This window comes from Azospirillum sp. TSO5 (assembly GCF_003116065.1).
In the GTDB taxonomy this organism is placed as follows: domain Bacteria; phylum Pseudomonadota; class Alphaproteobacteria; order Azospirillales; family Azospirillaceae; genus Azospirillum.
In genome coordinates, this window is sequence record NZ_LGQY01000039.1 from 115,344 (window position 1) to 173,014 (window position 57,671).

The window sequence follows — 57,671 nt, forward strand, 5'->3', positions numbered from 1 at the left end:
CTCAGCCCGCCTGCCGGTCCGTCGGTGCCGATTCTCCCCGATTCTTCAAGGAGTCGCCGTCACGCGCCTTGGCAGGACCGCCCTAGCGGCCCAATCGCGGGCTGTCGCTCCATAACCGCGGGCCCTTGCTCCATCATCGCGGGGTGCTGCGTCATATGCGCGGGCTGTCGCTCCATCCCGGATGCGGTAATTTCTCCGCGTTCTGTTGCACCGGCGGGTTCGGCGCGCCATGGTTACTCCCGACCTTCGGAGACGTTCATGACCAAGATGGCCCCGACCAGCGCCGCGCAACTCATCCTGTTCGAGCTGGAAGATCGTTCGCAATCACACCTGATCGCGCTTTACGATCTGGCGCCGCGCTTCGTCTTCGTCTCCCGCGACAATGACAAGGAAAAGGCTGCCAAGGACAAGGGCGAGCTGGTCACCAAGGACAACTTCATCAAGTCGGTGCGGCGCGAGTTCGCCTTCCGTGGCCGCAACTATCGTCTGACCGTCCAGCCCGCCCGTATCGACCGGCTCAGCACCGCGAAGAAGGACGACCGCGCCCCCGGCGCCGGCCCGGATCTGGTCGAAGTCGAGATCTTCCCGTCGGAGCGCGAACAGGTGGTGGAGCAGGTCGTCCGCCGCCTCGCCATGGACCGCTCGCGCCTGTCGCTGACCGGCGAGAACCGCGACAAGGTGCAGATGCGCTTCAGCCTCTACGAGATCCAGCGTGAGCTGCGGGCGGTCAACCACACCCTGTCGATCCAGGATATCCGTGAATCCCTGACCATCCTGGCCCGCTCGCGCATCATCATCTCCACCGGCGGCAGCGCCGAGCCGGGGAAGAAGAGCCGCGGGCAGAACCTGCTGGAATCGACCGCCTTCCCGGTGCTGGCGATCCGCTCACGCCCGGATCTGGTCGATGAGGATGGCGGGGTCGAAGAGACCTATCTGGAATTCAACCCGCTGGTCTCCGCCGCCATTCGCGATCTGGAGTTCAAGCCGGTCTCCTACGCCTGGCTGATGAAGCTGAAGTCGCCGGTGTCGCGCTGGCTCTACAACCGCCTGTCGATCGAATACGATACCGCTGACGACGAGGCGAAGCCGATCTCGATCAGCGCCGACGAGATCATCAAGAACAGCGGCATGAACGAGTGGTCGCGCCGCCGCGACACGCTGCGGGTGGTGACCTCTGCGGTGGATGCGCTGGTGGAGGAGGGGATCCTCGACGTCGCCGACAAGGAATACACCAAGGTCGGCAAGCGCATCGACGCCATCGACTATGTGCTGACCCCGTCACAGAAATTCCTCGATCAGGTCCGCCGTGGCCGCCGGGTACAGACCACCAACATCGACCTGCTCAAGCAGATCGTCGGCAACGCCATGCGCCCCGACGGTTTCGTGCCTCTGAAAGCGGGGGAGGTGGCGGAGGTCCGCAACAAGCGCGCCAAGCGGCTCGCCGATCCGGCCAAGCCGGCGCAGGCTGCCTTGCCGCTGCCCAAGAAATAGCGGCTCAGCGCGCCAGCAGCCGCCGCGCCAACAGAGTGACCGCCGTTCCCAGCAGCGCGCCGGCCAGCACGTCGGACGCCCAGTGCCGGTGTCGGACCACCCGTCCGCCGGCAAGCGCCGCCGCCGTTCCGTAGATCATCAGGCTTTGCGCGGGCGACCGGCTGACTGTGGCGAGCGCCGTCGCCGCGGCAAAGGCGCTTGCCGCATGTCCCGACGGCAGCGACCGCGCGCTGATGCGCCATCCCGGTTTGCGGCGCGGGGCGCATTCATCCGGGCGCCGACGCTTCACATAGCGCTTGATCGAGCGACTGGCGGTCGCAGTCACCACCAGACCGGCCACGCCGACGCTGCCGGCGCGGCGCAGATCCGGCTGACCGGTCAACAGCCCGACGAGGCCGGCGATGGCGAAGCCGGGAATCAGCACGTGCCGCTTTATGGCGTAATGGCCCGCGGTCGCCAGAGCATGGCTGACCGGGCCGGGATCGCAGGTGACGATGTCGTGGACCTGCGCGTCCAGCGCATCGACGGCGGTCAGGGTGGGCTGGAGGATGGCGGGAACCGGGTTTCCGCCATAGCCGATGCCGCTGCCCGGATTCTCGATGCCGCTCTGTTCCCCGCTCTGTTCGATGATGTCGCTCAACGTCGGTCCTCTGCATACTGCGTCGCAACAAGGGGCGCCGCAGAGGAACGCGAGGCGCATGGGGGCGGTTCCCCGCCCCCGATACGGATCAGCCCTGCACCGGCCGCCAGCCGGTGAAGGCGTCCAGCACCGCCGTCAGCACCCGCTGCAGCTTTTCAGCCCGGTCGGGGCGGTAGGCGAAGGGCGGCGCCTCCTCGTCCATGTAACGGTCCTGCGCCAGTTCCATCTGGATGGCGTGGACGCCGTCCGCCGGGCGGCCGTACTGGCGGGTGATGTGGCCGCCGACGAAGCGGCCGTTGGTGACGCAGGTCATCCCCTCCGCCGCCGAAGCACTTTCCATCGCCGCGACGACGCGGGCGGCCAACTGCGGATCAACGCTGGTGCCGCGCGCCGTTCCCAGATTCAGGTCGGGCAGCCGCCCGTCGAACAGGCGCGGCACATGGCTGCGGATGGAGTGGGCGTCATAGAGCAGGGCGAAGCCATGCCGCGCCTTCACCCGCGCCAGTTCCGCCGCCAGCGCATCGTGGTAGGGCCGCCAATAGCCATCGACCCGCTGCGCCACTTCCGCCGCGTCGGGAACCTGTCCGTCGCGGTAGAGTGGCGTGCCGTCGAACAGCACATCCGGGCACAGGCCGGTGGTCGCCTGTCCGGGATAAAGGCTCTCGCCGGTCGATGCCCGGTTGAGATCGACGACATAGCGGGAATAGCGGGCGCTGAGCAGCGTCGCCCCCATGGCGCTCGCGAAGCCGTACAGGCGCGGGATGTGCCAGTCGGTGTCGCGCAGGGTCAGCGCCTCCTCCGTCAGGCGCTCGGCCAGACCGGGGGACAGTTCGGTGCCGCAATGGGGCATGCTGATGACCAGCGGCCCGTCGCCTTGCACCAGATCGTAGATCGTATCCGTCATCATGCTGTCTCCAGTTCCACCGGCATCAGATGGTCAAGCGCGCCATTCCGCACCAGTGCGCCGATGGCGGCCAGATCCGGGGCGAAGTAGCGGTCGACCTCGTAGCGCGGCACCTCGGCGCGGATGGTGGCGATGGCCTGCTCCAGCCGGTCGGCGGTCTTCAGCGGACGATGGAACTCCAGCCCCTGAATCGCGGCCAAAAGCTCTATACCGACGATGTCGGCGACGTTGCCGGCGATGTCGCCGAGACGCCGCGCTGCGAAGGTCGCCATGCTGACATGGTCCTCCTGGTTGGCGGAGGTCGGCAGGCTGTCGACGCTGGCGGGGTGGGCGAGCGACTTGTTCTCCGACGCCAGGGCGGCGGCGGTGACATGGGCGATCATGAAGCCGGAGTTCAGCCCCGGCTCCGCCACCAGGAAGGGCGGCAGGCCGCTGATGGTGGTGTCGATCAGCATGGCGATGCGGCGTTCGGCGAGCGCGCCGATCTCCGACGCGGCGATGGCGAGCTGGTCGGCGGCCATCGCCACCGGCTCCGCATGGAAGTTACCGCCGGACAGCACCTCGTCGGTGTCGACCAGAACCAGCGGGTTGTCGGTGACGCCGTTGGCCTCGATCACCAGCGTGCGCGCCGCCTGCCGCATCTGGTCCAGCACCGCGCCCATCACCTGCGGCTGGCAGCGCAGGCTGTAGGGGTCCTGCACCCGGTGGCAGTCGGGGCCCTGGTGGCTGGCGTTCAGCTCGCTGCCGGCCAGCACATCGCGGAAGGCGGCGGCGACGGCGATCTGGCCGGGCTGACCGCGTAGCGCGCTGATCCGGGCGTCGAACGGACGGTGGCTGCCCTTGACCGCCTCGACCGACAAGGCACCGGCGACCAGCGCCGCCTTGAAGGTGCGCTCGATTTCGAACAGCCCGGCCAGAGCCAGACCGGTCGACACCTGGGTGCCGTTGATCAGCGCAAGCCCTTCCTTGGCCTTCAGGTCAAAGACCGGCAGCCCCGCGATGCGCAGCCCTTCTTCCGCCGGCAGGGTCTCGCCCTTCACCCGGACATGGCCGATCCCGAGCAGCACGCCGCAGAGATGGGCGAGCGGCGCCAGATCGCCCGAGGCACCGACGGAGCCCTTGCCCGGCACCACCGGCAGCACGTCGGCCTCATACAGCTTCAGCAGCGCATCGACCAGCGCCGGCCGCACGCCCGAGGCGCCGACCGCGAGGCTGACCGCCTTGATGACCAGGATCAGCCGCACGACGCCGTCGGCCAGCGGGGCACCGACGCCGGTGGCGTGCGACAGGATCAGGTTGCGCTGGAGCGTTTCCAGATCCGCCGCGGCGATGTGGGTGTGCGCCAGCTTGCCGAAGCCGGTGTTGACGCCATAGACCGCCTCGTCGCCGCCGGCGATCCGGTCGATCAGCGCGCGCGAGCGCTCCATCCGCGGATAGGCCGCCGGGTCGAGCGTCAAGGCCGGACGGCCGCGATAGATGCTGCGCAGCGTGTCGAGCGACAGCGCGCCCGGAACCAGAGTGATGCTCTCGCTCATCCCAGAAGTCTCCCAAGTGTCTTTTTGAAGCGGTCGGCGATCTCCTCCTCCTGCGGGTGTCGGCGGTCGCGGACGATTGCGCGTCCGGCGATCACCACATCGCGCACGAGGGGGGCGTTGCCGGCGAAAATCCAGCCGTCCAGCAGCGCATCGCCTTTGCGGGCCGCCAGCAGCGGGTGATCGGTGTCGAGCACGACGATATCGGCGCGGAGGCCGGCAGCGATGCGCCCGGAGTCGAACCCGGTCGCCTGCGCCCCGCCGGCCTGGGCGTTCTCCACCAGCCGGCGGGCGGTGGAGCGGCGGGGGCCGCCGGCCAGCACCGTTCGCCGTTCGCTGGTCAGCCGCGCGCCGTATTCCAGCCAGCGCAGTTCTTCCACCGGGCTGACGGAGATGTGGCTGTCGGAGCCGATGCCCCAGCGGCCGCCCTGCGCCATGTAGGATTGGGCGGCGAAGAAGCCGTCTCCGAGATTGGCCTCGGTGGTCAGGCAAAGGCCGGCGATCGCGCCGCTGGCGGCGACGCCCGCCACCTCCGCTGCGGTCATGTGGGTGGCGTGGATCAGGCACCAGCGGCCATCGACCGGCTGGGTGTCGAGCAGATGCTCCACCGGGCGGCGGCTGCGGAAGGCGAGGCAGTCCTCGACCTCCCGGCGCTGCTCGGCGATGTGGATGTGGATCGGGCCTTGCGGGTTGGCGGCGACGGTCTCGGTCAGCAACCCATCCGGCACGGCGCGCAGCGAATGCGGGGCGATGCCGAGTTGCACGTCGGAGGATTCGCCATAGGTGCTGCGCAGGGCCGTGGACAGCCGGTCGAACCCTGCCCCGTCATGGATGAAGCGCCGCTGCCCGGCAGTCGGCGGCGTGCCGCCGAAGCCGGACGCGTTGTAGAGCACCGGCAGCAGCGTGATCGGCAGCCCGGCCGTCCGCGCGGCGGCAATGGCGCGGTGGCTCATCTCCGCCGGGTCGGCGTAGGCGCTGCCGTCGCGGTCATGGTGCAGGTAATGGAATTCGGCGATGGCGGTGAAGCCGGCCTTCAGCGTCTCCACATAAAGCTGGGCGGCGACCGCCTCGAAATCCTCCGGCTCCATGCGGTCGAGCGCCCGGTACATCACCTCGCGCCAGCTCCAGAAGCTGTCGGAGCCCTCGCCGGAGCTTTCGCCCATGCCGGCGATGGCACGTTGGTGGGCGTGGGAATGCAGGTTGGCGATGCCGGCGACCGCCGCCCCGGCGAAGCGCTCCGCATCGGCCGGGCAGGCGGCATTGGGCGTCGCCGAGACGATCCGGCCGCGCTGGTCCGTCGTGACCAGCACTTCCTCCGCCCAGCCGTCCGGCAGCAGCGCCGAGGCAAAAAACAGGTTGCTCATGAGGGCGCCCTCGCTATTATAGACAACACTATACAAGTATAGGCAACCTGCTGCCAAGAGGGTTGCTGCACGAACTTGTAGGAAGGAGCCGAACCGATGCCGACCAGCGCGCCGTGGGATTCCCTGTGGATCGACCTGTCCGTTGCCACGATGGGAGAGGCCGACGGCTACGGCGCCATCGCCGACGCGGCGGTTGGCATCAAGGACGGCCGTATCGCTTATGTCGGTCCGCGCGCCGATCTCACCGACGCTCCGGACGCGTTGGCGACCGAAGTCCATTCGGGGCAGGGCGGTTGGATGACCCCCGGCCTGATCGACTGCCACACCCACCTCGTCTATGGCGGCAACCGCGCCCGCGAGTTCGAGATGCGGCTGAACGGCGCCACCTATGAGGAGATCGCGCGGGCCGGCGGCGGCATCCTGTCCACCGTCACCGCCACCCGCGCCGCCACGGAGGACCAGCTTCTGGCATCCACCTTGCCGCGGCTGGACAGCCTGCTGGCCGAGGGCGTGACGACGGTGGAGGTGAAGTCCGGCTATGGCCTCGACACGGAAACCGAGACGCGCATGCTCTGCGTCGCCCGCCGGCTGGCCCAGGTCCGCCCGGTGGAGGTGCGCACCACCTACCTCGGCGCCCACGCGCTGCCGCCGGAGTTCAAGACCGACCCCGACGGCTACATCGACCGCATCTGCGCCGAAACGCTGCCGGCCATCGCCGAAGCCGGGCTGGCCGACGCGGTGGATGCCTTCTGCGAAGGGATCGGTTTCTCCGTCGCCCAGACCCGCCGGGTGTTCGAGACGGCGAAGCGGCTCGGCCTGCCGGTGAAGCTGCATGCCGAACAGCTGAGCAACCTCGGCGGTGCCCGGCTGGTGGCGGAGTTCGGCGGGCTGTCGGCCGACCATATCGAGCATCTGGACGAGGAGGGCGTCGCCGCCATGGCCAAGGCAGGCACGGTGGCGGTTCTGCTGCCCGGCGCCTTCTACGCCCTGCGCGAGACCAGGCTGCCGCCGATCGACCTGCTGCGCCGCCACGGCGTGCCGATGGCGCTGTCCACCGACAACAACCCCGGCACCTCGCCGGTGACCTCGCTGCTGCTGATGCTGTCGATGGGCTGCACCTTCTTCCGTCTCACCCCGGCGGAGGCGCTGGCCGGCATCACCCGCCATGCGGCGAAGGCGCTGGGGCTGACCGACCGCGGCGTGATCGCGCCGGGCTTGCGCGCCGATCTGGCGGTCTGGCGCATCGAGCATCCGGCGGAACTGGCCTACGCCATCGGCCTCAACCCCTGCATGGCGGTGGTCAATGGCGGCGTGGTCCGCAGCCCCCGCGTGGAGGCTCCATGAGCGACGTCATCTCCACCGCCCAGCCGCGCTACGCCCAGATCAAGGAGGCCATCCGCCGCCGGATCAGCTCCGGCGACTGGCCCGAAGGCTTCCAGATCCCGTCGGAGCACAAGCTGCTGGAGGAATTTTCGGTCAGCCGCATGACGGTCCACCGCGCGCTGCGCGACCTGACCGACGAGGGGCTGCTGACCCGCGTGCAGGGGCTGGGCACCTTCGTCGCCGAACGGCCGCCCAGCACCGACGTGGTGGAGTTGCGCAGCATCGCCGACGAGATCGCCGAGCGGGGTAACGTCCACGCCTGCCGGGTGGAGCGATTGCTCGCGGTTGCCGCCGATGCCGGGCTGGCCCGCCGTTTCAACCTGCCGGTCGGGGCCAAGCTGTTCCATTCCATCGTCGTCCACAGCGAAAGCGACGTGCCGGTGCAGCTTGAGGAACGCTGGGTCAACCCGGCGGTGGCGCCCGATTATCTGGACCAGGACTTCACCCGCCAGACGCCGGGCGAGTACTTGATCCGGCTGGAGTCCTCGCCGCAGGTCGAACACGTCATCGAAGCGGTGTCGCCGACGGCGGAGATCGCCCGGCTGCTCGACATCCCCGTTACCGAGCCCTGCCTGCGCGTGACCCGCCGCACCTGGGTGCAGGGGCGGGTGGTGACGGTGGCGATGCTGGTCCATCCCGGCAGCAGGTATCGGCTGGGGGCAAGGTTCCAGCTGCCGCCGCCGTAGAGGTTTTCGCCTGCGGCCCCCTCCCTAACCCTCCCCCGCCTTTCGGCGGGAGAGGGGACTGCCGCCGCTCCCGCGCTCAACTCCCTCTCCCGCGAAGCGGGGGAGGGTCGGGGAGGGGGCAACAGCACCTTTCCTAACCTTCACCCTCCCACCAGGAGCCATCCACCCATGTCATCCCGCCTCGACAACCAGCGCGTCATCCGTGCCCCGCACGGCCCCGAACTGAGCTGCAAGAGCTGGCTCGCCGAGGCGCCGATGCGCATGCTGATGAACAACCTCGACCCCGACGTCGCCGAACGGCCGCAGGAACTGGTCGTCTATGGCGGCATCGGCCGCGCCGCCCGCGACTGGGAGAGCTTCGACCGCATCGTCTCGGCGCTGAAGACTCTCAACGACGACGAGACGCTGCTGGTGCAGTCGGGCAAGCCGGTCGGCGTCTTCCGCACCCATGCCGACGCGCCGCGCGTGCTGATCGCCAACTCCAACCTCGTGCCGCGCTGGGCGACCTGGGAGCATTTCAACGAGCTGGACCGCAAGGGTCTGGCGATGTACGGCCAGATGACCGCCGGCAGCTGGATCTACATCGGCAGCCAGGGCATCGTGCAGGGCACCTACGAGACCTTCGTCGAGGCCGGGCGCCAGCACTACAACGGTGACCTGAAGGGCAAGTGGATCCTGACCGGCGGTCTCGGCGGCATGGGCGGCGCTCAGCCGCTGGCCGCTACCATGGCCGGCGCCTGCATGCTGGCGGTGGAATGCCGCCCCAGCAGCATCGAGATGCGCATCCGCACCGGCTACCTCGACCGTCACACCGCCGACCTCGACGAGGCGCTGGCCTGGATCAACGAGGCCTGCGCGAAGGGCGAGGCGATCTCCGTCGGCCTGCTCGGCAACGCCGCTGACGTCTTCCCCGAACTGGCCCGCCGCGCCGGCACCGACATCAAGGCCCGGCCGCACATCGTCACCGACCAGACCTCCGCCCATGATCCGGTGAACGGCTATCTGCCGCAGGGTTGGACGCTGGAGGAGTGGGAGAGCGCCCGCGAAAGCCAGCCTGCCGCCGTTGCCGCCGCCGCCCGCAAGTCAATGCGGGTGCAGGTGGAGGCGATGCTGGCCTTCCACGCCATGGGCATCCCGACCGTCGATTATGGCAACAACATCCGCCAGATGGCGAAGGAGGAGGGGTTGGAGAACGCCTTCGACTTCCCCGGCTTCGTCCCCGCCTATATCCGTCCGCTGTTCTGCCGCGGCATCGGCCCGTTCCGCTGGGCGGCGCTGTCGGGCGATCCGGAGGACATCCGCAAGACCGACGCCAAGGTGAAGGAGCTGATCCCCGACGATCCGCACCTGCACAACTGGCTCGACATGGCGGCCAAGCGCATCCAGTTCCAGGGCCTGCCGGCGCGCATCTGCTGGGTGGGCCTGGGGCAGCGCCACCGCCTGGGCCTCGCCTTCAACGAGATGGTGAAGTCGGGCGAGCTGAAGGCCCCCATCGTCATCGGTCGTGACCATCTCGACAGCGGCTCGGTCGCCAGCCCGAACCGCGAGACCGAGGCGATGAAGGACGGCACCGACGCCGTGTCGGACTGGCCGCTGCTGAACGCGCTGCTGAACACCGCCAGCGGAGCGACCTGGGTCAGCCTGCACCATGGCGGCGGCGTCGGCATGGGCTTCTCCCAGCATTCCGGCATGGTCATCGTCTGCGACGGCAGCGACGCGGCGGCCAAGCGGATCGAGCGCGTGCTGTGGAACGACCCCGCCACCGGCGTGATGCGCCACGCCGACGCCGGCTATGACATCGCCATCGAGTGCGCCAAGGAGCAGGGCCTGAACCTGCCGTTTTTGAAGTAAGCGTGCGGAGAATCTCCCTCTCCCGTCCCGGGAGAGGGAAGGGGCCCATGCGGAGCATGGGAAGGGTGAGGGGTGGCGCAAGGAACCATGCGCTCCTTGATTCTTGACGTAACCCTCACCCTCCCCACTTCGTGGGTCCCCTCCCTCTCCCGGGGCGGGAGAGGGCTTTATGCCCCCCGGATCAGCTGCGAATACCAGCGCGCGGAGTCCTTCGGGATCCGCGCCTGGGTTTCGAAATCGACCCGGACAATGCCGAACCGCGTGCCGTACCCGCCGCCCCATTCGAAATTGTCCAGAAGCGACCAGACGAAATAGCCTCGCACGTCGGCACCCAGCCCCTTCGCCTCCGCCATTGCAGCGATGTAGGCCTGCAGGTAGGCCAGACGCTCCGCATCGACCACCCGGCCCTCGGCGTCCGGCGTCTCCGCCGCCTTGGTGCCGTAGCCGTTCTCCGTCACATAGATCGGCAACCGGTAGCGCCGCGTCAGGTCGACAAGCGTCTCGCGGAAACAGCCGGGGTCATAGGGCCAGTCGATGGCCGTCCGCTTCATCCCCGGCGGGGGAGAGCCGAATCCAAACCCCCAGATCAGGCTGTCGTCCCGGCGCCCATAGACCGGCGCATAGTGGTTCAGCCCGAACCAGTCCACCGGCCGGGCGATGCGCGCCATGTCGCCGGGCTGCACATAGGGCTCGATCGCCTCGGCGATGCGGCGCGGGTAATGGGCCAGCAATTGCGCATCGGGGAAGGCGCGGTTCCAATGCTCGTCGAACAGGGCCGCCGCCTCGACATCCTCTGGCTTGTCGGTTTCCGGCCGCATCGGCTGGACGCTGTGCACCGCGCCGATGGAGGCCCCTGGAACCAGCGCCCGCAGTACATCCACCCCGGCGCCATGGGCGAGGTTGACGTGGTGGATCGTCTTCAGGTGGGCGGCGCGGTCGGCGATGCTGGGCGCCCCCCAGCCGAAGGCCCAGCCGAACAGGGTGAAGACCGAGAACTCGTTGAAGGTGGCCCAGCGCTTCACCCGGTCGCCATAGCGCCGGGCACAGAGCGCCGCATAATCCTCGAACCAGCCGATGCTGTCGCGGGTGCCCCAGCCCCCCAGATCCTGCAGGGCCTGCGGCAGGTCCCAGTGATAGAGGCAGAGCCAGGGCTCGATGCCCTTTTCCAGCAGCCGGTCGATCAGCCGGTCGTAGAAATCCAGCCCCTTCTCGTTCGGCGCCCCGCGTCCGCGCGGCAGCACCCGTGGCCAGGAGACGGAGAAGCGGTAGGCCTGCAAGCCCAGATCCGCCATCAGGTCCACATCCTGCGGCATCAGGTGGTAATGGTCGCAGGCAACATCCCCGCTCTCGCCATTGTCGACGCGGCCCTTCAGCTTGCAGAAGGTGTCCCAGATGCTGGGCGCCCGCCCGTCGGCCTCGGCCCCGCCCTCGATCTGATAGGCGGAGGTGGAGGCGCCCCACAGGAAATCTTTGGGAAAAACCGGACGTTCGGCCATGGCGGATCACCCGAATGGAGAGTGGTTGAATCCTACCCTTTTCCCATCCGGGTGGAAGAGGCCAATCGTCGCTGCGGCGGGTGGCGTGGGGCTCCACCATCCGTCGGGTAAAGCGTCACCATATCGCGGTCGACAGGACGGCGCGGCGCTCCTATGGTCACGCCGACCGGACGAGCGAATTCAAAAAGGGGATGGGCGCATCATGGCGAAGAAGGACGGAGTCAACGGCAAGGGCGGCCAGTTCAACGGGACCCCGGCCGACCGGCTGGTCCGGCTGTGGCGCAACAACGACGAACGTTTCGGCGCCCTGCTGGACGAGGTGCTGGACGGCAACCGCCAGGGCGTGATCGAAGCCGCCCTGGGCAAGCTGCGCGAGGAGGAAGGCTACGACTTCATGGACGAGGTCGAGGCCTTCTCGGAAACGGCGCAGAGCACCGACGAGCATGGCGACCCCACCCTGTCCACCCTGTTCTGGGTGGCGCTGGAGGTCGACGGCCGGCTGGACGAGCCGCCGTCGGTCGATGCCATCGAACGCGCGCTCGATTCGGCCGGTCTGCTGGAAAAGGCGACCGACATGCGGCTGCTGCCGCTGTGGCTCGATCCGGAACCGCTGTCCTACCTTGAGGCTGCCGACCGCCGCACCCTGCTGCGCCGCCTGATCGAGTCGCCCGAGGCGGCCGAGTCCTTCGTGCGCGAGCAGGACCTGGTCGCCGCCGCCGATGACATCGGCACCCGCCTTGTCGGCGTCGTCGGTCTGGTGATCGAGGAGGATGCCGAGCAGGAGGGCGAGGCGATGCCCGACCCGCTGAATCTCGGATTCTCCGGCGAGGGTGAGGAGCTGGAGATCGACCCCATCGAGCAGGAGCGCATCCGCCAGTCGATGGCCGCCTTCGCCGAGGCGGTGGCATCCGCCGACCCGCGGGTGAAGCGCTGCGAGCCGGTCGGCGGGCTGAACGACCTGCTGGACTTCACCGCCGAGGGCGTCTGGCCGGACGACGTCGTGGCCAGCTTCGACGAGGTCAACGACTTCCTCGACATCGCCGGCAACGAGACCGGCGACGGCATCCTCGACGTGACGGCGGAGCAGACGCCGGAGGGCTTGCAGGTGCGGGCCTACAACTCCGACGGCGTGCTGCTGGACGAGCGCAGCTTCGACCTGACCGGCGACCGCGCCGAAGAGGCGCTGGCCCTGATGAAGCGCCGCTGCCGCCGCGTCAGCGAGGGGTAATCCGCCTCTCCCGGCCCTCTCAGCTCATCTCCTCCAGCCGCAGGGGCTTTTCCACCAGCAGGCGGAAACGGCCCCTGCCGGTCTTCTCGATGCGAAGGGGACCGCAGCGGTCGGCCAGCCGGCGTTGCAGCAGGATCAGCCGCGCTTCCAGATTCTCGGCGAGGTCGGGCAGCGGGATGTCGGGCGCCAGCCGCAGTTCGCGGTTGGTGAAGTCGGTGCGGCCCAGCGTGGTGTGGTCGCGCACCAGCTTCCACAGGATGGCGCCGGCCACTCCCTTGATCAGGTAATCATGGTCGAGGAAGACGCTGTCGTCGCAGGCGTAATGGCGCACGGTGATCGGATCGCCGATTGCCGGCGCTCCGGCAATAGTGGCCAGCGCCTCTTCGGCCTCCGCGCCATGGGCTGGCGGCAGGCCGCGCATCAGCGCACCCAGCTGTGCGGCCAGCGTCGCCAGCGCGTCCTCGTCGTCATAGGTGAAGCGCATCTCCTGCGCGCTTTCCACGAACAGCACGCCGGCCAAATCCCCGCACACCCCGGGATGCGCCAGGATCGGCACCGCCAGCTGGCTGTGCGGCCGCTCCAGACCGGGGAAAGGGATCTCGCGCAAGAGGCCGGCTGCCGTCCCCTCGCGCATCGCCATGCTGTAGGCGACGTCGGTGGTCATGTGGGTGATGCGGATCGGCACCCGCTCGCGCGCCGCCATGCCGATCACCCCGTCGCCGGGCGTCACCTCCCAGCCAATGCCGCTGCCGCGTCCTGACGCCTCATAGCCCAGCGCCGCGACGGTGAACAGCCGGCCGCTGGCGGCGTCGGGCAGCAGGATCAGCGCATGCTCCACCCCGAACAGATCACGCAAGGCGGCGATGGCGCGGTCGAGCAGGTCGGACAGGTCGGCGGCGGCGCGCAACCCCTCGCAGGCGCGCCGGACCGCCGACAGCAGGCTGCGCGGCCGGACTGGGGCGGGCAGGGGACAGCCGCCGGCGACCGCCTCGATCGCCACCACCCGGAACAGGTCGGCGCCGCGCAAGCGGAACACCTCCGCCATCCCGACATGGGAGGCGATGCCCGACAGCTTCGCCTTCATGCTCTCGAACAGCGGCCCGTCCGTTTCGGTGCGCAGATAGCCCAGCCGCAGCCGGTACTGTGCCCCGGTGGACGGGTCGATCACCTCCAGTTGCGCGTCCGGATTGGCCAGGATGTTGGCGCGCGTCTTGTTGAAGAACTGATAGGACAGGGCGATGTGGCCGGGATCGACGTAATGGACTTGCGACAGCTGAGACACGTTCGGCGTCCCGTCCGCCGCCGCCGTGGCGATGGTGCCGGGGATCACGCCCTCCAGGCAAGTCCGGATGGCGTCCAAGGTATGAGCGTTCTGGGGCAGGGGGCTGTTCATGCCGGAATCCGCTCGCCGGCCTTTGGTCCCGGCGTCTGGTCGAACACCGCGGCGGGGGCCAGATGCAGCGCCACCAGATCGGCCGGATCGAACTCCATCACCGCCCGGACGAAGGCTTCGGTGAATCCCATCCCGGCCAGCTCGGCGATGAAGCCGTCGATGTAGGGACCGGGCAGTGCCGCCTCTTCCACCGTCGGCGCCGCCACGGAGGCAGCGTCGTCCTTGATCTGAATGGACCGGTGGGTGCTGGGTTCGGTGAAGACCACGGCCAGCCGCCCGGTCTCGGCGACGGCGGCGACCAGCGCGGCGTTGGCTCGCCCGTCGATCAGCACGGTCAACCGCTCGCCGTCCGGCGCCACCCGTGCCGCTACGGCCCTGGCTACCAGCGGGCGCCCGTCGCGGTCACTGGTCGCGACATTGACGCTGAGGCTGCGGTCCAGGAAGCGCAGGACCGTCTCGTCCAAACCCCTCACCTGCCGCATGTTCCGCCGCTCCGCATTGCCGACAAGCCGTCAGCATAGCGCCGCCGCCGGCCCGGCGGCAAACCAACCGAAGGCGATCCAACCGATGGGCGTCATCCTTCGGCGGGCCATACCGCGAGGGGGCGCTCAGGCTCCCGGCGCCACCACGAAACAGGCCATGCCGATGTTGACCAGTCCGCTGCAGGCGCTGGCGGCATCCTGCTGCGACAGGCCGGACAGGCGGGCGCGATAGAGCGGCCCGGTCTGGGTATCCACCGCCTGGACGACCCGTTGCGACCGCGACAGCACCGGCATGGAATTGCGGGCGCGGTCGATCACGCGCTGGCTGTCGTCGGGCGAGCGGAAGGCGCCGAGCTGCACAGTCCACACCCCGCCGCTGGCGGTCGCCGCCCCGCTCATCGTCGCCACCGGACGCGGCGCCGGCGCATCCGGAGTCGAGGTATCGGGCGCCACCACCCGCACCGCCGGTGCCGGAGCGGGCGCCGGAGCCGGCAGGGCGGCCACGGCGATCGGCGGCCGACTCGCCGCCGGGCGGCTGCTGGCGGGAGGGGTGTAGGACGGCGCCGGATTGACCGGAGCCGAATAGGTGGAGGACGGCCGGGCGTAGGGCGAACCGTAATCCGGCGGCGAATCGGAGGACGGCGCGCTGACCAGCACGATGTCGGCGCCGTTGGGCGCCGGGGTGCGGTTCAGCCGCGGCCCGACCGACGCGATGTAGCGGCGCGTCTCGCCCGGCAGGCCGCGCTTGCCGGCCAGATAGTCGCCGTAACAACCGGGACCGCAGTTGTAGGCGCCGAGGAAGCCCGGAGCGCCGAACAGGTTGTACATCTCGCGCAGATAGGCGGTGCCGGCGATGATGTTGTCATGCGGATCGAAGGGGTCGGAGCCCAGATTGTGCTTGCGCCGCATTTCGTCGTAGGTCGCCGGCATCACCTGCATCAGCCCCATGGCGCCGGCCTTGCTGACGATGGGCTTGCCGTTGACGGTGGTGCGCCCGCCGCTTTCCTGGCGGATGACCTCGCGGATCCACAGCTCCGGCATGTCGAAGCGCTTGGAGGCTTCCGCGACATGCGCGTCGATTTCCTCCGGCGAGGCGACGCGATGTGTGCCCCCGCCGCTGGCGCAGGCGCTCAGCAGGGCAGTCAAGGCGGCGCAGGTCAGCAACGGCTTCAGGCGACGCACGGAACCCCCGGTCATCGTTCAGTTCAACTTTAGGATAAGCCCGATTTGGAGGTAGAGACCTTTGCACATTCCCGGCCCGCCGTAAACCGTCCCAGCTGTGACCTTCGACGCGGCCGGAGAGCGCGGGAGGGGAGGGGGCTTCCAATCCTTCGGACGGACAAGCGGCCGTCCGGGTATCTGCCGTCCGGCGCGGCCTATGCCGGGATTTCCCTTGCCCGGGTTTTACGGGCGATCAGCTCTCGCGATCGTCGTCGGGATCGCGGCGGGTGGTGAGTTCGCGCATCAGCCGTTCCTTGGCGGTCCTGCGGCTCGGCCGGCTGCCGCCGCGCCCGAACAGGCTGCCTCTCAGCCCGCCCAGCAGGCCGCCGGGCTTCGGCTCCTCCTCCGGTTCCTCGGCCATCTGGGCGCGTTCCGCCTCGCGCCGGGCCAGCATGGCGGCGCGGTCGACCAGCGGGTTGCGCAGCCGGTGCGGCAGCGCCCTGAAGGCGAGGTTGGCACGTTCCAGGTCGGCCAGATCCTCGGTGGAGCGGGCAATGCGCAGCGCCACCCGCAGCAGGTCGAGTCGCCACGCATCCTCCGGCGCATGCGGCAGCGTCTCCGCCGCCACCAGCAGGGTATCCAGCCCCTTGCCGGTCAGCGCGCTGGTGGATCGTTCGCTGCTGGATTTATCGGTGTCGCGGTCCCGTCCCATTCCGTCATCGAAGCTGTCGCGCTGAAGGCGGACTTTAGGACGGCTCGACAGGATTTGTCTGCCCCCATGCGGAGACCACACCATTCGGGTGGGGGAGGGGGCGGGTCAGGCGGCGTCCGCCAGCCGGTGCAGGACCGCATCGGAGATCGACTCGTCGACCACTTTCGCGGCCCCGGCGATCACGGCCAGCTTGGTGCCGAAAGCTTCCTTGTTGCGGACAACGGCGATGCGGGCGGGGCCATTTTCCAGCTGCGCGATGTCGAAGAATTTGGTGACCGCGGCGGCGATGGCGGTGGGATGGTTGGCGACGGGTTCGAATACCGCCTTGTGACCGTTGGCGCTGACCAGCGTCGCCACGTGCCAGGGGGTGTTGGAGGCACCAAGGACCTCGACATCCTTCGCGACCCTATCCCGGGAGAAGACGGTGACCAGCCGTTCGTAAAGGCGCTCCGTCGCGTCCTGCTGCCGCCTTTCCGCCAGCTTGAACGCGGTCAATTGCACCGCCTCCTGGGAACAGGCGGCAATCGTCGCCACCGCCCCGGCAAGCTGCGGGCGGGCAACCTCCATCAGGAAGAAGTCACGATGGTCGAAGGACACCCCGGCCCGCTCCGCCACCTTGGGTGCCCAGCGGGCGAACAGGGGGGCGGCTCCCATCAGGTCCGCCTCCTGCCGCGCGAGTCCCATGTCGGAGACGAGAAAGCGGTCGGCGGAGGAGCCGCCACCAACGCCGACCGCCGCGACCCGGACGACGACCATCGAGCCGCCCGGATACATGACCGGCGTGCGCAGGTACGACGCATCCTCATCGTGGCGGACGGCACTCAGCGTGCGGGCCGCCTCATCCACGATCTTCCGGAAGAGTGTGCTTTTGTCGTCCACCCCGATCATAGCCTTCCAAGCCTCGGTTCCCACGGCGGCACCGGGAATGCCTTCATGCCCTGGATGTTGAACAGCCGGCCTGCCAGAACCGTCAAGTCGCGGAAGGACGTCGGTTCATCGTCCAGCGGCTCCGCAATCGGCAAATTCTCCCCGAACATTCGCTGGAATCCAAGTGGCCAGTTCAGCGCAAACGGATGGTGATGGCTGCCCTCGATCACCATCAGCCGCAGATGCGCCGGTCCGATGTTCTTATTGCCGTGGGGTGATTCCGGCCGCCAATCCAACCTCGCCACCGCACCGCGTCGCCATCCCGGTGCCAGCCACTCCAGTTGAAAGGTCACCCGCCGGTCCGTGATTTCACGAATGCACTGTCCGCGCAACCACAGCCCCTCCATCGTCACGCCGTCGACGTCCAGGGCGCAAACGGCACGGAACTGGTCATCATGTGCGCCCCACCTTGCTGGTGTGGCAAGCCGCTTTGTCGCGGCGATCAGGTCTGGAAGGCGGTCGGGCATGACCCGTTCTTACATTATTTTTTGCGAATCAACCATCGTTAGCACCTCTTGGGCGGGTGGTGGTCCAGTGTCCAGCACAAAAAGAAGGCCCTCCCCCGTCGTCGGGAAGAGGGCCGCAAGTCACTTGGGGAAATGCGCGGCTGGATGCCGGCAATCATGCCGACGCCCAGGGGTATGGGCGCGGCATCTCAAACCCGGCCCCTCCGCATTCCAGTGGAAGGGCCGGGAAACTCACCTCACTCGGCGGCCTGCGCCACGGTCAGGTCCAGCCGCTTGGCGACGCCCTCGCCATAGGCGGGGTCGGCGGCCAGGAAATGCTTCAGCTGGCGCTGCTGGATGAACAGCGGGGCCTTGCCCAGGCTGCCGGCGATGTTGTCCATCAGGCGGGCTTGAGCCTCCGCGCCGATCAGGCGGAACAGGGTGCCGGCCTGGGCGTAGTCGTCGTTGCCGTCGCGGTGGTCATAGTGGGCGGCGTCGCCGCTGATGCGCAGCGGCGGTTCGCTCGGCACACCCGTCTGGGCCGGGCCGCCGAAGCTGTTCGGCTCGTAGTTCGGCCGGCCGCCTCCGTTGCCGTCCACCCGCATGGCGCCGTCGCGCTGATAGGTGTGGACCGGGCAGCCCTGCGGCTTGTTCACGGGGATCTGCGCGTAGTTGCCGCCCAACCGGTAACGATGGGCGTCGGCATAGGCGAACAGCCGGCCCTGCAGCATCTTGTCCGGGCTGAAGGAGATGCCGGGCACCACGCTGGCCGGGCTGAAGGCGGCCTGTTCGGTCTCGGCGAAGAAATTCTCCGGATTGCGGTTCAGCACCAGTTCGCCGATCTCAATCAGCGGATAGTCGGCATGCGGCCACACCTTGGTCAGGTCGAACGGGTTGATGCGGTAATCGTCGGCTTCCGATTCCGGCATGATCTGCACCGAGACGGTCCAGGCCGGGAAGTCGCCGTCCTCGATCGAGGCGTACAGGTCGCGGGTGGCGTGGTCGGGGTCGATGCCGGCCATCGCGGTCGCCTGCTCGGCGGTGAAGTTCTGGATGCCCTGGCGGGTCTTGAAATGGTACTTGGCCCAGAAGCGCTCGTTCGCCGCGTTGATCCACGAGAAGGTGTGGCTGCCGAAGCCGTCCATGTGGCGATGGCTGCGCGGCGTGCCGCGGTCGCTGAACAGGATGGTCAGCTGGTGCATCGTCTCCGGTGACAGCGAGAAGAAGTCCCACACGGCGGTGGGGTCCTTCAGGTTGGTGGCCGGGTTGCGCTTCTGGGTGTGGATGAAGTCGGGGAACTTCAGCGGATCGCGCAGGAAGAAGACCGGCGTGTTGTTGCCGACCAGATCGTAATTGCCCTCTTCTGTATAGAACTTCACCGCGAAGCCGCGCGGGTCGCGTTCGGCATCGGCGGAGCCCTTCTCGCCGCCGACGGTGGAGAAGCGCAGGAAGACGCCGGTTTCCTTGCCGACCGACGACAGGAAGGCGGCCTTGGTCCATCGCGTCACGTCGCGGGTGACGCGGAAGGTGCCGTAGGCGCCGGCGCCCTTGGCATGCACCACGCGTTCCGGAATGCGTTCGCGGTTGAAGTGGGCCAGCTTCTCGATCAGGTGGAAATCCTGCAGCAGCAGCGGACCGCGCGGCCCGGCGCTCAGCGAATTCTGGTTGTCGGGAACGGGCTGGCCGAAGCTGGTGGTCAGGGTGCTCATCCGGGTCATCCTCGTTGCGGCGGTGTCGCCTGAAGCGGCGTCATTGTCTCGCCCCTGGTTATCCGGCGTCTTGAACGATATATCCAAGACATAGAAGGAAATGCACCAATAGGCTTCACCTATGAATCTCTCCGGCTTGTCCCTGCGTGACCTGGAATATGTCGTCGCCGTCGCCGAGCTGCGCCATTTCGGCCGCGCCGCCGAACGCTGCGCCGTCAGCCAGCCGTCGCTGAGCGCCCAGATCCGCAAGCTGGAGGAGTCGCTCGGCCTGTCGCTGTTCGAACGCACCAGCCGCAAGGTCCTGCTGACCCCGCGCGGTGAGGCCATCGTGGCGCAAGCCCGCGTGGTGCTGGAGGAGGCGCGGCGGCTTCTGACGCTGGCCGACGGGTCGGACGGGGCGTTGACCGGCCGGCTGCGGCTGGCGGCGATCCACACGCTCGGTCCCTACCTGTTTCCGCACATCCTGCCGGCGCTACGTTCGACTTGGCCCGACCTGACCCTGATCCTGTCGGAAGGCCGCACCGACAGTTTGCTGGAGGAGCTGCGCGACGGCCGGCTCGATGCCGTGCTGCTGGCCCTGCCGGTGGAGGGCGACGGGCTGACGGCAGAACCGCTGTTCTTCGAGCCCTTCCTGCTCGCCCATCCCGCCGGCCACCGCCTCTGCGCCACGCCCGGCCTCTCGCTGAACGACCTCGACCCGGCGGAACTTCTGCTGCTGGAGGAGGGGCACTGCCTGCGCGATCAGGCGCTGGCCGCCTGCGGTCTCAGCGCGCGGGGCGGCGGCGTCCACGCCACAGGGCTGGAGACGCTGCGCCACATGGTGGCGGCCGGGGCCGGCTGCACGCTGATGCCGGTCCTGGCGGTCAAGGGGGCGGCCAAGGGGGAAGACAGCCGCGCCGCCACGGTCGGCGGGCTGGTGGAGTACCGTCCCTTCGACGGTCCGCGTCCGCCCGGCCGTGTCATCGGTCTGGTCTGGCGCGCCAGCGACCCGCGCGACCGTGGCCTGCGTCAACTGGCCGAACTGCTGCGCCGTGACCTGCCGGCCGGCACGGAGCCCGCCCTATCCCAAAGAGATGACTGACGGGGGGAAGGAACAAGCGCCCATCGGCCGGGTTGAAGGCTCGGCCCGCTCTCCTCACTGTTCAGGGGACGGGTGCGACTTTCGATACAGGCGGAGAAACGGGCGATCATGGCGAATATCCTGAAACAAGCGACACGGCTCGGTGAAGGATTGCCCTTTCCGCTGGGCGCGACATGGGATGGGCTCGGCGTCAACTTCGCGCTGTTTTCCGCCAACGCGACCAAGGTCGAACTGTGTCTGTTCGACGAAAACGGCGAGGAGGAGCTTGAACGCATCGAGCTTCCCGAATTCACCAACGAGATCTGGCACGGTTACCTACCGGACGCCCGCCCCGGCCTGCTCTACGGCTACCGCGTGTACGGCCCCTACGAGCCGGAGAACGGCCACCGCTTCAACCCGAACAAGCTTCTGCTCGACCCCTACGCCAAGGAGCTGGTCGGCGAGATCCGCTGGAACCCGGCCCATTTCGGCTATGTGATGGAATCGGGCGACGACCTGACCTATGACGAGCGCGACAGCGCGCCCTTCATGCCGAAATGCAAGGTGATCGACCCGGCCTTCACCTGGGGCCGCGACCACAAGCCCGGCACTGCCTGGGACCGCACCATCTTCTACGAAACCCATGTGAAGGGCTTCACCAAGCTGCACCCGGCGGTGCCCGACAGCCTGCGCGGCACCTATGGCGGCATGGCGGTGAAAGAGGTGGTCGACTACATCAAGTCGCTCGGCGTCACCTCGGTGGAGCTTCTGCCGGTCCATGCCTTCGTCCAGGACCAGCATCTGGTCGACAAGAACCTCGCCAATTATTGGGGCTACAACTCCATCGGCTTCTTCTCGCCGGAGCCGCGCTATGCCGCATCGGGCAACGCGATCAAGGAGTTCAAGGAGATGGTCGCCCATCTCCACAATGCCGGGCTGGAGGTGATCCTCGACGTCGTCTACAACCACACCGCCGAGGGCAACGAGCGTGGGCCGACCCTGTCCTTCAAGGGCATCGACAACGCCTCCTACTACCGCCTGATTCCGGACCAGCAGCGCTACTACATCAACGAGACGGGGACCGGGAACACCGTCAATCTCAGCCACCCGCGCGTGCTACAGATGGTCACCGACAGCCTGCGCTATTGGGCGACGGAGATGCATGTCGACGGCTTCCGTTTCGACCTCGCCACCATTCTGGGGCGCGAACCCTACGGCTTCGACGAGGGCGGCGGCTTCCTCGACAGCTGCCTGCAGGACCCGATCCTCAACAGCGTCAAGCTGATCGCCGAGCCGTGGGATTGCGGCCCCGGCGGCTATCAGGTCGGCAACTTCCCGCCGGGCTGGGCGGAGTGGAACGACCGTTACCGCGACACCGTCCGCGCCTTCTGGAAGGGCGACGAGGGCAAGCTGCCGGAGGTGGCGCCGCGGCTCTGCGGTTCGGCCGACCTCTTCAACAAGCGTGGGCGCAAGCCCTGGGCGAGCGTAAACTTCATCACCGCCCATGACGGATACACGCTGAACGACCTCGTGTCTTACAACGACAAACACAACGAGGCGAACGGCGAGGGCAACAACGACGGCCATTCCCACAATCTGTCCTGGAACCACGGGGTGGAAGGGCCGACCGACGATCCGGAGATCAAGGAACTGCGCGAACGGCAGAAGCGCAACATGCTGGCGACGCTGCTGCTGTCCCAGGGCTCTCCGATGCTGCTGGCCGGCGACGAGTTCGGCAACACCCAGCACGGCAACAACAACGCCTATTGCCAGGACAACGAGACGGCGTGGCTGAAGTGGGACGGCATTGACGAGGACGGGCAGGCTCTGATCGAGTTCGTCCGCCGCGTCGTCGCGGTTCGCCAGTCCTTCCCCATGCTGCGCCGCGGCCGTTTCCTGTCCGGCGAATACAATGCCGAGTTCGACGTGAAGGACGTCACCTGGCTGACCCCGGCCGGCGACGAGATGGACGAGAGCCATTGGCACGACGGCAATGCCCGTTGCCTGGGCATGCTGCTCGATGGCCGCGGGCAGGCCAGCGGCATCAAGCGCCCGGCGATGGACGCCACCCTGCTGCTGGTCATCAACGCCCACCATGACGTGGTGGAGTTCACCCTGCCGGAGGTGACCGGCGGCAGCGTCTGGCGCTGTCTGCTCGACACCAACCTGCCCGACCCCGACGAGGTGCCGCGCGTCAACACCGGCGAAGGCTACATCGTAACCGGCCGGTCGCTGCTGCTTCTGGCCCTGGAGCCGGAAGGCAAGACCTCCTTCGCGCTCCGCCGTGCCGCCCGCGCGCTCCGCAGTGTCGCCGAAAGCCCGACCGCGGTCTCGTCCTATGGCGAGGAGACCACGGAAGAGGAGAAGCCGGCGGTGCCGGTCGAGGTGAAGGAACCGGTGAAGGCCGAAGCGGTGGTGGAGACTGCGCCGGTGAAGGCCGAAGCGCCCGCGAAGAAATCCACCTGACCCGACACCAGATCTCCCTCTCCCGTCCCGGGAGAGGGGATCCTCCGGCCTCCGGATCCCCCGCCATGAAACTCTTCGAATGCCAGAACTGCCACCAGCCGCTCTATTTCGAGAACACGCTGTGCGAGCGCTGCGGGCACCGGCTCGGCTATCTGCCGGATGTGGGGACCCTGTCGGCACTCGACCCCACCGACCATGACGGGGTGTGGAGCGCGCTCGCTACCCCCGAACCGCTCTACAAATTCTGTGCGAATGCGGAACTTGACGCCTGCAACTGGATGCTGCCGGCCGACTCCGCCGACACCCACTGCGCCGCCTGCCGGCACAACCGCACCATCCCCGACCTGTCCGATACCGCCAACCTGACGCGCTGGCGCAAGCTGGAACTGGCGAAGCACCACCTGTTCTACACGCTAACCAACCTGAAGTTGCCGCTACAGACCCGGATCGACAATCCGGAGGAAGGTCTGGCCTTCGACTTCCTGTCCGACACCGTCGCCGCCGACGGCACGGTGACGCCGGTGCTGACCGGCCATGCCAACGGCCTGATCACCATCAACGTCGCCGAGGCCGACGATGCCGAGCGCGAGAAGCGCCGCACCGAGATGGGCGAACCCTACCGCACGCTGCTCGGCCATTTCCGCCACGAGATCGGCCATTACATCTGGGATCGGCTGGTGCGCGACGCCCCGGCGCTGTTGGAGCGCTTCCGCGCCCTGTTCGGCGACGAGCGGCAGGATTATGGCGAGGCGCTGAAGCGCCATTACGCCGACGGCGCGCCGGCCGACTGGCAGGCGAACTTCGTCAGCACCTATGCCACCGCCCACCCGTGGGAGGATTTCGCCGAGACCTGGGCGCATTACCTGCACATCGTCGACACGCTGGAAACCGCCCGCGCCTTCGGTCTGCGGGTTCGGCCACGCATCACCGAAGGGGCGGAACTGGAGGCGGAGGTCGACTTCAACCCCCACAAGGCCCGGCGGATCGAGGATCTGATCGACCTTTGGCTGCCGCTGACCTACGCGGTGAACAGCCTGAACCGCAGCATGGGCCAGCCGGACCTGTATCCCTTCATCCTGTCCGCCGCAGTGATCGAAAAGCTGGGCTTCATGAACGGGATGGTGCGGGGGCTGGAGGGACGTTAGGCTCCCTTTATTCCTGAGCCCCCACCACCGCCCGCACCCAGCGCACCGCGCGGTTGCGGCCGTCGCGCTTGGCCTTGTAGAGCGCGGCGTCGGCATGGCGCATCACCGTCGCCATGTCGCTGTCGTCCTCCGGCCAGGAGGCGATGCCGATGGAACAGCCGACCCGGACCGTCTCGCCGTTGAACGACACCGGCTCGTTGACGGCGGCGATGATGCGTGACGCCAGCTCCTCGGTGTCGGGAGCCGGGCGGTCGGCGCGGCGGGGAAGCACGGCGGCGAATTCGTCGCCGCCCAGCCGGGCGACCACGTCGTCGTCGCGGAAGATGCTTGCCAGCCGGCCGCCGATCTGGCGCAGCACGGCGTCGCCGGCATCGTGGCCCAGCCGGTCGTTCACCGGTTTGAAACCGTCCAGGTCGATGTACATCACCGTCGCCGATCCGCCGCCGCCGCCGGTCGACGCCTCGACATACTGTTCGAAGTAACGCCGGTTCGGCAGCGCGGTCAGCCGGTCCTCGTAGGCGATGTCCTCCAGCCGCATCAGGGCGACGTCCTTGTTGGTCAGGCTGTCCACCATCTCCCGCAGCGCCACCGACAGCCGGCGGATCTCCGCCGCACCGCCGACGTCGGGGATCGCCACGCCGCGCTCGCCCCTGCCGATGCGCTCGGCGGCGTCGGCGATGGCGCCCAGCGGCCGGGCGATGCGTCCGGCGGCGAACCAGCCGATGCAGCTGAACAGCAGGGCCAGCACCGCGCCGGACCCGATGATCGTCAGCCGCAGGCGGTCGGTTTCGGCATAGACGATGTCGGCCGGCTGGCGGGCGACGACGGTCCAGCCCAGCCCGGCGTAATCGTGCAGCCCCTTGCCGTGGGCCACGCCGGTGACATAGGTGACGCCGTCGGGCCAGACCTCGCTGCTCCAGCCGTCGCGCAGCTTGGCCGTCAACGTCGGCACCGGCAGGGGCTTGCCGACCGCCGAATCGGGACCAATCAGCACGGTGCCGTCGGCCGACAGGATATAGAGCGTCAGCCCCTTACGGTCGGACAAGGGCTCGATCAGCTGCCGGATCGAGGCGTGGGCCCACTCCCAGCTGTAATGGGCGGCCAGCACGCCGACCGTGGTGCCGTCGGCCTTCTGCAGCGGGGCCGACACGTCGACGAATTTCGGTGTTTCGCCCTTCAGGTACGGCACCTTGCCGTGCAGGGCCACCGCCTCGTGCACGTCGCCGACGAACAGGCCCTTCATGCCTTCCTGATGGACCGGGCGGCTGGCGATGTCGGCCCCCAGCAGCAGCCCGTTGGAGGCGGCCACCACCCGCCCGTCGGCGTTGGTCATGCCGATCCAGGCGATGGTCGGGTCGCGGCGCTTCAGCTCGTCGATGGTCGATTGCGCCACCGCCGGGTCCTTCAGCGCGTCGATCCGCGACAGCGCGGCGATCTGGTTGGCGCGCGCCCACATGGTCAGATCGAGCTGACGCGCCAGCGATTGCGCCAGCCCGGTCATCGAATTGCCGATCTCCTTCGCCAGCGCGTCCGCCGCGCCATTGCCGACGACCAGCCCCTTGACCAGAGTCGACCCGAGCAGCAGCACGGCCACGGTGACGGCCACGGTCATCCGCAGGCCGATGGCCCGGCGCGGAACACGGATGTTGGCGACGTGGTGTCCGGCGGTCCGGCCGCTTGGCTGTCCAAGGGGCGACATCGTGGCTAGATCCTTATCAAGCGGCGCCGGCCGGGCCGGGTGGGAGACGATCAGTGCAGACACTGTATCATCCCAGCCCTTTATAAAGGGTCAAGCGGAAGCGAAGCGGTGCATTTGCAATGTAAAAGGGAAAATTGCCAGGTTTCCGGCACGTCCCGGACGTACGTCAGCCAAAAAAGTTTGCGAAGCTGACTTTCAGCATATTGCGTAAAAGAGAAAAGGCCGCTAGCTATACAGCCGCGGCCCGAGTTTAGGGAGGAAACGCCTGAAAGGCGATCGAAACAACAAATAATGCTGCGTCGCCGAAAATCCAGCCCGATGTGGCTGGATTTTTCGTTTCAGCCGCAAGAATCTTCGCCAATATCGGTGTTGCCACGGCGGAAGGGGGATTCCCCAAACGGTTGGTTGCGCTATCATGTCAGCCCAACGAACCAGACAGCCGGGAAGACTCCTCATCATGAAACGGCGTGCGTTCCTCTCCAGCGCCGGTGTCGGCATTGCCGCCGCCGGAACCGCCGCGACCATCGCGGCTCCGGCCATCGCCCAGACCTCCCAGCCGGAGATCAAGTGGCGCATGGCGTCGAGCTATCCCAAGAGTCTCGACACCATCTATGGCGCGGCGGAGTTCATCGCCAAGCGGGTGTCCGACGCCACCGACGGCAAGTTCCAGATCCGCACCTTCGCGGCGGGCGAGATCGTCCCGGCGCTGCAGGTGCTGGACGCGGTGCAGAACGGCACGGTCGAGTGCGGCCAGTCGGCGGCCTATTTCTATGTCGGCAAGGATCCGACCTTCTGCTTCGACACCGCCATGCCCTTCGGCCTGAACACGCGCCAGCACATCGCCTGGATGATGCATGGCGGCGGTCTGGAGCTGATGCGGGAGGTGTTCAAGGATTACAACATCCACCACATCCCCGCCGGCAACACCGGCGCCCAGATGGGCGGCTGGTTCCGCAAGGAGATCAAGAGCCTGGAGGATCTGAAGGGCCTGAAGATGCGCATCGGCGGTCTGGTCGGCCAGATCCTGACGCCCTTCGGGCTGGTCCCGCAGCAGCTCGGCGGCGGCGACATCTATCCGGCGCTGGAGCGCGGCACCATCGACGCGGCGGAGTTCGTCGGCCCCTACGACGACGAGAAGCTGGGCTTCCACAAGGTCGCCAAATACTACTACTACCCCGGCTGGTGGGAGGGTTCGGCCCAGATCCCGCTGATGTTCAACATGCAAGCCTGGGAACAGCTGCCGAAATCCTACCAGACCATCCTGGAACAGGCCTGCTGGGAAGCCAACAGCTGGATGATCGCCAAGTACGACACGTTGAACGCCTCGGCGCTCAAGCGGCTGGTCGGCGGCGGCGCCGTGCTGCGCCCCTTCCCGCGCGACATGATGCAGGCCTGCGAGAAGGCGGCGTTCGAATTTTACGACAAGCTCGCCGCCAGCAACCCGCGCTTCAAGAAGGTCTATGACGGCTGGAAGCCCTTCCTGGAGCAGGAGCGGCTGTGGTTCCGCGTCGCCGAGAACGGCTTCGACAGTTTCGTCTACAGCCAGTCGGCGCAGCAGCGCTGAGGCGTGTCGCGGGGCGGGTCGCCTGCGGCGATTCGCCCCGCCTTTCGTTGAAAAGGCTGATTTTTTCAGATTCTTCTGTCCGCGATCGCGATCATTGGTCTTCTCAATCGCACGCGAATGGAGCACACTGCCGGTGTAAGCGTGGGCATTGCCTTCGCAGTTGCACAAAATTTCGGCAAAGCGTTGAATTGATCACGACATAGTCATTCCTCTTGTCTATTTTCTTAAACGCGTGGTACCGTCAGGGTCAGAAAGACGGACCGGACCGGGGTGGCGTACCCGGATCCAGGTCGCCTGTGACGGGAGCGGACGGATGGACGGCGGGATGATCGCGACGACAGATACCCTGGTGCGCTTTTCCGGGGTGCAGAAGACCTACGATGGCGAGCATCTCGTGGTGAAAAGCCTCGATCTCGACATTCGCAAGGGCGAATTCCTGACGCTGCTGGGGCCGTCGGGGTCGGGCAAGACCACCACGCTGATGATGCTGGCCGGGTTCGAGGTGCCGACCCATGGCGACATCTTCATCGGCGACCGGCCGATCAAGAACACGCCGCCGCACAAGCGCGACATCGGCATGGTCTTCCAGAACTACGCCCTGTTCCCCCACCTGACGATCGAGGAAAACGTCGCCTTCCCGCTGTCGGTGCGCGGCGTTCCGAAGGCGGAGGTGAAGGAGCGGGTTCGGGCCGCGCTCGACATGATCAAGCTCGGCAATCTCGCCGGCCGCCATCCCGGCCAGCTGTCGGGCGGCCAGCAGCAGCGCGTGGCGCTCGCCCGCGCCCTGGTCTTCAACCCGGCGCTGGTGCTGATGGACGAGCCGCTGGGCGCGCTCGACAAGCGCCTGCGCGAGCATATGCAGCTGGAGATCAAGCGCCTGCACGAGACGATGGGCCTGACCGTCGTCTACGTCACCCACGACCAGGGGGAGGCGCTGACGATGTCCGACCGCATCGCGGTCTTCAACGACGGCATCGTCCAGCAGATCGACCGGCCGGATGCGCTGTACGAGCGCCCGGTGAACAGCTTCGTCGCCAACTTCATCGGCGAGAACAATGTCCTGAGCGGCGTTGTCGAAAATATCGAACAGGGCTGGGCGCGGGTGAAGCTCGATGCCGGTGGGTCCGTGGTGGCGCAGGCGGTGAACATCGGCGGCGCCGGCAACCGTACCTCGCTGTCGCTCCGGCCGGAGCGCGTCGCCATCGAAACCGGTAACAGCGGCGACAGCGACATGAACCGGCTGCCGGCGACGCTGACCGACCTGATCTATCTCGGCGACCACACGCTGGCGGTGCTGAACACGCCGGCCAACCCGGAATTCATGGTCAAGCTGCCGGCCGGTTCCTATGCCGGTCTGGCGCCGGGCCAGGATGTCTACATCGCGTTCCGCCCGGAGGACTGCCGGGCGCTCGATCCGGTCTGAGGACGTGGTTCCTCAGCGCCAGGATGCCTTTCAGCAACAACAACCACGACGAATAAGGACGGGGAATCATGTCGAAGATTAAGGTGGCTCTCGGTTTCGCTGCGACCTTCACCGCCCTCACGGCCCTGGCTTCGGCCGCAAGCGCCCGCGACCTGACCGTCGTGTCGTGGGGCGGCGCCTATCAGGACGTCCAGAAGAAGGTGTATTTCGGTCCGTTCAAGGAGACCGGCACCCCGATGAACGACGAATCCTGGGACGGCGGCGTCGGCGTCCTGCGCGCCAAGGTCCAGGGCGGCGCCTCCACCTGGGACGTGGTCCAGGTCGAGAGCGAGGAGCTGGCGCTGGGCTGCGACGAGGGCCTGTACGAGAAGATCAACTACTCCAAGATCGGCGGCGAGGACATCTATCTGCCGGCCACGGTCAATCCCTGCGGCGTCGGCGCCATCGTCTATGACTTCGTCCTTGGCTACGACAAGGACAAGCTGAAGGACGCGCCGAAGAGCTGGGCCGATTTCTTCGACACCAAGAAGTTCCCGGGCAAGCGCGGCCTGCGCCAGGGCGCCAAGACCACGCTTGAGATCGCGCTGATGGCCGACGGCGTGGCCCCGGCCGACGTCTACAAGGTGCTGGGCACCGATGCCGGCATCGACCGCGCCTTCAAGAAGCTCGACACCATCAAGAACGACATCGTCTGGTGGAAGGCCGGCGCCCAGCCGCCGCAGCTGCTGGCCTCGGGCGAAGTGGCGATGACCTCGGTCTACAACGGCCGCATCGACGCCGCCAACAAGAACGAGAAGAAGAACTTCGGCATGGTGTGGAACGGCGCGCTCTACACCATCGACAGCTGGGTCATCCTGAAGGGCAGCCCGAACCAGGACGCCGCCTACAAGTTCCTGAACTTCGTCGGCAAGGCGGAGAACCAGGCCAAGCTGTCCGAAGGCATCGCCTACGGCACGTCGAACAAGAAGGCCCCGTCGCTGCTGCCGAAGGCCGTCCTGGCCGACCTGCCGACCGCGGATCACAACATGAAGAACGCGATCGAGATCAACACCGACTTCTGGCTGGAGAACATCGACCGCCTGACCGAACGCTTCAACAAGTGGGCGGCGAAGTAAGTACTTGTTTGTGATGTTTCCCTCTCCCGTCTCGGGAGAGGGAAGGGGCCCGTGCGGAGCACGGGAAGGGTGAGGGGCACTGCAAGAATCCCGAACCGCATGGTTCCTTGGATCACCCCTCACCCGGCGCCTTCGGCGCCACCCTCTCCCGGGGCGGGAGAGGGGATGGTGCACAAGTGCGCGAGCGCCTTTTGCGTCTTTCCAACAGGACAATGCCGATGACAGCCGCCTTCGTTGCCGGCGCCGACGTGCCGTTGAAGCGTCGATTGAAACGGGCCGAGCGGGCCCGGCAGTTCCGTGCGCTGGGCCTGGTGCTGCCGCTGCTGGCCTTCCTGCTGTTCACCTTCGTCGTGCCGCTCGCCGGCATGATCTGGAAGTCGGTGGACGACTGGGAGGTGCCGCAGGCGATGCCGCAGACTGTCGCGGCGCTGGAGCATTGGAACGGCCAGGGGCTGCCCGACGAGGCCGCCTTCGCCGCGCTCGCCGCCGATATCCGCACCGCGCACGATGCTGGCACGCTCGCCGTCGCCGCCAAGCGGCTGAACTACATCGTCAACGGCTATCGCACCACCCTGCTCTCCACCGGCCGCAAGCTGAAGGAGCAGCCGGCTCCCGGCACCGCCAAGGAGACGCTGATCGGCATGAACCCGGCCTGGGGCGAGCGCGAGAGCTGGACCGCGATCAAGAGCGCCAGCGGCCCGGTCACCAGCTATTACCTGCTGGCCGCGGTCGACCTGACCCGCAACGCCGACGGCGCCATCGTCCAGGCCCCGGCGGACCAGTCGATCTACCGCGAGGTCTTCGTCCGCACCTTCACCATCGGCTTCGGCGTCACGGCGCTCTGCCTGATCCTGGGCTTCCCGGTGGCCTATCTGCTGGCGAACCTGCCGACCGGCCGGTCGAACCTGCTGATGATCTTCGTGCTGCTGCCCTTCTGGACCTCGTTGCTGGTGCGCACCTGCGCCTGGATCGTGATCCTGCAGAGCGAGGGCATCGTCAACGGCTCCCTGGAGTGGCTGGGTGTCATCGACGAGCCGATGCGGCTGATCTACAACCGGTTCGGCGTCTACATGGCGATGACCCATGTGCTGCTGCCCTTCATGATCCTGCCGCTCTACAGCGTCATGCGCGGCATCTCGCCGGCCTACATGCGGGCCGCCGCCTCGCTCGGCGCGCCGCCGATGACCGCCTTCCTGCGCATTTACCTGCCGCAGACCATTCCGGGGATCGGCGCCGGCTGCCTGCTCGTCTTCATCCTGGCCATCGGCTACTACATCACGCCGGCGCTGGTCGGTGGGGCCGCCGACCAGATGATTTCGTCCTTCATCGCCTTCTACACCACGGAAACGGTCAACTGGGGCCTCGCCTCGGCGCTGGGTGCGGTTCTGCTGCTCTCCACGCTGGTGCTGGCGCTGGTCTACGGCAAGCTGGCGCTCGGCCGCCAGACGACGGGAGGTCTGAAGAATTGAGCGCGAACCATTCCCCCCAAACCGCCAGCCAGCGTTTCGCCTGGATCGCCACGATCGTCGCCTCCACGCTGGTGTTCATCTTCCTGATGGCGCCGATCCTGGCGATCGTGCCGCTGTCCTTCAGCTCCAGCACCTACCTGACCTATCCGCTGCCCGGCCTGTCGCTGCGCTGGTACGAGGAATTCCTCAATTCGGCGCGTTGGATGAATTCGCTGAAGAACAGCTTCATCATCGGCGTGTCGTCGGCCCTGTTGTCGATGGCGCTGGGCACGCTGGCCTCGCTGGGGTTGGCCCAGTGGAAGAGCAAGTGGAAGCCGCTGATTCTGGCCGTCGTGCTGTCGCCGATGGTGGTTCCGGTGGTCATCACCGCGGTCGGCGTCTATTTCTTCTTCGCGCCGCTGGGTCTGACCGGCAACTATCTCGGCCTGATCCTGGTGCACACCGCGCTGGCGACGCCCTTCGTCGTCATCACCGTGTCGGCGACTTTGCAGAGCTTCGACATGACGCTGGCGAAGGCTGCCGCCTCGCTGGGGGCGCCGCCGCTGCTGACCTTCCGCAAGGTGATCCTGCCGCTGATCCTGCCGGGTCTGGCGTCGGGCGCGCTGTTCGCCTTCGCCACCAGCTTCGACGAGGTGGTGACGGTGCTGTTCCTTGCGGGACCTGAGCAGCGCACCTTGCCGCGTGAGATGTTCAGCGGCATCCGCGAGAACATCAGCCCGACCATCACCGCGGTGGCGGTGGTGCTGACGGTGATCTCGGTCTTCATGCTGTCGACGCTGGAAATCCTGCGCCGGCGCAACGAGCGGCTGAAGGGGAATGTGGGCTAGGGGTTTTGCCCCTACCTAACCCTCCCCCTCTTCGAGGGAGAGGGGACTGCCGCCGCTCTGCCGGTCTACCCTCTCCCGCGAAGCGGGGGAGGGTAGGGGCCCGCGGCGCAGCCGTGGGAAGGGAGGGGGCACGACGCCCCCGCTCACAAATACGGCGGCGTGCAGGCGCTGATCAGCTCGCACTCTTCCTCGCCGATGTTGCGGAACCTGTGCGTCACGCGGCTGTCGAAGAAATAGGCATCGCCGGGGCCGAGCAGCTGCTTGCGGTCGCCCACGGTCAGTTCGATCTGACCTTTGATGACGATGCCGCCCTCTTCGCCCTCGTGCTGCAGCATGGTGCGGCCGGTGTCGGCGCCGGGAGCGTAGCGTTCGTGGAGGATCTGCAGGTTGCGGCTGCGCAGGTCGCCGACCTGCCGGAATGAAATCCGGCCGACGGTGCCTTTCAACTCATCGGCCAGTTCGATCAATTCGTCGCCCTTGAAGAAAATCTGCTCGGGCGGCGGCAGATCGTCGGAGGAGAAGAATTCGGCAAGAGTCATCGGGATGCCCTGAAGCACCTTGCGCAGCGACGATACCGACGGGCTGCTGCGGTTCTGCTCGATCAGGGAGATTGTGCCGTTGGTCACTCCGGCCCGCTGGGCGAGCGCCCGCTGCGACAGTCCATGCTGTTCGCGGATCTGCTTCAACCTTGCGCCGACGTCGAATTCCATCACCGGACTCCTGCTCCACATCCGTTAACGCAATAGCCCATTCGTGCAACCCCGTCATCAGAATATGAACAGCTAAACAGGGGTTGTTTAATTTATTAAACATGGTAGGCTTCTGTCCAAGGTCCAGGCCCCCGCGACGGAAATCCTTGATTGGCAAGGACATTTCCACCGGGCGCGGCCGGACGGTTCCACAATCTTCATGCAGGGCGGATCGAACATGCTGTCGCTGAACGACCAGGGCCTTCTCCGAACCAAGGGCTACGTGAACGGTGCGTGGCGCGCGGCCGATTCCGGGAAGAGCTTCCCGGTCACCAACCCCGCCACCGGCGCCGTCATCGCCGAAGTGTCCGACATGGGCGCCGCCGAGACGCGCGAGGCGATCGACGCCGCCAACGCCGCCCTGCCGGCGTGGAAGGCCAAGACCGCCAAGGAGCGCGCGGCCATCCTGCGCCGCTGGTACGACCTGATCCTCGCAGCCCAAGAGGATCTGGCCCAGCTGATGACCGCGGAGCAGGGCAAGCCGCTGACGGAATCGCGCGGCGAGGTGGTCTATGGCGCCTCCTTCATCGAGTGGTTCGCGGAGGAGGGCAAGCGCGCCTATGGCGACGTGATCCCGTCCTTCGCTGCCAACAAGCGCATCGTCGTCCTGAAGGAGGCCATCGGCGTCGTCGCGGCGATCACGCCGTGGAACTTCCCGAACGCGATGATCACCCGCAAATGCGCCCCGGCCTTGGCCGCCGGCTGCACCGTGGTGGTCAAGCCGGCCGAGGACACCCCGCTGTCGGCGCTGGCGCTGGCCGAGCTAGCGGAGCGCGCCGGCATGCCGGCCGGCGTCTTCAACATCGTCATGGGCCGCGACCCGGTCGCCATCGGCCATGAGCTGACCCACAGCCCGATCGTCCGCAAGGTCAGCTTCACCGGCTCGACCGAGGTCGGCAAGCTGCTGATGCGGCAGGCCGCCAGCACGGTCAAGAAGGTGTCGCTGGAACTCGGCGGCAACGCCCCCTTCATCGTCTTCGACGATGCCGACCTGGACGAGGCGGTCAAGGGCGCCATGGCGTCGAAGTACCGCAATGCCGGCCAGACCTGCGTCTGCGCCAACCGCCTGCTGGTCCAGGCCGGCGTCTATGACGCCTTCGCCGCCAAGCTGGCCGAGGCCGTGAAGGCGCTGAAGGTCGGCAACGGCGCCGAGGCCGGCGTGACCCAGGGTCCGCTGATCAACGCCGACGCCGTCGCCAAGGTGGAAGAGCTGATGGGCGATGCGTTGGAGAAGGGCGCCAAGGTCGCGCTTGGCGGCAAGCGCCACGCGCTGGGCGGCACCTTCTTCGAGCCGACCATCCTGACCGGCATCACCACCGAGATGCGCGTCGCCCGCGAGGAGATCTTCGGCCCGGTCGCCCCGCTGTTCAAGTTCGAGACGGAAGAGGACGCCATCCGCATGGCGAACGACACCGAGTTCGGTCTCGCCGCCTATTTCTACAGCCGCGACATCGGCCGCGTCTGGCGCGTGGCGGAAAAGCTGGAATACGGCATCGTCGGCATCAACGAAGGCATCATCTCCACCGAAGTGGCCCCCTTCGGCGGCGTCAAGGAGTCCGGCATCGGCCGCGAAGGCTCCAAGTACGGCCTCGATGATTTCATGGAAGTCAAATATCTCTGCGTCGGCCTCGGCGCCTGACCGTCGTCAAAGGAAAAGCGAAAATGAGCACCAATCAGTCCTTCGTCGCCCGTCGCGAGGCCGCCGTCTCCCGTGGCATTTCCGCCGGCATGCCCTTCTACATCGACCGCGCTGAGAACGCCGAGATGTGGGACATCGAGGGCAAGCGCTTCATCGACTTCGCCGGCGGCATCGCCGTGCTGAACACCGGCCACCGCCATCCGAAGGTGATGGAGGCGGTGAAGGCGCAGCTGGAGCGCTTCACCCACACCTGCGCGATGGTCACGCCCTATGACAGCTTCGTCGAGCTGGCGGAGAAGCTGAACGCGCTGGTCCCCGGCCCGACCCCGAAGAAGACCGCCTTCTTCACCACCGGCGCCGAGGCGGTCGAGAACGCCGTCAAGGTCGCCCGCGCCGCCACCGGTCGTCCGGGCGTGGTCGCCTTCTCCGGCGGCTTCCACGGCCGCACGCTGCTGACCATGGGCCTGACCGGCAAGGTCGTGCCCTACAAGGTCGGTTTCGGCCCGTTCCCGGCCGAGATCTTCCACGTGCCGTTCCCCAACGCCTACCGCGGCATCAGCGAGGCGGAGAGCCTGAAGGCGCTGGACAATCTGTTCAAGTCCGACGTCGATCCGGCCCGCGTCGCCGCGATCATCATCGAGCCGGTGCAGGGCGAGGGCGGCTTCAACATCGCCAGCCCGTCCTTCCTGCAGGCGATCCGCGCGGTCTGCGACAAGCACGGCATCGTCATGATCGTCGACGAAATCCAGACCGGCTTCGCCCGCACCGGCAAGATGTTCGCTGTCGAGCATGCCGGCATTGAGCCGGACCTGATCACGATGGCGAAGAGCCTGGCCGGCGGTTTCCCGCTGTCGGCGCTGACCGGCAAGGCGGCGCTGATGGATGCCCCGGTTCCGGGCGGCCTGGGCGGCACCTATGCCGGCAGCCCGCTGGCGACCACCGCCGCGCTGGCCGTCATCGACGTCATCGAGGAAGAGAAGCTGATCGAGCGTGCCGAGAAGCTTGGTGAGCGCATCGCCGGCCGCTTCCGCACCATGGCCCAGCGCAACAGCCTGTCGGTGATCGGCGACGTCCGCAACCTGGGCGCCATGGTCGCCATGGAACTGGTGACCGACCGCGAGACCAAGGAGCCGGCCGCCGACCTGACCAAGGCGCTGGTCGCCAAGGCGGCGGAAAAGGGCCTGATCCTGCTGTCCTGCGGCACCTACGCCAACGTCGTCCGCATCCTGGTCCCGCTGACCGCGTCGGATGCCCTGGTCGACGAAGGCATGGACATCATCGAGCGTTCGCTGGAAGAACTGGTGTCGGCGTAACGAGACTCCCTCTCCCGCCCCGGGAGAGGGAAGGGGCCCAAGCGCAGCTTGGGAAGGGTGAGGGGTGATTCTAGGATATGAAATCCATGTCCGGATCACCCCTCACCCTCCCGCCTTCGGCGGGGCCCTCCCTCTCCCGGGGCGGGAGAGGGCTATAAAAGACCAACAGGAGGAAGACCTTGGCCGGACCCTTGTCGCACATCCGGGTGCTGGAACTGTCGCGCGTGCTGGCCGGGCCGTGGTCGGCGCAGACGCTGGCCGATCTCGGCGCCGACGTGATCAAGGTGGAACGGCCGGGCGCCGGTGACGACACCCGTGCCTGGGGTCCGCCCTGGGCCGGCGACCAGTCGGCCTATTTCCTGTCGACCAACCGGGGCAAGCGCTCCATCACCATCGACTTCGAACGGCCGGAGGGCCAGGAGCTTGTCCGCAAGCTCGCCGCCCAGGCCGACGTTGTCATCGAGAATTTCAAGGTCGGCGGGCTGGTCAAATACGGCCTCGACTATGACAGCCTGAAGGCGGTGAACCCGCGGCTGGTCTACTGCTCGATCACCGGCTTCGGCCAGACCGGGCCGTACCGCAACCGCGCCGGCTACGACTTCATGATCCAGGGCATGGGCGGGCTGATGAGCATCACCGGCCAGCCGGATGGCGAGCCGGGCGGCGGCCCGGTCAAGGTCGGCGTCGCGGTGACCGACATCTTCACCGGCCTCTACGCCACCATCGGCATCATGGGCGCTCTCGCCCATCGCGACCGCACCGGCGAAGGGCAGCAGGTCGACCTCGCCCTGCTCGACGTGCAGGTGGCGGTGTTGGCGAATCAGGCGATGAACTGTCTGGTCGGCGGCAAGGCGCCGCAGCGGCTCGGCAACGCCCACCCCAACATCGTGCCCTATCAGGCCTTCGCCACCCGCGACGGCTACATCATCCTGGCGGTCGGCAACGACGGCCAGTTCGCCAAGTTCTGCACGGTCGCCGGCCGTCCCGATCTGGCGAAGGATGAGCGTTACGCCACCAACCCGGCCCGCGTCGCCAACCGCAAGGAGCTGGTGGCCCTGCTGGAGGAACTGATCCGCACCCGCGACAGCCACGACTGGCTGAGCGCGCTGGAGCAGGTCGGCGTGCCCTGCGGCCCGATCAACGACCTGACCGCGGTGTTCGAGGACCCGCAGGTGAAGGCCCGCAACATCCACCAGGATCTGCCGCACCCGACCCAGGGCAGCGTGCCGACGGTGGCGAGCCCGATCCGCTACAGCGGCACCCCGCTGGTGCACGACACCGCCCCGCCGACGCTGGGCCAGCACACCGACACGGTGCTGGCGGAGTCCCTCGGCCTGAGCGAGGCCGACATCGCGTCCTTGCGCGAGAAGGGCGTGATCTGACCGCCTGTAAGGTTTTAGGGACTTCACTCGACCGTCATCCCCGCGAAGGCGGGGAACCAGGAAACTCCGCAATGAAGCGGCTGAAACGGCTGGATTCCCGCCTTCGCGGGAATGACGGTCGATTGACGCTCGTGATGAGAACTGATGCGAAGCGGTTCAATATTGAAGCGTCTCTCAGCGAAGCTCATAAAAACTTGCGAACTCGGACCACAGGACTGGGGAGCCGGAAAGCGCCGACTTTCCGGCTCCATAATTAAGCACTGACCTCAGAACTCCGTCACCACCGTCACCCCGGTGCCCTCGAACCTGTCCATGTTCATCAGCGCGTCGATCGACTGCTCCAGCGTGATCGTACGGCCGACCAGCTTCTCCGGCGCCAGCTTGCCGGAGCGCATCATTTCCAGCATCGCTTCGTAGCGGTAAGCCTGCATGCCGTGGCTGCCAAGGATTTCCAACTCCTGGGCAATGACGCGGCTCATCGGGATGGAGGGCGTGCTGTTCTCGGCCAGCATCAAGCCGACCTGCACATGCTTGCCCCGCTTGCGCAGGTTGCTGATCGAGTTGAAGCAGGTGGTGGGGTGTCCCAGCGCGTCGAGCGAGACATGGGCGCCGCCGCGCGTGATCTCGATGACCGCTTCGGCGACCTCACCGATCTCCGACGCGTTCACCGTGGCGACCGCGCCGAGTGCGCGGGCCATGTCGAGCTTGTCCTCCGAAATGTCGATTGCGACGACATTGGCGCCCACCGCGTTGGCGATCATAATCGCCGATAGGCCGACGCCGCCGCAGCCGTGAACCGCCACCCACTGGCCGGCGGAGGTCTTGCCCTGGTCGACGACGGCGCGGAACGAGGTCACGAAGCGGCAGCCGAGGCTGGCGGCCGTGGTGAAGTCCATCGTCTCCGGCAACCGCACCAGATTGATGTCCGCCTGATGCAGGCCGACATATTGCGCGAATGACCCCCAATGGGTGAAGCCGGGCTGGAACTGCCGGTCGCAGACCTGATGATTGCCGGAATGGCATTCGGGACAGGCGCCGCAGCCGCCGACGAACGGGACCGTCACCCGGTCGCCGACCTTCCATTTCATCACATCCTTGCCGACCGCCTCGACGATGCCGGCCAGCTCATGGCCGGGCACATGGGGAAGCCGGATGTCGGTGTCATGGCCGACCCAGCCATGCCAGTCGCTGCGGCAAACCCCGGTCGCCATCACCTTGACGACGACGCCATGCGGCTCCGGCGTCGGATCGGGCACGGTCATGATTTGGGGCGGTGCGGAAAACGCCTCGTAGACCACCGCTTTCATCGGGATTCTCCTGCTGGATTTTTCCGGCATTCTACGGCGAAGCCGCTGAAATTGCCTTTCAATTGAAGATGGAGTATTCCGGAGATATGAAAGGGTCTTTCGAAAGCCCCCGCCATCTTGAAGGAATCTGCCGGTATGGAAGCGCTCGATAAAATGGATGCCATGATCGCGGACCGGCTGCAGCAGGATGGCCGGCTGTCCAACGCCAAGCTTGCCGAGCAGCTGGCGCTGAGCGAGGCATCCTGCTGGCGCCGTCAGAAACGTCTGGAGGACAGCGGGGTCATCAAGGGCTATCAGGCGGTGCTCGACCGCCGGAAGCTGGGCTTCGGCGTGATGGCCTTCGTGCAGATCGTCTGCACGCAGCATGGCGAGGAGGTGACCGCGGCGTTCGAGGCGGTCATCCAGGCCTGCCCCTATGTGCTGGGTTGCCACAACACCACCGGCGAGGCGGATTTTCTGCTGATCGTCGTCGCCCGCGATCTCGACGATTACAGCAAATTCGTCGACACGGTGCTGCGAAAGCTTCCGGGCGTCGCCAGCATCCGGTCCAACCTGTCCCTGCGGGAGATGAAGGCGACGAACCGGCTGCCCGTTCTGGCCGAGCCCTTCCGCTGACGGACCGGCCCCCGAAGCGGATGGAATTTTCGCATCGCTCCTGCCCGCCGGGCGGGGGTTGCGTTCGTCCGCCAATCCAGCAAAATCGCTGCCCGCCCAGGTCTCCGGCCTGCTCCTGCGGATCACGCCCTCAAACCAACCCCGGATCCCTTCCATGACCGCGGCCCCCGCGACCGACACCCGCCTCGGCATCCTGATGATGCTGGGCGGCATGACGCTGTTCACGCTGAACGACGCGCTCGGCAAATGGCTGGTGGCCGACCATCCGGTCGCCATGCTCATCGCGGTGCGCAGCCTGTTCGGTCTGGCGGTTCTGGCGCCGATGATCTGGCGCGACGGCTTCGCCGCGGTCTTCGCCGTCGACCGGCTGCCGCTGCACATCCTGCGCGTCGTCCTGATGACGGTGGATGTCGCCTGTTTCTACTGGGCGGTCGGCTATCTGCCCTTGGCCGACGTGATGACCATCTACATGTCGGCGCCGCTGATCGTCACCGCCCTGTCGGTGCTGGTCCTGCGGGAAAGCGTCGGCTGGCGCCGCTGGGTGGCGGTTCTTGTCGGTTTCGTCGGCGTCGTCATCGTGCTGAACCCGACCGGCCGCTTCGACCTGCTGCCGTCGCTGGTGGCGCTGGTCGGCGCCTTCATCTTCTCCAGCGGGGTGATCTCCACCCGCGTCCTGCGCTCCTCCTCCAGCCTGACGCTGGTCGGCAACCAGATGGTCGGCGGCATCCTGATCGGCGGTGCGGCGCTGCCCTGGTCGTGGCAGGCGCCGGGCTGGCTCGGCTTCTTCCTGCTGGGGCTGCTGGGCGTCTCGGCGCTGGCCGGCCACGCGATGATGAACCGCTCGCTGCAGCTCAGCCCGGCCGCGGTGGTGGTGCCGTTCCAGTATGTGTCGATCCTGTGGGCGGTGGTGCTCGACCTCGCCGTCTGGGGCACCGCGCCGACCGCCCGCATGGGGGTGGGGGCGGCGCTGATCATCGGCAGCGGCCTGTTCATCGTCTATCGCGAACAGCGCCTGAAGCGCGGCGTGGTGGCCGAAGGGGTGACGGAGGTGCCGTAAGGCGGCCCCTCACTCCCCGAAGAAGCGCGGCACCAGCCTGACCGTCAGCGGATCCAGCGGGCGCCAGCCATAGTCGCCGATGACGTCGTTGGCCTCCACCGGCCGCCGCCCGTCCGCCAGCGACCATGTGATGTGGTAGGTGGAGCCGTCCGGCCGGTCGCTGGTGCCGTCGATGGCGACGACCAGCGCCTGCACCCCCTCGCCGTCGTCGGCGCAGCCGATCACCTCGGCCAGCGTGGCGGTGGGCAGCGGGTCCTGCGGGCCGGCGCCGAACTGCAGCGTGACATGGTCGGCGACCAGCCGTTCATAGCGCGGCGGGACCTGGGCCAGCAGGCGGCCGCGTTCGTCGGCCGGCAGTTCCCACCCGGTGTATCCCGATCCCATCACCGCTTCCCCTAAGCCGAAAGGCGCCGGCACACTCACCGCCGGCCGCCGTTCATGATCCCGTCCATGATCTTATTCGCTTCCGCCGGCCCGGCAATCAGCTCGATCATGCGGATTGCGGTATAGCCGGTGCGGGCGTTGCCGGCGGGGCCGGCCAGTTCCTTCTGCGCCCGTTCGGTCAGCGAGGCGGTGGTCTTCTGCGTCATCTCGCGCAACTCGCCGCGCAGCCCCAGCGAATCGGCGATGGTCGCGCATTTGCGCAGCGCCCGCGCGTGGTTCTCCGCCTGGGCAAGCTGGGCCCGTCCCTCGCGGACGTCACCGCCGCCGTCCAGCGCGCCGATGGCCGAGACGATGCCGGCGTCGGCATCCTGCAGCACCTGGGTCTTCACCATTGAGTGGACGGAACTGCGGACCTGTTTCAGCCGCTGGTCGAACTCCTTGTTGCGGCTCTGCTCCATCGCCGCGCGGGTGGCGTCCAGGGTGGCGACGAGGTCGAGCGCCAGATCGGCCACCGCCATGCGATCCGCATTCCCGGCGCTCTGCCCCGCCCGCGAGCGGTCCTCGATCTGGGCGACGACCGTGCCGCTCAGCGACATGAACAGTGCGGCGCGGTCGGCCGATTTCTGCCCCAGATCCATGTCCCACAGGCCGCTCAACAGCACCGACGGGTTGGTCAGCCGCGACGCGGCCAGCAGCACGAAGATCTTCAGCGCATCCGGCCGGACGCGGGACAGCCGCCGGCCGATGGCCTGGATCGCCTCGATATGGTCGGCGTGCAGCTTCGGCACAGGCTTGGGCGACAGCGCCGCCTTCAGCTCCGCCACCTCGGACGCGATGGACAGGATGACGGCGATGTCGGCCAGCGCTCGCGTCCGGTTGGGGTTCATCCGCAGGTCCAGCGGCTCGCTGAAATGCCCGGCCACCGCCCCTTCGGCGATCTTCGCCACCGCCGCCGCGCATTCCGTCCAGAACGTTTCGCGCAGCGCCTTGTGCTCCGCCCCCTCCTCCAGGGCGGGGCGGTAGGCGCGCAGCCGGTCCTTGCCGATCTCCGCCTCGACCAGTGGCCACAGGCCGTTCATCAGCGACCGCTCGATCACGCTCAGCGGCACCGGGTCGGCCTTGCCCAGCGCTTCGAACAGATCCTCGAACGGGTCGCAGAACAGGCGCTTCAGGGTCGGCCGGCGGCTCAGCCGCAGCTCGACCAGCCGCGGGCGGATGACGGCGATGGTGCGCTGGATGTCGGGATGGTCGTTCATCTGTTCCAGCAGGCCGACGACCTGGCGGAACTTGGCCTCGTCGATGTCCATCAGCTTGTCGCCCAGCGCGACCAGATCCCTCATCTCCATGGTCAGGCCGCCTTCCCTTTGATCGTCTCGATCCGCATGACCAGATCGACGTCCAGCTGGCCGCTGCGCCAGTCGACATAGGCGCGCACGGAGCGCTTGTGGCTGGTGATCAGCTTGTCCGCCATCATCGACTGGTCGGCGCGGCCCTCGTCCTTCGGCAGCAGGGGGATGACGCGGAAGATGTCGTGGACGGCCATGTCCTGGCTGTGGCGGTCCTGTGTCTGCGCGTCGGTCCACAGCAGGATCAGGTATTCCCAGCCGTCGAGCAGCCAGGACAGCCGGCTCGACGCCTTGCGGATCAGCGCCCGCTTGGTCTCCCACTGGCGCAGCAGGGTCTCGAACGACGCCATCGCCTGATCGAGCTGGCCGATGACGTTGCGGGCATGGTTGACCGTATGCTCCGCCACCTCCGCGCAGAATCCGCCGATGGGGGCCGCTTCCGAGACATTGTCGGTCGCCCAGTCGGTCATGCTGTCGCGGAAGCCCTGCAGGTCGCGCATCAGCCGCCGCAGCCGGGCCGGCTTGGGCGAGCTTGCCAGCCCGATCGACTCCATCAGCACCGCCAGCTCGGCGATGCGGCCATACAGCTCGGTCGGCTCCAGCGCCAGACGCTGCGCCGCCTTCATCATCAGGTCGCGCGTCAGCTTCTGCCCCTCGGTGGAGGTCAGGCCGACCCGCAGGATCTCCGTCGATTCCAGCCCGACCGCCTTCAGCGCCTCGACGATCAGCTGGTAGTTGATGAGAAGCCGCTGCTCCTCGTCATCGTTCAGCGCCGCTTCGGCCGCCGCCACCGCACCGCCGCCGGCCAGCCCGCAGCGCGCCGCCTCCAGCACCGCCTTGCGGATGTCGTCGGGCGAACAGCCCTCGGCCTTGGCGATCAGCTCGTGCAGCATCCGGTCGTGCACCGTCATCGGGAAAGCCAGCGGCAGCGACTTCCACGGCACCACATAGACGCCGCGCCCCTCCGACAGGTTGGGCACCAGCACTTCCAGCTGGTCGCGGCTGTCCTTGCGCACACGGGTCTGGGCCAGCACCGGCGTGGTGAAGGCCACCGCGGCACCGCGTTCCTCGAAGGTGGACGGGGCGAAATTGGTAAGGGAACGCATCGTGTCTGCGGCCGTGGCTGCTGGAAATGGTGAAACCGGATGATCGGGTGATTACGGCGCCGCGATACTGAATTTTGCGTTAAATCCAATATAAGCACCAACGGAAATATATCACCTTTGGACAGTGTGCCCGGATCTCTCGCGGTACCCCCCGCCTGTGGCCTTCGCTGTTCCGTCCGCTCGTCCGTTGTCGAAGAAGGACGGTGCGCGGAGGGACGGCGGCATGGCGGCGGATGCGGGGGCAGCGGGGGCAGGATCGGTGTTCAAATGGATCGGCTACGGGCTGCTCGGCCTCGTCGGTCTCGTCGTCGTCGCGGTCGGCGCGGTGCTGCTGCTGTTCGACTGGAACGATGCCCGCGGCTTCGTCGCCCGCCATGCATCATCCGCGCTGAATCGCGAGGTCGCCATCGACGGCGACCTGCGCGTCCATCTCGGCAACCCGATCCGCATCCATCTCGAAGGGCTGCGCGTCGCCAATGCCGACTGGGCGCAGGACAAGACGATGGCGGAGATCAAGGTTCTCGACGCCACGCTGCGCCCCTGGCCGCTGCTGCGCGGCAACTGGGAACTGCCGGAACTGAAATTCCAGGGACCGAAGCTGATCCTGGAGAAGAACGAGAAGGGCGAGGCCAACTGGAACTTCGGCCCGCCCAACGCGGAGAAGGAGGTGGCGAAGCAGGCCGCGACACCCGACAACCGGGGCGACATCCCGGTGATCGAGCGGCTGGTGATCGCCGACGGCACCATCCGCTATCGCGACCCCACCAGCGACATCGACATCGACAACACCATCAACACCGCGACCGGCGGCAACGACGACGACACGGTGGAGTTGAAGGGCAAGGGCAGCTTCGCCGGCAAGCCCTTCACCCTGGCGGCGGCCGGCGGCTCGTTGCTGTACCTGCGCGACGACCCGAAGCCCTATCCGCTGAAGATCGATGCCGCGGTCGGCAAGACCAAGGGCCACATCGAAGGCTCCATCGCCGAACCGGTGAAGATGCAGGGCGTCGATCTGTCGGTGGCGCTCAGCGGTCCCGACATGGCGGAGATCTTCCCCATCGTCGGCATTCCGACGCCGAAGACCCGGCCCTATTCCATCGACGGCCATCTGTCGCGCGAGGGCGACCTCTGGGCCTTCCGCGACATGACGGGCAAGGTCGGCGAAAGCGATCTGTCCGGCGACCTGTCGGTCAAGACCGGCGGCGAACGGCCGCTGGTGAAGGCCGACCTCACCTCCAAACGGCTGGCGGCGCAGGATCTTGCCGGCCTGGTCGGCGCCTCCCCGCGCGGCAGCGACGATTATCCGACCCGCGGCAAGGACAAGGTAATCCCGGCCACGCCCATCCCGGTGGAAAAGCTGCGCAACACCGACATGGACGTCCGCCTGCGCGGCAAGCGGGTGGAGGCGCCCTTCGCGCCGCTCGACGATCTCGACATGAGGGTCCGGCTGAACGACGGCGATCTGCATTTCGACCCGCTGTCGCTGGGAATCGGCGGCGGGCGGATTGCCGGCGCGGTGCAGGTGGACAGCCGCCGCAAGGTGCCGGCGATGCGCACCAACCTGGACATCCGCGCCATGAAGCTGTCGACCTTCTTCAGCGAGACCGCGCTGGCCGGGCAGATCGGCGGCACGGTGGCCGGCCGCGTCCAGCTTGCCGGCACCGGCAAGACGGTGGCCGACCTGCTGGCGACCTCCGACGGCAAGATCGGCGTCGCGGTGGACGGCGGCCGGATCACCAGCCTCGCGGTCAAGGGGCTGAAGACCAACATCCTGGAAACGCTGGGCGTCGCCATTTCCGGGTCGAAGCCGATGCCCTTCAACTGCCTGGTCGGCAACATGTCGGTGGAGAACGGGATTGCCCAGGTCCAGGCGCTCGTGCTCGACACGCCGGAAACGCTGGTCACCGGCAAGGGGCGGATCAGCCTGCGCAACGAGGCGCTGGACCTGCGCATCGTCGGCGACGCCAAATCGCCGCAGGTCTTCGCCACCCATGTGCCGGTGCTGGTCGGCGGGACGCTGGGCAACCCCGACATCGGCGTCGATCCCACCGAGTCGGCAGCGCGTGGTGCGGCGGCGGTGGCGCTGGGCGTGCTGCTGACGCCGCTGGCCAGCGTGCTTCCCTTCCTTGACCCAGGCAGTGATGAGCAGCCACAGTGTGGCCGGCTGGTGCGGGATGCCCGCTCTCCCGAAAAGGGGGGGCAGGCTTCCGGCAAGTCGGGCAATGGCCGCGGGGAAGGGAAGGCGTCGGGATCGGCGCGCTGACCGGACGCCGATCCGCATCCATCCTGTCCGATCCGGCCATCGTGTAGGCCTGGAAGGACGCTGTCCCTGCCAATGACCATCGACCAGATGTTATCTTTCGGAATCATCGGCGCGGTGATCGCGCTGCTGATCTGGGACCGTCTGCGCTACGACCTCGTCGGCATGCTGGCGCTGCTGGCTTCGGTCGCGGCGGGCATCGTGCCGGCAAAGGAGGCCTTCCAGGGCTTCTCCGACGACATCGTCGTCATCGTCGGCTCCGCCCTGGTGGTCAGCGCCGCCGTCGGCCGGTCGGGCGTGGTGGAGGCGGCGATGCGCCCGCTGACCACGCGCATGACCAGCGTCTGGACCCAGGTGGCGGTGCTGGCCGGCGCGGTGACCATGCTGTCGGCCATCGTCAAGAACATCGGCGCGCTGGCCATCTTCATGCCCATCGCGCTGCAGGTGGCGCGGCGCACCGGCACGCCGGTGTCGATGCTGCTGATGCCGATGGCCTTCGGCTCGCTGCTGGGCGGCCTGATGACGCTGGTCGGCACCTCGCCCAACATCATCGTCTCGCGCGTCCGGGCGGAGATGACGGGCCAGCCCTTCCACATGTTCGATTTCACGCCGGTCGGGCTGGTGATCGCGGTGTTCGGCGTCGCCTTCCTGTCGATCGGCTACCGGCTTCTGCCGAAGGGCAGGGCGGCGGGGGCGGGGCCGGCCTTCAACATCGACGATTACACGGCGGAGGCGCGGCTGCCCCCCGGGTCGCAGTTCGTCGGCCGCACCGTGGCGGAGCTGGAGCATTTCGGCGAAGGCGAGGTGACCATCGCCGCCATCGTGCGCGAGAACTACCGCCGCTACGTGCCGTCCGCCCATTGGGTGCTGTTCGCCGGCGACATCCTGGTGCTGGAGGGCGACACCACGGCGCTGGCCGAACTGGTCAAGCGCGCCGGCCTGCGCATGATGCACGACAAGGACCAGGAGGGGGTCGAGCACGAGGACGACATCGCCGTGGTCGAGGCGGTGGTGGAGCAACGCTCCGCCATGATCGGCCACAGCATCGAGGAGGTGAACCTGCGCGAGCGCTTCGGCGCCAACCTGCTGGCGATCAGCCGGCGCGGCCGTCCGATCCGCCAGCGCCTGCGCCGTGTCCGCCTGCAGTCGGGCGATCTGGTGGTGCTGCAATGCCGTCAGGCCGCCGTGGCCGACACGCTGGCCGAGCTGGGCTGCCTGCCGCTGGCCGAACGCAACCTCGCCATCGGCCGCACGCCGAAACGGGCGGCGGCGGTGGCGGTGCTGGGCCTGACCATCATCCTGGTCGCCAGCGGGCTGGTGCCCGTCGCCATCGGCTTCTTCGGGGCGGCGGTGGCGATGACCGCGCTGAAGGTGGTCAGCCTGCGCGAGGCGTATGAGGCCATCGAATGGCCGATCCTGGTCCTGCTGGGATCGCTGATCCCGGTCAGCGAGACCTTGCGCACCACCGGCGGGACCGAGCTGATCGCCGGCTTCCTGTCGGACGCGTCGCAGGGGCTGCCGCCCATCGGCTCGCTCGCCATGATGATGGTGGCGGCGATGGCGGTGACGCCCTTCCTGAACAATGCCGCCACCGTGTTGGTGATGGCGCCGATCGGCGCCAGCCTCGCCACCCATCTGGGGCTCAGGCCCGACGCCTTCCTGATGGCGGTGGCGATCGGGGCGGGCTGCGACTTCCTCACCCCCATCGGGCACCAGTGCAACACGCTGGTGATGGGGCCGGGCGGCTATCGTTTCGGCGACTATTGGCGGCTCGGCCTGCCGCTGTCGATCATGGTGGTGGTGATCGGCACCGCCGCCATCGCCCTGTTCTGGCCGCTGGTGCCGCGCTGAAAATCAGGTCCGATCACGACATTGTGTAACCTACGGGCAGTTCCGTCTTCCCTCCGTCTGGTGTAGGCTTCTCCCCAGGGCTAGAGCCTGACAGGAGGCGGAGATGTCGGTTTGGCGCCGCTATCTGGTAAAGGACGTGACCGGCCGGCTGGTCGATCTGCCGAGCAGCCTGCTTGACCGGGCCGATGACGGCACGGCGCCGCTGCCGCATTTCGCCGGCCGCTGCGTGGAGATGGTGGCGGCGGTGATCGTCGGCGACCGCAAGACCCACGCCCGCGTCACCGAACTGGCCTTCACCAAGCTCTATTTCGACCAGATGGGCTATGTCGACGCCGCCAAGCGCGAGCGGATGATCCGCCTGATGCTGGAAAGCTGCGCCGACCGCCGCTGCCGCCCGCCGCGCCAGGACGTTCCTCAGGACAATTGCGCCCAGCTGTCCCGCCGCGCCGTCGCCGCCCGTGACCAGCTGATCCGCGAATTCGGCTGGGAGCCGAAACCGGCGGAACGCGACGCCGCCCTCAGCCGCCTCGACCCCGCCCGCCTGCGAAGTGCGCCGCCGGAACCGGCGCGCACGCTGCATTGAGGGTCGCCCATACCGGCCCCGGGAAAGGGAGCCGGTTTCCGCAAAGGAGTGGCCCCCCTTTTCGACCCGCCCCTCCCGACCCATATGCAGGCGTACGCAAAGCATGGAGCCTGGCGAACCGCAGATGAGTCCTCCCGATACCGCCCAGACGCTGTCTTTCGCGCGTGTGCGTCAGCTGGCCCTGATCGGCGCCGGATGCACCATCATCCTGCTCGGCGTTCTGCTCGCCCCCTTGCCCGGTCCGGGCGGGCTGCCGGTGATGCTGCTGGGCGGCGTGCTGGTGCTGCGCAACTCCGCCGACGCCCGCCGCCTGTTCGTGCGGTCCAAGCGCCGCTATCCCCGCATGTTCAGCCCGGTCGAGCGCATCCGCCACAAGCTGCGTGCCCGCCGCCTGCGCAAGATGCACGGCGGCTGATTGCACGGCGGCTGATCCGCCCGCGCCTGTCGGGCGGGCGGACTGCCGGACGATGCTTGCGCTGCCCCTTGTTACGGAGCCGGCAGGGCCGGAACGCCGTCCTTCCACTGGTCCCAGTGGCCGACGATGTGGTCGACCATGCGTGACCCGACGAGTTCCACATTCTCGACCGTTTCGGCGAAGCCGCCGGCAGTCTCGCCGGGTTTCGGGTCCAGATGCTGGAGCGTGGTCTCGTTCGGGTTGCCCTGGTCGAAATTGACGGCGCCGCGCAGGCTCATCACCCGGTCGGAGCCCTGCAGCCGCTTGATGACCAGCGTGATTGCCGCCGCCTCCATCTCGGTGATGACATAGTCGTCCGCACCGTAGAGCTTGGCGATGTACTGCGCCTGGGCCGACATGCCGGGACCGTGGAAGAAAGTATCGCCGGTCATGTGCGTGCCGGTGCCTACAAAAGGAGCACGCTGCGCGGTTTCCTGCGGATAGCGCTTGCGGTAGGCACGGGCGGAGTCGCTGTCCTTCAGCGGCGTGTCGGCGGTCAGGCGCATGGCCCAAGACACCAGCGCCGGGTTCATCGGGAACAGCCGCACCGCCTCATAGCCCTTGCGCGGCATGAAGGTCGGCTCGCCCGGCTTGCCTTCCTCCGGTGCCCAGCGGTGGCCCAGATCATAGTCGACCACCCAGGTCGCCCAGTTCACTTCGCCGATGGTGCCGCGTGACGGCGGGGTGCCGGCCACGCCGGTGACCAGAAAATAGGCTTGCGACAGGTCGAGCTGCGGATTCAGCAGGATCGCCTGCATCGAGGCGGAGGAACTGACCTTGCCCATGCCCAGCACCGACCCGCATACGCCGTCGGCGTTGCAGTAGACCGGATTCAGCGCGCCCTTCACCGTGATGGGCTCGGCCGTTTGCCAGTAGCGTTCGTACCAGTGTTGGAACTCGCCGGCGCGGTCCCCGGTGTTCTTGCCGATCTCGAACATCGAGCCGACGAACACCTTGACCTTGATCGGCTCCGCGGCCTGCAGGGAACCAGTCAGCCCGAACAGGAGCAGAGCCGACAAGGCGGCGCCGCGGCAGCGGGAGAACAATGACATCGGACCTTCACTCCTTGGGACAAAAAACGTACCTGAGTATGCAACGTCCATACCATGGCCGTCTCGGTCGCTTCATACGGCTCAGCAAGATTCGTTGGTCTCTCACCGGTCGCCCTGCCGCGCGCCCGCGGTCTGCCTTGCGGAAGCGGGCACTGGACAGCGTCGCCCCGCAGCAGCCATCTTGTGCGTCCGTTCGCATGAGGAGGTATTCCGGTGAAGTCGGGCAACGCGCTCCTGTCCAGCTATGGCACCACCATTTTCGAGGTCATGTCCCGCCTGTCGGAGGAGCATGGCGCGATCAACCTGGGCCAGGGGTTCCCCGACGACCGCGGGCCGGCCGACGTGCTGCAGACCGCGGCCGACGCGATCCTCAACGGGTGGAACCAGTATCCGTCGATGATGGGCACCCCCGAGCTGCGTCAGGCTCTGGCCGCCCATGCCGGCCGCTTCTACGGGCTCGACGTCGACTGGAAGACCGAGACGATGGTCACCTCCGGTGCGACCGAGGCGCTGACCGCCTGCCTGCTCGGCCTGATCAATCCGGGCGACGAGGTGGTGCTGTTCCAGCCGATGTACGACAGCTACCTGCCGATCGTCCGGTTGGCCGGCGGCGTTCCGCGCTTCGTCTCGCTGAAGGCGCCGGACTGGAGCTTCAGCCGCGCCGACCTGGAGGCCGCCTTCTCCCCCCGCACCAAGCTGGTGCTGATCAACGACCCGCTGAACCCTGCCGCCAAGGTGTTCGACCGGGCGGAGCTGGAGTTGATCGCCGAGTTCGTTCAGCGCCACGACGCGCTGGCCGTTTGCGACGAGGTGTACGAACACATCGTCTTCGACGGCCGCCGCCACATCCCGCTGATGACCCTGCCGGGCATGCGCGACCGCTGCCTGAAGATCGGCTCGGCCGGCAAGACCTTCTCGCTGACCGGCTGGAAGGTCGGCTATGTCACCGCCGCCCCGCATCTGCTGCAGCCGGTGGCGAAGGCCCACCAGTTCCTGACCTTCACCACCCCGCCGAACCTGCAGGCCGCCGTCGCCTTTGGGCTTGGCAAGGAGGAGGGCTATTTCACCGGGCTCGCCGCCGGGCTGCAGGCCAAGCGTGATCGGCTGTCGGCCGGCCTCGCCGCGGTCGGCTTCGACGTGCTGCCCAGCGCCGGCACCTATTTCGTCGCCGCCGACATTTCCCGCTTCGGATTCGACGGCGACGATCAGGCCTTCTGCCGCTGGCTGGTGGCCGAGGCGAAGGTCGCGGCCATCCCCGTCAGCGCCTTTTTCGTGGAGAATGCGCCGACCAATGTCGTGCGCTTCTGCTTCTCCAAGAAGGACGAAGTGCTCGACACCGCCATCGAGCGGCTGCGGAATCGTTTCGTGTCTCGATAGAACTTCGTACATATCAATATTTCATAGGCCAACTGTTCGGATATTTGACAAGTCTTAACCGATCGGCGCGATGATCGGCTCCACCCCCACCGATCTCCGCCGAAGGCGCGGGCCGGTGCGGGGGCCGGTGGAACGGCGGAGCGCAGGTCATGCCACGACTCCCGACCTTTCGGTTCCCCTCTCTCAGGACGCCGTCCTTCCGGGCCCCATCTTTCCGGATTGGCGTCCTGACGGCGGCTGCCCTGGCCATTGCCGGAGTGTGGGTCGGCTACGTCGTGATGGCCGCCTCGATGCTGGAAACCCAGACGCGGGATGCGCTGGCGAATGCCGAGGCGACGGCGCGCGCCTATGAAAGCAGCACCAGCCGCACCCTGCACGATGTCGACACCACGCTCCGCTCCTTCGCCGAGCGTTATGCCGATGGCGGGCTGGCCCGTGCCCGCCGCATCATCGACGACGGGCTCTATGACACCGCCCTGATCCATTACGTCTCGGTCTTCGGCCCCGACGGCGCCCAACTCTTCCGCAGCCAGGGAAGCGGTCCCCCCGAAAAGCTGGAGGACGAGGCCCTGTTCGCCTATCACCGGATGGAGGGTCGGGACCGGATGACGGTCGGTCCGCCCTCCGCCGGATCGGCGGCCGGCCGGCCGCTGCTGCGCCTGTCCCGCCGGTTGAACGATGCGGCCGGCGGCTTCGCCGGGGTGGTGGTTGCCAACGTCGATCCCAGCTTTCTCTCGGGCTTCTACCGGCAGGCCGATGTCGGCCGGAACGGGGTGGTGACCCTGGTCGGGCTGGACCGGATCATCCGCGCCCGCGGCTCCAAGGACGGGCACGACGCCATCGGGCTGTCCATTTCCGGCTCGGCCCTGTGGGAGGCGGCGCGGCGGTCGCCGACCGGTATCTACTGGCAGGACAGCATCGCCGACGGCTTCCGGCGCGCCTACGCCTACCGGCCGGTGGAAGGCTATCCGCTGATCCTCAGCGTCGGCATCGCCGTGACCGACCTCGAGGCCGCGGTCGCCGGCTTCCGCAGGCAGATGCGGATCATCGCCGTCCTGCTCAGCGTCTCGGTCCTGCTGGTCGCCGCCCTGCTGCTGGTCCAGCACCGCAACGCCGAACGGCTGGCGGCGGCGCTGGCGGTCAACCGCGATTTCCTGGCCCGCGTCAGCCACGAACTGCGGACGCCGCTGAACGCCATCATCGGCTTTTCCGAGATCATCAAGGACCGGATGTTCGGGCCGGACGCCGGCGACCGCTATGCCGACTATGCCGGCGACATCCACGCTTCCGGCCAGCATCTGCTGACGCTGATCGACGACATCCTCGATCTGTCGCGGCTCCAGGCCGGCAAATTCGCCCTGCTGATGGAGGATGTCGACCCCGTCGCAGCCGCCGAATGGGCCATCCGCATCGTCACCCCCCAGGCGGAGCAGAAGTCGATCCGGCTGGAGATCAACCGCCCGCCGACCCCGACCCCGGTGCGTGCGGACGAGCGGGCCCTGAAGCAGATGCTGCTGAACCTGCTGGGCAACGCCCTGAAATTCACCCCGGAGAACGGGCGCGTGCTGGTCAGCATCGGGCGCGGGGTCCATGGCCGCTGCATCGTCCGCGTCACCGACAACGGCATCGGCATGACGGCGGAGGAACTGCGCCAGGCCTCCATCCCCTTCGGCCAGACCTCCGCCCTCACCACCCATCCCGGCCGCGGCACCGGTCTCGGCCTGCCCATCGTCAAGTCGCTGATCGAGGCGCATGGCGGCAGCCTCCGCATCGACAGCCGCCCCGGCCAGGGCAGCCAGATCACCCTGGAATTCGCGGCCTGATCCACAGGTACGTTGCCGATCCGGCCCGCAACCAGGGCGATCTTCGCGGCGGTGCCGCAAAGCCATGGCGAAACCCCCGCCGCTTGGGCATACTCCGCGCCGGTTTTGTCCAGGTCCGAGCCGACGCCAGGGCTGTCCCCGGCCGCGTGCTTCCGGACCCACCCGCGGAATTGGGGCCTGTCCAGAATGTTGCGTGCGCTGGCGCGTGTCTGTGCCGTTCTTGTCGCGTGCTCCGGCACGTTCACCGCATCCCAGACCCTCGCCGCCGATCCCCCGGCCGAGCCGGTGCCCTTCGGCGTGTCCAGCGTCGAGGTGGTGGCGGAGCGCGATACGCCGCAGGCCTGCTTCACCTTCACCGACCGGCTGGAGCGTTCGCGCGCCGTCAACTACCGCGACTATGTGGCGGTGGAGCCGGCGGTGGACGGCGCCGCCATCGCCCGCGACCGCACGCTCTGCGTGGAGGGGCTGCACCATGGCGAGACCTACCGCGTCACGCTGAAGGACGGGCTTCCCGGCGCCGACGGCAAGCGGCTGCCGGCGGCCGACACCCGCGAGGTGCAGGTGCCCAACCGCAAGCCTTCGCTCGCCTTCCGCGGCGCCGGCTACATCTTGCCGCGCGTGGGGTCGGACGGCCTGCCGCTGCGCTCGATCAACCTGGACCGGGCGAAGCTGCAGGTGCTGCGCATCGCCGACCGCGCGCTGGTCGAGAAGATCTATTTCGGCCGCATCACCCAGCAGATGACCGATTACGACATCGGCGAGATCTTGGACAAGTCGGGCCAGGAGGTGTGGCGCGGCGAGATCGGCATCGGCAACCAGCCGAACCGCACCGTCACCACCGCCTTCCCGATCGACGCCGTGCTGGGCAAGCTGGAGCCGGGCGTCTACGTCGCGGTTGCCGGCGCGGACGAAATCAAGCCGGGCGGCTGGGACCGCAAGGCGACCCAGTGGTTCGTCGTCTCCGACCTCGGCCTCAACACCATCCTCGGCGAGGATTCGCTGGTGGTCTTCGCCCGTTCCGTCCAGAGCGCCGCGCCGGCCGCCGGGGTGGAGCTGCGTCTGGTCGCCCGCAACGGCACCGAGCTGGGCCGCGTCCAGACCGGCGAGGATGGGCTGGGCCGCTTCGACCTCGCGGCCCTGCGCGCCGCCGGGACGGAGCCGGTGCAGGCGCTGTTCGCCGCGCGCGGCGACGGCGACTTCGCCGTTCTGGACCTGACTGCCGGCGGAGCCCCGCCGGCCGACACGCCGGACAAGCCCGCCACCGTCGTCCGCCCGGCGGCCAATGGCCTCGACGCCTATCTCTACACCGAGCGCGGCATCTACCGGCCGGGCGAGACGGTGCAGCTGACCGCGCTGCTGCGCGACGCCGACCTGAACCCGCCGCCGGCCGGCAAGCAGCTGACCATCCGCGTCCTGCGCCCCGACGGTTTCGAGGTGGAGCGGCGCGGCCTGACCGACAGCGGGGCCGGCGGCTATGCCACCCGCATCGACCTGCCGATGAACGCCTATCCCGGCAACTGGATCGTCACCGCCCATGCCGAGCCGGACGGCCCGGCCATCGGCAAGGCCGAGTTCCTGCTGGAGGATTTCGTGCCGCCGCGGCTGGACGTGGCGCTCGCCTCCCCGACGACGGTGCTGGCGTCCGACGGCGAGGCCGACATCGCGCTCGACAGCCACTATCTTTATGGCGCGCCGGCTTCCGGCCTGCCGGGCGAACTGACGGTGACGCTGCGCGCCGCCGCCAACCCCTATCCCAACCTGCCGGGCTATCATTTCGGTCTGGTGCAGGAGGACGTGAAGCCGGCCCGCGCCGACCTGCCGGGCTTCATCACCGATTCCAACGGTTCGGCCCGCCTGAAGGTCAAGCTTCCGCGCCCGCCCGACAGCACCCGCCCGCTGGAGGCGGTGGTGCGCGCCACCCTGTTCGACCTCGGCGGCCGTCCGGTCGGCCGCGACTTCGTGCTGCCGGTGCGCCACCAGTCCTTCGCCATCGGCATCAAGCCGCGCTTCGAAGGCGACGGCGTGCCGGAGGGGGCGACCGCCGGCTTCGACGTCATCGCCGTCGGTCCGGATGGCAAGCCGACCGACCACCCCGACCTCTCCTACGAGCTGTTCGAGGAGGAGTATGATTACTCCTGGTACGAGGCCAACGGCCGCTGGGACTACAAGGTCACGGTGAAGGACCAGCGGGTGACCGGCGGTTCGCTGTCGGCCCAGGCCGGCGCGCCCGTCCCGGTCGAAACCCCGGTGACCGCCGGCCGTTACCGGCTGGAGGTGTTCGATCCCAAGACCGGCGTCGCCAGCAGCTTCCGCTTCGCCGCCGGCTGGTGGATGACCCCGACCGCCGGCGAGCGGCCGGATTCCGTCGACGTCTCGGTGATGATGCCGGCCTACCGCGCCGGCGAAAGCGCCTGGGTCTTCGTCAAGCCGCCCTATGACAGTCAGGTTCTGGTCGCCGTGGCCGACCGCGGCGTCTCCTATGCCGTCACCCGCGCCATCGGCACTCAGGGCGCGTTCCTGGAAATCCCGGTCGGGCAGGGCTGGACCAGCGGCGCCCATGTGCTGGCGACCGCCTTCGCCACCTCCGACCCGCAGTCGAAGAAGCCGCCGCGCCGCGCCGTCGGCCTCGCGTGGCTGGCGATGGACAAGGCCCCGCGGACCCTCGACGTCCGCCTCTCCGCCCCGGCGGAGACGGAGCCGCGCCGCGCCATGACCGCCGACATCACGGTGGACGGCGTCGCCGAGGGCAAGCAGGCCTTCGTCACGCTCGCCGCCGTCGACGAATCGGTGATGCAGCTGACCGACCAGCCCTCGCCCGATCCGGCCCGCCATTATCTGCGCAAACGTCCGCTCAGGGTGGAACTGCGCGACTCCTACGGCCGCCTGATCGATCCGGCCAGCCTGGACGCCGCCCGTCCGCCGGCCCAGCCGACGCCGCGCCTGCGCCAGATCGCCGGGCTGGTACCGCCCAAGTCGGAACGGGTGGTCTCGCTCTATTCCGGCATCCAGACCGTCGGGGCCGACGGCAAGATCGCCATTCCCTTCGATCTTCCCGACTTCCAGGGCCGCCTGCGCCTGATGGCCGTCGCCTGGAGCGAGGGGCGGATCGGCCATGCCGAAAGCCAGATGCTGGTCCGCGATCCGGTCGTCGCCGACGCCGTGCTGCCGCGCTTCCTCGCACCCGGCGACTCGGCGCAGGTCCTGCTGTCGCTCGACAACCTGAATGGCCCGTCCGGCGATTACACCATGACCCTGACCGCGGAGGGCGCCGTCGCCATCGCCCAGTCGGAGTCCGGCAACGAACTGGCCGTTCCGAAGCTGGCGCGCGGCAAGCGGGCGACCGCCGGCCGGGTGCTGACCGCCACCGGGGTCGGATCGGGCCATGTCACGCTCGATGTCACCGGTCCGGAGGGCGTCCGCGTCACCCGCCGCTGGGACGTGACCGTCCGCCCGGCCACGCCGCCGGTGTCGCGCCGCAACACCGCCGCGCTGCCGACCGACAAGAGCCTGACCATTCCCGCCGACATCACCGCCGGCCTGCGACCGGAAACCCTCTCGGTCGGCGCGGTCGTCGCACCCCTGCCGGACCTCGACGTGGCGGGTCTTCTCTTCGCGCTCGACCGCGCGGCAGCGGGCGGGGCGGAGCAGACCGCCAGCCGCATCCTGCCGCTGCTGTCGATGAGCGACGTCGCCGCCGGCCTCGGTATCGCGCCGGAGGACCGCATCAAGGCCCGTGTCCAACGCAGCGTCGACCGGCTGCTGACCTTCCAGAGAATTGACGGCGCCTTCGCCGCTTGGTCGCCGAAGGGGGAACTCGATCCCTGGCTGACCGCCTACGCCGTCGATGTGCTGGGCCGTGCCAAGGCGGCCGGCTACCGCGTCCCCGACCAGCCCTATCGCAAGGGTCTGGACTGGCTGAAGCAGGCCATCGACAACGCCTGGGTCGAGACCGCCGACCTGCCGGGCCGCGCCTATGCGCTCTATGTGCTGGCGCGGGCGAAGATGATCGATGCCGGCGCCGTGCGCTATTTCCGCGAGAACTATTGGGACCGGCTGCAGACTGACTTCGGCCGGGCGCAGGTCGCCGCCGCCACCGCCGTGCTGGGCGACCAGCCGGGGGCGACGGAGGCCTTCTCCAAGCTGACCGGCGCGCGCATGGTCACCGCCAGCCTGCGCGACCAGGGTTCCTCCCTGCGCGACGAGGCCGGCGTGGTGGTGCTGATGGCCGAAAGCGGGGCGGTGGACCGTGACCGCATCTTCCAGGCGGCTGACCGGGTGGCCAAGACCTTCGCCGCCGTCCGCACCACGAACCCGCAGGAACAGGCCTGGCTGCTGCTGGCGTCCAAGGCGCTGATCGACCGCGCGGCGCCGATGAAGCTCGCCATCGGCGACCAGACGGTGGAGAACGCCAAGCCGCAGATCCTGCCCGTCGACCCGGCCGCCCCGCCCGCCATCCGCAATCTCGGCGGCGAAGTCCGGCAGACGGTGTCGGTCGCCGGCGTGCCCGACCAGCCGGCCGGCGCGGAGGAGCAGGGGATGACCATCCGCCGCCGCCTGTTCGACATGGCCGGCCGTCCGGTCGATCCGGCCGGCATCCGCCACAATGACCTGCTGGTGGTGACCCTGGAGGGTGAGGCCGGCGATCCGCTCGACCATTCGGTGCTGGTCAGCGACCCGCTGCCGGCCGGCTTCGAGATCGAGAATGTCCGCCTCGCCAACAGCGGCCAGCTCGGCAAGCTGTCCTGGCTGGGCGACCTGTCGGCCGTCCGCAATGTCGAGTTCCGCGACGACCGCTTCCTGGCGGCGGTTGACCTGCCGAAGGCGGCCCCCCGCTTCCGGCTGGTCTATCTGGTCCGCGCCGTGACTCCCGGCGACTTCGCGGTCCCCGGCGCCCAGGTTCAGGACCTGCAGCGTCCCCACCTGTCCGCCCGCACCGCCGCATCCCGGCTGCGCGTGCTGCCGGAGTGACGCAGGCAAGGCGGACGGGGGCCGGCAACGGCGCCACCGTCCGCCTCAAATGCCTAAAGCCTTGAAAGTCTAAAGATAGCTCTGCTCGCCCCGGTGGTGCTCCCGCCGGCGGGCGAGCAGGGTCAGGGCCGCGACCACCACCGCGAAGCACAAGGTCAGCAGCAGGTAGAAGGCCAGTGCAAGGCCGACCGTCATGGTGCCGATCAGCACCATGGCCAGTATCCAGACGCCC

At 67.9% G+C, this 57,671-nt stretch carries 45 protein-coding genes (1 of these 45 only partly in view); 25 read left to right on the forward strand and 20 right to left on the reverse strand.

Translation table 11 applies throughout. From position 1 onward, the window contains the following. Positions 1-258: 258 nt before the first annotated feature. Complete coding sequence (locus TSO5_RS11990; protein WP_109151804.1) at positions 259-1,491, forward strand: plasmid replication protein; 1,233 nt, start codon at positions 259-261, stop codon at positions 1,489-1,491. Positions 1,492-1,495: 4 nt separating this feature from the next. Here the strand turns inward: TSO5_RS11990 and TSO5_RS11995 are convergent, their stop codons facing one another. The 4 genes from TSO5_RS11995 to TSO5_RS12010 all read right to left on the reverse strand — a co-directional run bounded on the left by TSO5_RS11995 (position 1,496) and on the right by TSO5_RS12010 (position 5,931). Continuing rightward, positions 1,496-2,131 carry a phosphatase PAP2 family protein gene (locus TSO5_RS11995; RefSeq protein ID WP_109151805.1) on the reverse strand — a complete coding sequence of 212 codons (636 nt, stop codon included), beginning with the start codon at positions 2,129-2,131 and terminating at the stop codon, positions 1,496-1,498. A gap of 88 nt (positions 2,132-2,219) precedes the next feature. Next, positions 2,220-3,035 (reverse strand): N-formylglutamate deformylase, encoded by an 816-nt coding sequence (gene hutG / locus TSO5_RS12000; RefSeq protein ID WP_109151806.1) that lies wholly within the window; start codon positions 3,033-3,035, stop codon positions 2,220-2,222. Further along, positions 3,035-4,570 carry a histidine ammonia-lyase gene (gene hutH, locus TSO5_RS12005; RefSeq protein WP_109151807.1) on the reverse strand — a complete coding sequence of 512 codons (1,536 nt, stop codon included), beginning with the start codon at positions 4,568-4,570 and terminating at the stop codon, positions 3,035-3,037. The genes hutG and hutH overlap by 1 nt, the downstream gene beginning before the upstream one ends. Further along, positions 4,567-5,931 carry a formimidoylglutamate deiminase gene (locus tag TSO5_RS12010; RefSeq protein WP_109151808.1) on the reverse strand — a complete coding sequence of 455 codons (1,365 nt, stop codon included), beginning with the start codon at positions 5,929-5,931 and terminating at the stop codon, positions 4,567-4,569. Before TSO5_RS12010 ends, hutH begins: the two co-directional genes overlap by 4 nt. 96 nt (positions 5,932-6,027) lie before the next feature. Between TSO5_RS12010 and hutI the strand changes: the two genes are divergently transcribed. The 3 genes from hutI to hutU all read left to right on the forward strand — a co-directional run bounded on the left by hutI (position 6,028) and on the right by hutU (position 9,851). Then, positions 6,028-7,275, forward strand: coding sequence for an imidazolonepropionase (gene hutI, locus TSO5_RS12015; protein ID WP_109151809.1), 1,248 nt, complete (start codon positions 6,028-6,030; stop codon positions 7,273-7,275). Then, a complete protein-coding gene (hutC, locus tag TSO5_RS12020) occupies positions 7,272-8,000 on the forward strand; it encodes a histidine utilization repressor (RefSeq protein ID WP_109151810.1) in 729 nt (242 codons plus the stop codon). Before hutI ends, hutC begins: the two co-directional genes overlap by 4 nt. A 168-nt stretch (positions 8,001-8,168) precedes the next feature. After that, positions 8,169-9,851 carry a urocanate hydratase gene (gene hutU / locus TSO5_RS12025; protein WP_109151811.1) on the forward strand — a complete coding sequence of 561 codons (1,683 nt, stop codon included), beginning with the start codon at positions 8,169-8,171 and terminating at the stop codon, positions 9,849-9,851. A gap of 167 nt (positions 9,852-10,018) precedes the next feature. On the opposite strand, the gene TSO5_RS12035 is transcribed toward hutU, so the two are convergent. Then, positions 10,019-11,347 carry a GH1 family beta-glucosidase gene (locus tag TSO5_RS12035; RefSeq protein WP_109151812.1) on the reverse strand — a complete coding sequence of 443 codons (1,329 nt, stop codon included), beginning with the start codon at positions 11,345-11,347 and terminating at the stop codon, positions 10,019-10,021. 202 nt (positions 11,348-11,549) lie between these two features. Between TSO5_RS12035 and TSO5_RS12040 the strand changes: the two genes are divergently transcribed. Further along, positions 11,550-12,575 carry a hypothetical protein gene (locus tag TSO5_RS12040; protein ID WP_109151813.1) on the forward strand — a complete coding sequence of 342 codons (1,026 nt, stop codon included), beginning with the start codon at positions 11,550-11,552 and terminating at the stop codon, positions 12,573-12,575. 19 nt (positions 12,576-12,594) lie between these two features. On the opposite strand, the gene TSO5_RS12045 is transcribed toward TSO5_RS12040, so the two are convergent. The 7 genes from TSO5_RS12045 to TSO5_RS12075 form a co-directional block, all read right to left on the reverse strand. After that, on the reverse strand, positions 12,595-13,968 hold the full coding sequence (locus TSO5_RS12045) for a GAF domain-containing protein (protein WP_109151814.1): 1,374 nt from the start codon (positions 13,966-13,968) through the stop codon (positions 12,595-12,597). Continuing rightward, positions 13,965-14,450: a hypothetical protein gene (locus TSO5_RS12050; RefSeq protein WP_109151815.1), complete on the reverse strand. Its 486-nt coding sequence runs from the start codon at positions 14,448-14,450 to the stop codon at positions 13,965-13,967. Before TSO5_RS12050 ends, TSO5_RS12045 begins: the two co-directional genes overlap by 4 nt. A 126-nt stretch (positions 14,451-14,576) precedes the next feature. Then, positions 14,577-15,647, reverse strand: coding sequence for a transglycosylase SLT domain-containing protein (locus tag TSO5_RS12055; RefSeq protein ID WP_109151816.1), 1,071 nt, complete (start codon positions 15,645-15,647; stop codon positions 14,577-14,579). Between the two features lie 217 nt (positions 15,648-15,864). Further along, positions 15,865-16,323 (reverse strand): hypothetical protein, encoded by a 459-nt coding sequence (locus TSO5_RS12060; RefSeq protein ID WP_109151817.1) that lies wholly within the window; start codon positions 16,321-16,323, stop codon positions 15,865-15,867. Positions 16,324-16,428: 105 nt separating this feature from the next. After that, positions 16,429-17,202, reverse strand: coding sequence for a hypothetical protein (locus TSO5_RS12065; protein WP_146203729.1), 774 nt, complete (start codon positions 17,200-17,202; stop codon positions 16,429-16,431). A 5-nt stretch (positions 17,203-17,207) separates the two neighbouring features. Then, positions 17,208-17,717, reverse strand: coding sequence for a hypothetical protein (locus TSO5_RS32195; RefSeq protein WP_146203730.1), 510 nt, complete (start codon positions 17,715-17,717; stop codon positions 17,208-17,210). A gap of 236 nt (positions 17,718-17,953) precedes the next feature. Beyond that, the gene (locus TSO5_RS12075; protein ID WP_109151820.1) at positions 17,954-19,405 is read right to left on the reverse strand and encodes a catalase; all 1,452 of its coding nucleotides are present in this window, start codon (positions 19,403-19,405) and stop codon (positions 17,954-17,956) included. A 136-nt stretch (positions 19,406-19,541) separates the two neighbouring features. Here TSO5_RS12075 and TSO5_RS12080 point away from each other — a divergent pair, with 136 nt between their 5' ends. From TSO5_RS12080 to TSO5_RS12090, 3 genes are all read left to right on the forward strand, one after another. Then, on the forward strand, positions 19,542-20,486 hold the full coding sequence (locus TSO5_RS12080) for a LysR substrate-binding domain-containing protein (protein WP_348981057.1): 945 nt from the start codon (positions 19,542-19,544) through the stop codon (positions 20,484-20,486). Between the two features lie 108 nt (positions 20,487-20,594). Further along, a complete protein-coding gene (glgX, locus tag TSO5_RS12085) occupies positions 20,595-22,931 on the forward strand; it encodes a glycogen debranching protein GlgX (protein ID WP_109151822.1) in 2,337 nt (778 codons plus the stop codon). Between the two features lie 65 nt (positions 22,932-22,996). Next, a complete protein-coding gene (locus TSO5_RS12090; RefSeq protein ID WP_109151823.1) occupies positions 22,997-24,076 on the forward strand; it encodes a putative zinc-binding peptidase in 1,080 nt (359 codons plus the stop codon). A gap of 7 nt (positions 24,077-24,083) precedes the next feature. Here the strand turns inward: TSO5_RS12090 and TSO5_RS12095 are convergent, their stop codons facing one another. Continuing rightward, positions 24,084-25,775, reverse strand: a complete 1,692-nt coding sequence (locus tag TSO5_RS12095) for a GGDEF domain-containing protein (RefSeq protein ID WP_109151824.1) — start codon at positions 25,773-25,775, stop codon at positions 24,084-24,086. A gap of 457 nt (positions 25,776-26,232) precedes the next feature. Between TSO5_RS12095 and TSO5_RS12100 the strand changes: the two genes are divergently transcribed. The 5 genes from TSO5_RS12100 (at position 26,233) to TSO5_RS12120 (ending at position 32,173) form a co-directional block, all read left to right on the forward strand. Next, positions 26,233-27,339, forward strand: coding sequence for a TRAP transporter substrate-binding protein (locus TSO5_RS12100; protein WP_109151825.1), 1,107 nt, complete (start codon positions 26,233-26,235; stop codon positions 27,337-27,339). 313 nt (positions 27,340-27,652) lie between these two features. Next, entirely contained in the window at positions 27,653-28,762 is a 1,110-nt protein-coding gene (locus TSO5_RS12105; RefSeq protein ID WP_109151826.1) for an ABC transporter ATP-binding protein, read from the forward strand. Positions 28,763-28,830: 68 nt separating this feature from the next. Continuing rightward, the gene (locus TSO5_RS12110) at positions 28,831-29,877 is read left to right on the forward strand and encodes an ABC transporter substrate-binding protein (protein ID WP_109151827.1); all 1,047 of its coding nucleotides are present in this window, start codon (positions 28,831-28,833) and stop codon (positions 29,875-29,877) included. Positions 29,878-30,095: 218 nt separating this feature from the next. Next, entirely contained in the window at positions 30,096-31,346 is a 1,251-nt protein-coding gene (locus TSO5_RS12115; RefSeq protein WP_109151828.1) for an ABC transporter permease, read from the forward strand. Then, positions 31,343-32,173, forward strand: coding sequence for an ABC transporter permease (locus TSO5_RS12120; protein ID WP_199230867.1), 831 nt, complete (start codon positions 31,343-31,345; stop codon positions 32,171-32,173). The genes TSO5_RS12115 and TSO5_RS12120 overlap by 4 nt, the downstream gene beginning before the upstream one ends. A 143-nt stretch (positions 32,174-32,316) precedes the next feature. Here TSO5_RS12120 and TSO5_RS12125 read toward each other — a convergent pair whose 3' ends face one another. Continuing rightward, a complete protein-coding gene (locus tag TSO5_RS12125; RefSeq protein WP_109151829.1) occupies positions 32,317-32,883 on the reverse strand; it encodes a cupin domain-containing protein in 567 nt (188 codons plus the stop codon). A gap of 217 nt (positions 32,884-33,100) precedes the next feature. Here TSO5_RS12125 and TSO5_RS12130 point away from each other — a divergent pair, with 217 nt between their 5' ends. From TSO5_RS12130 to TSO5_RS12140, 3 genes are all read left to right on the forward strand, one after another. Then, positions 33,101-34,561 carry an NAD-dependent succinate-semialdehyde dehydrogenase gene (locus tag TSO5_RS12130; protein ID WP_199230868.1) on the forward strand — a complete coding sequence of 487 codons (1,461 nt, stop codon included), beginning with the start codon at positions 33,101-33,103 and terminating at the stop codon, positions 34,559-34,561. 23 nt (positions 34,562-34,584) lie between these two features. Further along, positions 34,585-35,874, forward strand: a complete 1,290-nt coding sequence (gene gabT / locus TSO5_RS12135; RefSeq protein WP_109151830.1) for a 4-aminobutyrate--2-oxoglutarate transaminase — start codon at positions 34,585-34,587, stop codon at positions 35,872-35,874. Positions 35,875-36,053: 179 nt separating this feature from the next. Beyond that, positions 36,054-37,256 (forward strand): CaiB/BaiF CoA-transferase family protein, encoded by a 1,203-nt coding sequence (locus TSO5_RS12140; RefSeq protein WP_109151831.1) that lies wholly within the window; start codon positions 36,054-36,056, stop codon positions 37,254-37,256. 266 nt (positions 37,257-37,522) lie between these two features. Here TSO5_RS12140 and TSO5_RS12145 read toward each other — a convergent pair whose 3' ends face one another. After that, on the reverse strand, positions 37,523-38,563 hold the full coding sequence (locus TSO5_RS12145; RefSeq protein ID WP_109151832.1) for a zinc-dependent alcohol dehydrogenase family protein: 1,041 nt from the start codon (positions 38,561-38,563) through the stop codon (positions 37,523-37,525). Positions 38,564-38,698: 135 nt separating this feature from the next. Between TSO5_RS12145 and TSO5_RS12150 the strand changes: the two genes are divergently transcribed. Continuing rightward, on the forward strand, positions 38,699-39,178 hold the full coding sequence (locus TSO5_RS12150; protein ID WP_109151833.1) for an Lrp/AsnC family transcriptional regulator: 480 nt from the start codon (positions 38,699-38,701) through the stop codon (positions 39,176-39,178). A 154-nt stretch (positions 39,179-39,332) separates the two neighbouring features. Then, positions 39,333-40,235, forward strand: coding sequence for a DMT family transporter (locus tag TSO5_RS12155; RefSeq protein ID WP_109151834.1), 903 nt, complete (start codon positions 39,333-39,335; stop codon positions 40,233-40,235). A gap of 9 nt (positions 40,236-40,244) precedes the next feature. On the opposite strand, the gene TSO5_RS12160 is transcribed toward TSO5_RS12155, so the two are convergent. From TSO5_RS12160 to TSO5_RS12170, 3 genes are read right to left on the reverse strand one after another with little or no spacing between them, the layout of a single operon-like run. Beyond that, a complete protein-coding gene (locus TSO5_RS12160) occupies positions 40,245-40,619 on the reverse strand; it encodes a hypothetical protein (RefSeq protein WP_109151835.1) in 375 nt (124 codons plus the stop codon). A gap of 35 nt (positions 40,620-40,654) precedes the next feature. Then, positions 40,655-41,965, reverse strand: a complete 1,311-nt coding sequence (locus tag TSO5_RS12165; RefSeq protein ID WP_109151836.1) for a hypothetical protein — start codon at positions 41,963-41,965, stop codon at positions 40,655-40,657. A 2-nt stretch (positions 41,966-41,967) separates the two neighbouring features. After that, positions 41,968-43,071 (reverse strand): hypothetical protein, encoded by a 1,104-nt coding sequence (locus tag TSO5_RS12170; protein WP_109151837.1) that lies wholly within the window; start codon positions 43,069-43,071, stop codon positions 41,968-41,970. Positions 43,072-43,294: 223 nt separating this feature from the next. On the opposite strand from TSO5_RS12170, the gene TSO5_RS12175 reads away from it, so the two are divergent. From TSO5_RS12175 to TSO5_RS12190, 4 genes are all read left to right on the forward strand, one after another. Next, positions 43,295-45,334: an AsmA family protein gene (locus TSO5_RS12175; RefSeq protein ID WP_109151838.1), complete on the forward strand. Its 2,040-nt coding sequence runs from the start codon at positions 43,295-43,297 to the stop codon at positions 45,332-45,334. Positions 45,335-45,406: 72 nt separating this feature from the next. Next, positions 45,407-47,182, forward strand: coding sequence for an SLC13 family permease (locus TSO5_RS12180; protein WP_109151839.1), 1,776 nt, complete (start codon positions 45,407-45,409; stop codon positions 47,180-47,182). Between the two features lie 103 nt (positions 47,183-47,285). Then, complete coding sequence (locus TSO5_RS12185; RefSeq protein WP_109151840.1) at positions 47,286-47,765, forward strand: hypothetical protein; 480 nt, start codon at positions 47,286-47,288, stop codon at positions 47,763-47,765. 124 nt (positions 47,766-47,889) lie between these two features. Continuing rightward, entirely contained in the window at positions 47,890-48,180 is a 291-nt protein-coding gene (locus TSO5_RS12190) for a hypothetical protein (protein ID WP_109151841.1), read from the forward strand. A 71-nt stretch (positions 48,181-48,251) separates the two neighbouring features. Here the strand turns inward: TSO5_RS12190 and TSO5_RS12195 are convergent, their stop codons facing one another. Then, positions 48,252-49,271, reverse strand: a complete 1,020-nt coding sequence (locus TSO5_RS12195) for a purine nucleoside permease (RefSeq protein WP_109151842.1) — start codon at positions 49,269-49,271, stop codon at positions 48,252-48,254. 213 nt (positions 49,272-49,484) lie between these two features. Here TSO5_RS12195 and TSO5_RS12200 point away from each other — a divergent pair, with 213 nt between their 5' ends. The 3 genes from TSO5_RS12200 to TSO5_RS12210 all read left to right on the forward strand — a co-directional run bounded on the left by TSO5_RS12200 (position 49,485) and on the right by TSO5_RS12210 (position 57,439). Continuing rightward, positions 49,485-50,648, forward strand: coding sequence for an aminotransferase (locus TSO5_RS12200; protein WP_109151843.1), 1,164 nt, complete (start codon positions 49,485-49,487; stop codon positions 50,646-50,648). Between the two features lie 278 nt (positions 50,649-50,926). Beyond that, positions 50,927-52,471, forward strand: a complete 1,545-nt coding sequence (locus TSO5_RS12205) for an ATP-binding protein (RefSeq protein WP_247870720.1) — start codon at positions 50,927-50,929, stop codon at positions 52,469-52,471. Between the two features lie 186 nt (positions 52,472-52,657). Continuing rightward, on the forward strand, positions 52,658-57,439 hold the full coding sequence (locus TSO5_RS12210; RefSeq protein ID WP_247870721.1) for an alpha-2-macroglobulin: 4,782 nt from the start codon (positions 52,658-52,660) through the stop codon (positions 57,437-57,439). 69 nt (positions 57,440-57,508) lie between these two features. Here TSO5_RS12210 and TSO5_RS12215 read toward each other — a convergent pair whose 3' ends face one another. Beyond that, positions 57,509-57,671: the 3' portion of a hypothetical protein gene (locus TSO5_RS12215; protein WP_109151845.1), read on the reverse strand. Its footprint extends 26 nt past the window's final position; the window shows 163 of its 189 coding nt (coding positions 27-189); its start codon lies beyond the right edge, outside the window; its stop codon occupies positions 57,509-57,511.

Coding starts and splice junctions, on each gene's coding strand:
- TSO5_RS12115 (WP_109151828.1), top strand. CDS start 30,096: ATGACAGCCGCCTTCGTTGCCGGCGCCGACGTGCCGTTGAAGCGTCGA.
- hutH (WP_109151807.1), bottom strand. CDS start 4,570: ATGAGCGAGAGCATCACTCTGGTTCCGGGCGCGCTGTCGCTCGACACG.
- TSO5_RS12210 (WP_247870721.1), top strand. CDS start 52,658: ATGTTGCGTGCGCTGGCGCGTGTCTGTGCCGTTCTTGTCGCGTGCTCC.
- TSO5_RS12100 (WP_109151825.1), top strand. CDS start 26,233: ATGAAACGGCGTGCGTTCCTCTCCAGCGCCGGTGTCGGCATTGCCGCC.
- TSO5_RS12160 (WP_109151835.1), bottom strand. CDS start 40,619: ATGGGATCGGGATACACCGGGTGGGAACTGCCGGCCGACGAACGCGGC.
- TSO5_RS12035 (WP_109151812.1), bottom strand. CDS start 11,347: ATGGCCGAACGTCCGGTTTTTCCCAAAGATTTCCTGTGGGGCGCCTCC.
- TSO5_RS12125 (WP_109151829.1), bottom strand. CDS start 32,883: ATGGAATTCGACGTCGGCGCAAGGTTGAAGCAGATCCGCGAACAGCAT.
- TSO5_RS12055 (WP_109151816.1), bottom strand. CDS start 15,647: ATGACCGGGGGTTCCGTGCGTCGCCTGAAGCCGTTGCTGACCTGCGCC.
- TSO5_RS12185 (WP_109151840.1), top strand. CDS start 47,286: ATGTCGGTTTGGCGCCGCTATCTGGTAAAGGACGTGACCGGCCGGCTG.
- TSO5_RS12130 (WP_199230868.1), top strand. CDS start 33,101: ATGCTGTCGCTGAACGACCAGGGCCTTCTCCGAACCAAGGGCTACGTG.
- TSO5_RS12040 (WP_109151813.1), top strand. CDS start 11,550: ATGGCGAAGAAGGACGGAGTCAACGGCAAGGGCGGCCAGTTCAACGGG.
- TSO5_RS11990 (WP_109151804.1), top strand. CDS start 259: ATGACCAAGATGGCCCCGACCAGCGCCGCGCAACTCATCCTGTTCGAG.
- TSO5_RS12010 (WP_109151808.1), bottom strand. CDS start 5,931: ATGAGCAACCTGTTTTTTGCCTCGGCGCTGCTGCCGGACGGCTGGGCG.
- TSO5_RS12050 (WP_109151815.1), bottom strand. CDS start 14,450: ATGCGGCAGGTGAGGGGTTTGGACGAGACGGTCCTGCGCTTCCTGGAC.
- TSO5_RS12175 (WP_109151838.1), top strand. CDS start 43,295: ATGGCGGCGGATGCGGGGGCAGCGGGGGCAGGATCGGTGTTCAAATGG.
- TSO5_RS12170 (WP_109151837.1), bottom strand. CDS start 43,071: ATGCGTTCCCTTACCAATTTCGCCCCGTCCACCTTCGAGGAACGCGGT.
- TSO5_RS12155 (WP_109151834.1), top strand. CDS start 39,333: ATGACCGCGGCCCCCGCGACCGACACCCGCCTCGGCATCCTGATGATG.
- TSO5_RS12105 (WP_109151826.1), top strand. CDS start 27,653: ATGGACGGCGGGATGATCGCGACGACAGATACCCTGGTGCGCTTTTCC.
- TSO5_RS32195 (WP_146203730.1), bottom strand. CDS start 17,717: ATGCCCGACCGCCTTCCAGACCTGATCGCCGCGACAAAGCGGCTTGCC.
- TSO5_RS12090 (WP_109151823.1), top strand. CDS start 22,997: ATGAAACTCTTCGAATGCCAGAACTGCCACCAGCCGCTCTATTTCGAG.
- TSO5_RS12190 (WP_109151841.1), top strand. CDS start 47,890: ATGAGTCCTCCCGATACCGCCCAGACGCTGTCTTTCGCGCGTGTGCGT.
- glgX (WP_109151822.1), top strand. CDS start 20,595: ATGGCGAATATCCTGAAACAAGCGACACGGCTCGGTGAAGGATTGCCC.
- hutG (WP_109151806.1), bottom strand. CDS start 3,035: ATGACGGATACGATCTACGATCTGGTGCAAGGCGACGGGCCGCTGGTC.
- TSO5_RS12060 (WP_109151817.1), bottom strand. CDS start 16,323: ATGGGACGGGACCGCGACACCGATAAATCCAGCAGCGAACGATCCACC.
- TSO5_RS12150 (WP_109151833.1), top strand. CDS start 38,699: ATGGAAGCGCTCGATAAAATGGATGCCATGATCGCGGACCGGCTGCAG.
- TSO5_RS12075 (WP_109151820.1), bottom strand. CDS start 19,405: ATGAGCACCCTGACCACCAGCTTCGGCCAGCCCGTTCCCGACAACCAG.
- TSO5_RS12165 (WP_109151836.1), bottom strand. CDS start 41,965: ATGGAGATGAGGGATCTGGTCGCGCTGGGCGACAAGCTGATGGACATC.
- hutI (WP_109151809.1), top strand. CDS start 6,028: ATGCCGACCAGCGCGCCGTGGGATTCCCTGTGGATCGACCTGTCCGTT.
- hutU (WP_109151811.1), top strand. CDS start 8,169: ATGTCATCCCGCCTCGACAACCAGCGCGTCATCCGTGCCCCGCACGGC.
- hutC (WP_109151810.1), top strand. CDS start 7,272: ATGAGCGACGTCATCTCCACCGCCCAGCCGCGCTACGCCCAGATCAAG.
- TSO5_RS12145 (WP_109151832.1), bottom strand. CDS start 38,563: ATGAAAGCGGTGGTCTACGAGGCGTTTTCCGCACCGCCCCAAATCATG.
- TSO5_RS12180 (WP_109151839.1), top strand. CDS start 45,407: ATGACCATCGACCAGATGTTATCTTTCGGAATCATCGGCGCGGTGATC.
- TSO5_RS12095 (WP_109151824.1), bottom strand. CDS start 25,775: ATGTCGCCCCTTGGACAGCCAAGCGGCCGGACCGCCGGACACCACGTC.
- TSO5_RS12045 (WP_109151814.1), bottom strand. CDS start 13,968: ATGAACAGCCCCCTGCCCCAGAACGCTCATACCTTGGACGCCATCCGG.
- TSO5_RS12205 (WP_247870720.1), top strand. CDS start 50,927: ATGGCCGCCTCGATGCTGGAAACCCAGACGCGGGATGCGCTGGCGAAT.
- TSO5_RS12195 (WP_109151842.1), bottom strand. CDS start 49,271: ATGTCATTGTTCTCCCGCTGCCGCGGCGCCGCCTTGTCGGCTCTGCTC.
- TSO5_RS12110 (WP_109151827.1), top strand. CDS start 28,831: ATGTCGAAGATTAAGGTGGCTCTCGGTTTCGCTGCGACCTTCACCGCC.
- gabT (WP_109151830.1), top strand. CDS start 34,585: ATGAGCACCAATCAGTCCTTCGTCGCCCGTCGCGAGGCCGCCGTCTCC.